Here is a 57153-nt window from a genome sequence, read left to right as displayed (position 1 = left end):
GTCGCCTACAAGCCGTTGCTCGATGCGGCCGTCGCGCTTGCCGCTCACAAGCCGGAACGGTGTCTCGTGCTGCAGCGGCCGGAACTCACCGCGGATCTTGCGGAGTGCCGTGACGTCGACCTGGGGGTCGCGCTGGCCGCGGCCGCCGGACGGACGGTGCCCTGTGCGCCGCTGGCCGCCACCGATCCGCTCTACATTCTCTACACCTCGGGCACGACCGGCCAGCCGAAGGGCGTCATCCGCGACAATGGCGGGCATATGGTGGCCCTCGCCTGGTCGATGCGCGCGATCTACGGCGTCGCTCCCGGCGAAGTCTATTGGGCGGCTTCCGATATCGGCTGGGTCGTCGGCCATTCCTATATCGTTTATGCGCCGCTGCTGAACGGCAGCACGACGGTGCTCTATGAAGGCAAGCCGGTCGGCACGCCGGATGCCGGAGCCTTCTGGCGCGTGGTCGAGGACTACAAGGTTTCCGTTCTCTTCACCGCGCCGACGGCCTTCCGCGCCATCCGCAAGGAGGATCCGGAGGGCGCGCTCGTGAAACACTACGACCTTTCCAGCCTGCGGGCGCTGTTCCTCGCCGGCGAGCGCGCCGACCCGGAAACGCTCCGCTGGGCGGAAGAGGTGCTTGGCGTGCCGGTCATCGATCACTGGTGGCAGACGGAAACCGGCTGGACGATCGCCGGCAACCCGATTGGCCTCGGCCGGCTTCCGGTGAAACACGGTTCGCCCACCGTGCCGATGCCCGGCTACGACCTGCAGGTGCTCGACGACGCAGGCCATCCGGTGCCACCGGGCACGCTCGGCAATATCGCGCTGAAGCTTCCCCTTCCCCCCGGGTGCCTGACGACCTTCTGGAATGCCGACGAACGTTTTCGTTCGGCCTGCCTGTCGGAATTTCCCGGTTACTACAAGACGGCCGATGCCGGGTATGTCGACGAGGACGGGTATGTCTTCGTGATGGCGCGGACGGATGACATCATCAATGTCGCCGGTCACCGGCTTTCGACCGGGGCGATGGAAGAGGTCTGCGCCAGCCACCCGGATGTCGCCGAATGCGCGGTCATCGGTGTCGCCGACGGCTTGAAGGGACAATTGCCCGCCGGCTTCCTCGTTTTGAAGAGCGGTGTTTCACGTGAATCATCGCTCGTCGAGCAGGAGGTGGTGGCGCTGGTGCGCGAGCGCATCGGCCCGGTCGCTGCCTTCAAGACGGCGATCTGCGTAAAACGCCTGCCGAAGACGCGCTCCGGGAAAATCCTGCGCGGCACGATGCAGAAGATCGCCGATCGGGAGGCCTGGAAGATGCCGGCCACCATAGACGATCCGGTAATCCTCGATGAGATCGCCGAGGCGCTGGCGGGCCGGCGGATCGTCTGACGCTTCAGGGGTACGTTTCCCGGCCCCGCTGGGGCTCGGCCTGACCGGCCATGGGGCGCGTGCCCTTAGATATCGGGTCGAGCCGGGGAATGAGGCCGCCAACAAAAAACCCGGCTGCGGAGCAGCCGGGTTTTGATCCTTTGCGATGAGACGTCGCTTAGAAGCGGTCGTCTTCATCCTCGTCCGGCGTGGACGACTTCAGCGACTTGAGCTTGGCGAAGACGGCATCGGCGTCGATTTCCTTCTCCTCCTCGCGGTCGCTGTAGGGCAGCTTTTCCGTTTCCTGGGCCGATTCCAGCGTGGCGCCGAGTTCCGCCGCGGTCGGCAGCGGGCGGCCCTTGGACGCGCGTTCGACTTCGAGGTCGAGGTCGATCTGCGAGCAGAGGCCGAGGGTGACCGGGTCCATCGGGGTCAGGTTGGTCGAGTTCCAGTGGGTACGCTCGCGGATCTGCTCGATCGTCGACTTGGTGGTGCCGACGAGACGCGAGATCTGCGCATCCTTCAGTTCCGGATGGTTGCGCACCAGCCAGAGAATGGCGTTCGGGCGGTCCTGGCGCTTGGAGACCGGGGTGTAGCGCGGGCCCTTGCGCTTGGACTCGGGAACGCGGACCTTCGGTTCGGAAAGCTTCAGCTTGTGGTTCGGGTTGCCTTCCGCGCGGGCGATTTCCTCGCGGGAGAGCTGACCGGTCGAGATCGGGTCGAGGCCCTTGATGCCCTGAGCCGATTCGCCATCGGCGATGGCCTTCACTTCGAGCGGATGCAGTTTGCAGAACGTTGCGATCTGTTCAAACGACAGCGCCGTGTTGTCGACCAGCCAGACCGCGGTCGCCTTGGGCATGAGGAGCTGCTGAGCCATGGATATAGTCCTTCTGTCCGTCCGCGCCGGTGTCGCGGGCCGTGGGGTGTAACCACTATTTTCCGGGAATTGCGCCCTCTATAACTCCACTGTCGCAGAAATGCAATTCTTCAAGCGCAAATGACCTTTTGTCTAATTGCCGGAAGACTTTGACCTGATATGAATGGGCTAGGAAGTGCCGCGGTCGGAGGAGACACGGCCGTGTGTATGTGCAGTCTAGGGAGGAATCCATGTCCGCAAAGACCTATCCGGTCCTGAAATCCGCGAAAAGCCGCACGCTGATCGACAACGAGACCTATCAGAAATGGTATCGCGAAAGCGTCGAGAACCCGGAGCGTTTCTGGGACAAGCACGGCATGCGGATCGACTGGTTCAAGCCCTACACCAAGGTCAAGAATACGTCCTTCAGCGGCAAGGTGCCGATCAAGTGGTTCGAGGACGGCATCACCAACGTCTCCTACAATTGTATCGACCGGCACCTGAAGGCGCATGGCGATCAGGTCGCCATCATCTGGGAAGGCGACAATCCCTATATCGACAAGAAGATCACCTATAACGAGCTCTACGAACACGTCTGCCGCATGGCCAACGTGATGAAGAAGCATGGGGTGAAGAAGGGCGACCGCGTCACCATCTACATGCCGATGATCCCGGAAGCGGCCTATGCCATGCTCGCCTGCGCGCGCATCGGCGCCGTGCATTCCGTCGTCTTCGGCGGCTTCTCGCCGGATGCGCTGGCCGGTCGTATCGTCGACTGCGAATCGACCTTCGTCATCACCTGCGACGAAGGCGTGCGCGGCGGCAAGCCGATCCCGCTCAAGGAAAACACCGACACGGCCATCGACATCGCCGCCAAGCAGCATGTCATCGTCAACAAGGTTCTGGTCGTGCGCCGCACCGGCGGCAAGACCGGCTGGGCGCCGGGCCGCGACATCTGGCATCACCAGGAAGTGCTGACCGTGCCGCGCGATTGTCCGCCGGCCAAGATGAAGGCGGAAGACCCGCTGTTCATCCTCTATACGTCGGGCTCCACCGGCAAGCCGAAGGGCGTGCTGCACACCACGGCGGGCTATCTCGTCTATGCCTCGATGACGCACAAATATGTCTTCGACTACCAGGACGGCGATGTCTACTGGTGCACGGCCGACGTGGGCTGGGTCACGGGCCATTCCTACATCGTCTACGGGCCGCTGGCGAACCGCGCGACCACGCTGATGTTCGAGGGCGTGCCGAACTTCCCGGATGCCGGCCGCTTCTGGGAAGTGGTCGACAAGCACAAGGTCAACATCTTCTACACCGCCCCGACGGCGATTCGCGCGCTGATGGGCGCCGGCGACGACTTCGTGAAGCGTTCCGACCGCTCCACCCTGCGTCTGCTCGGCTCGGTCGGCGAACCGATCAATCCGGAAGCCTGGGAATGGTATTACAATGTCGTCGGCGAGGGCCGCTCGCCGATCGTCGATACCTGGTGGCAGACGGAAACGGGTGGCATTCTCATCACGCCGCTGCCGGGCGCGACGGACCTCAAGCCCGGCTCGGCGACACGGCCGTTCTTCGGCATCAAGCCGCAGCTCGTCGACAACGAGGGCAACGTGCTGGAGGGACCGGCCGACGGCAATCTGTGCATCGTCGATAGCTGGCCGGGCCAGATGCGCACCGTCTACGGCGACCACAAGCGCTTCGTCGAAACCTACTTCTCCACCTACAAGGGCAAGTACTTCACCGGCGACGGCTGCCGGCGCGACGAAGACGGCTACTACTGGATCACCGGCCGCGTCGATGACGTGCTCAACATTTCGGGCCACCGTCTCGGCACGGCGGAAATCGAATCGGCGCTCGTCTCGCACCACCTCGTTTCGGAAGCTGCCGTCGTCGGCTACCCGCACAGCCTCAAGGGCCAGGGCATCTATTGCTATGTCTCGCTGATGGCCGGCGAGGAAGGCACGGATGCGCTGCGCCAGGACCTCGTCAAGCACGTCCGCAAGGAAATCGGCCCCATCGCCTCGCCGGACAAGATCCAGTTCGCGCCCGGCCTGCCGAAGACCCGCTCGGGCAAGATCATGCGCCGCATCCTGCGCAAGATCGCCGAGGACGATTTCGGCGCGCTCGGCGACACCTCGACGCTGGCCGATCCGGCGGTGGTGGACGACCTCATCGCCAATCGGCAGAACAAGGCGGCCGGTTGATCGGCCTGGCCGAACCAAACGAAACGGCGGCCGATGGCCGCCGTTTTCATGTGAGGGATTGCCTGGGAAGGTACCCTTCCCTTCCGATATTATCCGCGGGCCTCGACCCAGACGATCCATCGCCACGGCGTGGATGGCCGGTCACGGCCCGGAGATCGTGAGCCGGATTCCCGCGCTCAGAAATCGATGGCCCGGCCCTTGATTTCCCAGTCGCCGAACCGCGCCGGGTCCTCGCCGCCGCGTCCGCCGATTTCCGCCGCGCGCTCCACGGGCTGCGCGGCCTTGCGCCGGGCTTCGGCTTCCTCGAGGGCGCGGAGCGCGGCGGGCGGAAGCACTTTCCGGCCATCCGCGTGATTGTCGTTGTCGTTCTGCATGAAAATCGGCATCCTTCCGGGATATTGAAGAAGTCCTCTTCGTTTCCCATCATATAGGGACGTGAAGACGCTGTGGAAAGCGCTGATTCACGTGAAACATGCCCTTGACAGCAAGGGCGGATGGCAACGGACCAGATAGGAGCCGGAACGCATGAACATCGTTCGCACAGCCATGCTGCTCGCCGTCATGACGGCGCTTTTCATGGGGGTGGGCCTGCTCATCGGCGGCAAGGGCGGCATGATGATCGCGCTTCTCGTGGCGATCGCGATGAACTTCTTCTCCTACTGGAACTCCGACCGCATGGTTCTGTCCATGTATGGCGCCAAGGAGGTCGATGAGCGCTCGGCGCCGGAATATTACGGCATCGTGCGTGATCTTGCGCAGCGTGCCGGCCTTCCCATGCCGCGCGTCTTCGTCATCAACAGCGATCAGCCGAATGCCTTCGCCACTGGCCGCAATCCGCAGAACGCCGCCGTCGCCGCTTCGACGGGCCTTCTCCAGGCGCTTTCCTACGAGGAAGTCGCGGGCGTGATGGCGCACGAGCTGGCGCATATCCAGAACCGCGACACCCTTACCATGACGCTGACGGCAACGATTGCCGGCGCGATCTCCATGCTCGCCAATTTCGCCATGTTCTTCGGCGGCGGCAACAACCGCGAGAACAACAATCCGCTCGGTTTCGTCGGTGTGCTGATCGCGATGATCGTCGCGCCTTTCGCGGCCATGCTGGTGCAGATGGCGATCAGCCGCACACGCGAATATTCCGCCGACAAGCGCGGCGCGGAAATCTGCGGCAACCCGCTCTGGCTCGCCTCGGCGCTGAAGAAGATCGCCGTCGCGGCCGGCCGCATTCCCAACGATGCGGCCGAGCACAATCCGGCAACGGCGCACATGTTCATCATCAACCCGCTGTCGGGCGAGCGCATGGACAACCTCTTCTCCACCCACCCGAACACGGAAAACCGCATCGCAGCGCTGCAGGAAATGGCGCGCGGCATGCAGGCGCGCTCGACGGAACCGGTCCGGGCTGATAATCCCGTGCGCAAATCGCGCTCCGTTCCGTCGACGGGCTGGGGACGCGGTGGTTCCGAACCACCAAAAGGTCCCTGGTCTTGAACGACGACAAAAGAAGAGCGCATCCGAAACGCCACCGCGGCGGCAAAGGCCCCAGGCCCGACGAAACCGTCGCGAACCAACCGGAAAAGCCGGGCCTTCGCGCCCGGCAGGCCGCCGCCAAGATCCTCGCCGCCGTGGTGGACCGCAGGACGCCGCTCGACGGCATGCTGGACCTTGAAAACGGCAACCCGGTCTATCGGCAGCTCAACGACGCCGACCGCGCGCTGGTGCGCGCCATCCTCAACACGGCATTGCGTCATCTGCCCCGTATCGAAGCGATTCTCGACACATTGGTCGGCACGCCGCTGCCGGACGGCGCACGCGCGCTGCAGCATGTCCTGACGGTCGCCGCCGCGCAGATCCTCTATCTCGACGTGCCCGACCATTCCGCCGTCGACCTCGCCGTCGAGCAGGCGCAGATCGATCCGCGCAACCGCCGCTTCGCGAGCCTCACCAATGCCGTGCTGCGCCGGTTGTCGCGTGAAAAGGCGTCGCACCTGACGGCGACGCGTGGGGTTTCCGTCATCCCGGCCTGGTTCCGTGACCGGCTCGTCGCGGTCTATGGCTCTGACCATGCCGCGCGCATCGGCGAAGCGCTACTGGAGCCCTCGTCCATCGACCTTACCGTGAAATCCGACGCCGAAGGCTGGGCGGCGAAGCTCGGCGGCCTCGTGCTGCCGACCGGCTCCGTGCGCCTTCCTACATCCTCCGGTGCGATACCGGCACTCGAAGGCTTCGAGGCCGGCGAATGGTGGGTGCAGGATGCGGCGGCCAGCCTGCCGGCGAAACTCTTCGGCGATCTCTCGGGCAAGCGCGTCGCCGATCTTTGCGCCGCACCCGGTGGCAAGACCGCACAGCTTGCGCAGGCCGGCGCCGACGTCACGGCGCTCGACCAGTCTGGCAATCGCCTCAAACGGCTTGTCAGCAATCTCGCCCGGCTCGGGCTCTCGGCGACGACCGTGGAAGCGAACATGGCGGAATACAAGCCCGCCGACCTGTTCGATGCCGTCCTGCTCGATGCGCCCTGCTCGTCCACCGGCACGATCCGCCGTCATCCCGACGTGCTCTGGACCAAGGGGCCGGAGGACATCGAAAAGCTCGCGCGCTTGCAGGAGCGCCTGCTGCGCCATGCACTGACGCTGGTGAAACCCGGTGGACAGCTCGTCTTCTCCAATTGCTCGCTCGATCCCAGCGAAGGCGAAGAGATGGTGACGCGCGTGCTCGCGGATCATCCGGCCTGGCGAATCGAGCCCGCCATTCCCACCGAATGGCCCGGCCTCGAGGCGGCGATTTCGCCGCTCGGTGCGTTCCGCACCACCCCTGCCATGCTGCCGGCGACGACCACCCATGCCGGCGGCGTGGATGGTTTCTATGCCGTCCGGCTGCGCCATGGCGGCTGAGGAAGATGGTCGCGGCAGCCCTCATCAACAGCCCATCCGGCCCGATGAATTGACGCCGCTCCTCTCCTCGGCCTACCTATAGGTCTGGAGGCACTCGTTAACCATGCAGCTTTCCGACAGGCAGCGGCTTCTCTATCTGTATATGCGTGAGGGTTGGCGCCGGTTCTCGCGAAGGCTTGCCTTGGGCCGAATCAGCGCCATGCGGTTTTCCGGCGGTACGCCGGACCGACTGGTCGTGGCGCCGACGGACCTGCATCCCGCCGATTCCTTTGCCGGCGAAGAAATCACCGCCGGCCGCTTCCCGCTTGCCGGCCGCATCCTCGAATGCGAGGGCGAATCGCCCTTCGCGCTGGAACTGCCGTCGGAAGAATTCGCCGTTCGCCTGCATTCCTTCGGCTGGCTGCGCCATATGCGCCTCGTCGATCCGGAAAAGGCGGCGCATACCGCCCGCTTCATCGTCGACGACTGGCTGCAGAGCCATGGCCGTGTCATCGGAGGGCTTGCCTGGCGGCCGGACGTCACGGCCCAGCGCATCATTGCCTGGCTCTCCCATTCGCCCGTCGTGCTGAAGGACGCCGACTATCCCTTCTATCGCCGCTTTCTGAAGAGCCTCGCCTTCCAGGTGCGCTATCTGCGCCATGTGGCCGATACGACGCGCGACGGAGAGCCGCGGATGCGCGTGCGCATCGCGCTTGCCATGGCGTCCATCGCCATGCCCGCCTCGCCGTCCAAGATGCGCAAGGCCGCCCGGCATCTGGACGAGGAACTGGACCGCCAGATCCTGCCAGACGGAGGCCATTGCTCGCGCAATCCGCGCGCCGCGCTCGATATCCTGCTCGACCTGCTGCCGCTGCGCCAGACTTATGTCAATCTCGGCCACGATATGCCGTTGCAACTCATTCCCTGCATCGACCGCATTTTCCCGGCGCTGCGCTTCTTCCGCCATCAGGGCGGCGAACTTGCGCTCTTCAACGGTGCGACCTACACGCTTGCCAATGAATTGATGTCGGCGCTGCGCTACGACGAGACGGGCGGCGCGCCTTTCAAGGCCCTCCCCTCGATCAACTACGACCGCATGGCCGTGAAGGAAACGGTCGTGCTGATGGATACCGGCGTGCCGAAATCCGTCGACCTCTCCTCGACCGCGGCGGCCGGCACGCTGTCCATCGAAATGTCCTCGGGGCGCAATCGCTTCATCGTCAATTCCGGCCGACCGCGTTTTGCCGGCGAGGCGATGCGGCAGATGTCGCGCATGACGGCCGCCCATTCCGTCGCCACCCTCAACGATACGTCGTCTTCGCGCGTTTCGGGCTCGCGGTTCCTCGGGCCGATCGTCATTGGCGGCGTCGGTAAGGTCGAGGTGTCGCGCATCGAGCGCGACTCCGGCGCCGATGGCGTCACCGCCACCCATGACGGTTACCTCAAGCGTTTCGGCCTCCTCTACGAGCGCGATATCCTCGTCGCGGCGTCGGGCGGAGAAATCCGCGGCCGCGAGCGCTTTCTCAAGCCGGGTGCGCCCAACGCGCCCGTTTCCGGCCTTGCTGTGGTGCGTTTCCATATCCATCCGACCATCCAGCTCTACCAAGCCTCCGAGAACGAAACGCGGCTCGTCGCGCCCGACGGCGAGGCCTGGGCGCTGACCTGCCTCGATGTGCCCGTCGAGGAAGAAGAGGACGTCTTCTTCGCCGATCCCTCCGGCGTGCGCGCCTCGCGACAGCTGACGCTCACCATGCCGCTTGGCGAGATGCCCGAAGTTCAGTGGTCGCTGGTGCGGCGGCGCTGAGATTTCCGGGCCTTCGCGGTTTTCTCGCGGCGGCGCCTGTGATAACGGGGCGCATGACCATCCGGCCCCTCCTTCCGGGCCGTCAGAACGGAGCGCCCCATGGCCGTCATTTCCAAGAAAATTCCCGCCCCCGATCGCGTCGCCGTGCGCACTGCGCTGCTGTCGGTTTCCGACAAGGCCGGCGTCGTCGCGCTTGCGACGGCACTGGCCGAAAAGGGCGTGCGCCTGCTGTCGACCGGCGGCACGCACAAGGCGCTGAGCGATGCAGGCCTTGCGGTCATCGATGTCTCCGAAGTCACCGGCTTTCCGGAAATCATGGACGGCCGCGTCAAGACGCTGCATCCCTCCGTTCACGGCGGCCTGCTGGCGATCCGTGATGACGCCGAGCATGTCGAGGCGATGAAGGCCCACGGCATCGGCGCCATCGATCTTGCCGTCATCAATCTCTATCCCTTCGAGGACGTCCGCGCCAAGGGCGGTGACTATCCGACGACCGTCGAGAACATCGATATCGGCGGTCCGGCGATGATCCGCGCCTCGGCCAAGAACCATGCTTATGTGACCGTCGTCACCGACCCGGCCGACTATCCGGCGCTTCTGGAGGAACTGGCCGACGGCTCGACCTGCTACGCCTTCCGCCAGCGCCTCGCCGCCAAGGCCTATGCCCGCACGGCGGCCTATGACGCGGCGATCTCCAACTGGTTCGCCGAGGCGCTCGACATCGCCATGCCGCGCCACCGGGTGCTCGGCGGCGTGCTGAAGGAAGAGATGCGCTATGGCGAGAACCCGCACCAGAAGGCAGGTTTCTACGTGACCGGCGAGAACCGTCCGGGCGTCGCTACCGCGACGCTTCTGCAGGGCAAGCAGCTCTCCTACAACAACATCAACGACACGGACGCCGCTTTCGAGCTGGTCGCCGAGTTCCTGCCGGAGAACGGCCCGGCCTGCGCGATCATCAAGCACGCCAATCCCTGCGGCGTTGCCACCGGCAAGACGCTGAAGGATGCCTATGCACGGGCGCTCGCCTGCGACCCGGTCTCGGCCTTCGGCGGTATCATCGCGCTCAATTCGACGCTCGACGGCGAGACGGCGGAAGAGATCGTCAAGCTCTTCACCGAGGTCATCATCGCGCCCGACGCCGACGAGAAGGCCCGCGCCATCATCGCCGGCAAGCCGAACCTGCGCCTGCTGGTGACGGGCGCCCTGCCCGATCCGCGCGTGCCGGGCCTTTCCGCCAAGACCGTTTCCGGCGGCCTGCTCGTGCAGAGCCGCGACAACGGCATGGTCGAGGATCTCGAACTGAAGGTCGTCACCAAGCGCGCGCCGACGGCGCAGGAACTAGAGGACATGAAGTTCGCCTTCAAGGTCGCCAAGCATGTGAAGTCGAATGCCGTGGTCTATGCCAAGGACGGCCAGACGGCAGGCATCGGCGCCGGCCAGATGAGCCGTGTCGATTCGGCCCGCATCGCCGGCCTCAAGGCCGAGGAAGCCGCCAGGGCCATGGGGCTTGCCGAACCGCTGACGCGCGGTTCTGCCGTTGCCTCCGAAGCCTTCCTGCCCTTCGCGGATGGCTTGCTTTCGGCCATTGCCGCCGGCGCGACGGCGGTCATCCAGCCGGGTGGCTCGATGCGCGATGCGGAAGTGATCGCCGCAGCGGACGAGGCCGGCGTCGCCATGGTCTTCACCGGCATGCGCCACTTCAGGCACTGAGCGTATCCGGATTCTTCGCCGGAGACGGAACGCCCCGCTTGCGGGGCGTTTTGCGTTTCAGGCGTCCACTTTCGCCGCCGGATAGGGCGTGCGCAGCAAAAGCAGGAACCCGACGACGAGGAAGACGATGAGCGCCATCATGCCCGTCCGGGCCGAACCCGTGGCCGTGGTGATGAGGGCGACGGAGAGCGGGGCGAGGAAGGACGTGGCGCGGCCCGCGAGGGCATAGAGGCCGAAATAGCGCCCGGCCTCGTCCGGATGAATGCTCTGCGCGAGATAGGAGCGCGCGGAGGCCTGCACCGGGCCGAAGGCGACCCCGATCAGCAGGCCGTAGAGAATATAGGCCTTTTCCGCGGCGGTGCCGAAGAGGCCGCCGCTGTCGGCGGTCGGCAACGGAATGAGGCCGAACAGCGTGAAACCCGGGCCGGTGGAGACGATGCCGATGGTCGCCAGCGTGAGGCAGACGAGGCTCATGATGACGACGATCTTGGAGCCGAGGCGCTTGTCCAGCCGGCTGGCGTAGAGGCAGCCGCCGATGGCGACGACGTTGAGAATGATGCCGTAGATGCCGAGCTCGAAGGTCCGCCAGGCGAACATGCCGGCCGCGAAGGTGCCGCCGAGGGCGAGCAGGCCGTTGACGCCATCCTGGTAGATCATGCGGGCGACGAGGAAGCGCAGGATGCCGGGCTTGTTCTTGAGGTCGCGCAGTGCCGCCGAGAGGTCGGAAAAACCGGCGCGCACGGCGCTTGCGATCGGAAGGCCCTTGCTCTGGTCGGGTGTGAAGAAGAACATCGGCAGGATGAAGACGAGATACCAGACGGCGGAAATCGGCCCGGTGATACGCGCGTCCTCGCCCGTCGCAGGATCGAGGCCGAAGAGCGGTGCGATGCCGATGGCGGTCTTGCCCGTTTCGGGATTGGCGGCGAGCAGGGCGACGACGGCGATCAGAACGATCATGCCGCCGAGATAGCCGAGCCCCCAGGCGATATTGGAGATGCGGCCGGCGTCTTCCGGCTTTACGAGCCGCGGCATCATGGAATCGTTGAAGACGATGGAAAATTCCGCCGCGACGGTGGCGAGCACGATCATTGCCATCGCAAACGGCAGGCTGCTGCCGGGCGCGGCCTGCCAGAGAGCGAAAAGCGAGAGAATCTTGATGACCGCGAAGGCGGCGATCCAGGGTTTTCGCGCGCCCGATGCATCGGCGATGGAGCCCATGACGGGAGCGAGCAGCGCGATGGCGATGCCGGCGATGGTGAGCGTGTAGCTCCAGGCCGCCTGCCCTGCTGCGTGGTCTTCGGTAAGGCGCGAGACGAGATAGGGGCCGAAGATGAAGGTGGTGATAACCGTGAAAAAGGGCTGGGCCGCCCAGTCGAACAGCATCCAGCCCGCAATGCCGAACTTGCCCGGGCGTGGCTCCCGGCTTTCCGTGACGACCGTCATTGCCCCTCCTTGGCTATGGGGCAACGACCGCGCCCGTCCTCAGCCGGCTAACGGAGCCCTCGTCCCGTCAGCCGGCAGCGGACTGTCTCACTTCGCCCTTTCCTGCGCAAGGTCGCTCAGGATGCCGGCGGCGACGCTGACCTTGGCGAGCGTCGCTTCGCCCGTTTCCGTCAGCGCCGAGAGGTTTGCCGTCACGCGGGCAAGCCGCTCCTTCTCCGCCTGCTGCCAGGCGGCAAGCGGGGCCTTGTCGCCCTTGTGGCGGGCAAGCACGGCGCTTGCGAGGTCGCGGCGGGCATTGGCGATGTCGGTGAGGCTGCGCTGCAAGGCGAGCGCCTCGTAGAGATCGCCGGTCGGAATGCGGCCCGCCGCCGAGAGCAGACGGCCGATATTCAGCGCCGCGCTGATGCCGGCGAAGGTTTGCGCCGTCTTGCCGAGCGTATCGCCGGTGGCGTTGGCGATCAGCATGACCTCGGGCACGAAGGTGAGCATGGAGAGCGTGGCGATCTCTTCCGCCAGCTCACCCGGAACGCCTTCGTCCTCATAGGCATGGGCCTTGCGGCGGGCCTCGTCGCCGGCGGCTTCCGAAACCAATGTCGCAAGGTTGGGACGAAGCTGCTTCAGCGCCTGCTTGAGCTTGTGCACGGCCTGGTCCATCGGGCCGGCGACCGCGCCGGTCGTCAGCAGCAGGCTGGTGACGGAAGCATAGATGCGGCCGATCTCCTCGTAGAGCTCGTTCTGCACCGCGCCCGAGACCACGTTGTCCAGCGCATCGACGCCGGCATAGAGCGTTGCGAGGCCGTAGCCGTCGCGTGCGATGATCGCCGCCTTCACCGCATCGGCGGAGCCGAAGCCGGTGCCGTCGGTCAGCGTGTTGACGAAGGCCGGGCCGCCGCGATTGATCACCTCGTTGGCGAGGATCGTCGCGATGATCTCGCGGCGTAGGCGATGCGAGCGGATATCGTCCGCATGCGCCTTCTGCATCTTCGCCGGGAAGTAACCCGTCAGCGTCGGTTCGAAATAGGGCTCGTCCGGCAGGTTCGTGTGGATCAGTTCGTCGAACAGCACCAGCTTGGCATAGGAGAGCAGCACGCCGATCTCTGGCCGTGTCAGCGGCTTGCCGGCCTGGTAGCGCTCGGCCACGGTGCGGTCGTCTGGCAGCGTTTCGACCTTGCGGTTGAGCTGGCCGGCGGCCTCGAAGCGATCCATCAGGCGCGTCAGCGGCGCGCGGTTGGCTGTGCCCTGCCGTTCCGTCAGCGAGATCGCCAGTGACTGCAGGTAGTTGTTGCGCAGCACGAGATGGGCCACCTCGTCCGTCATCGAGGCAAGCAGCACGTTGCGCTTGGCGCGCGTCAACCGCTCGTCGCGCATGGCCGAGGCGAGCGCGATCTTGATGTTGACCTCGACGTCCGACGAGTTCACGCCGGCCGAGTTGTCGATGGCGTCGGAATTGCTGCGTCCGCCCTTGAGGCCGAAGGCGATGCGGCCGCGCTGGGTGACGCCGAGATTGGCGCCCTCGCCGACAACCTTGGCACGCACGTCCTCGCCGACGATGCGGATCGGGTCGTTGGCGCGGTCGCCCACTTCCGCGTCCGTCTCGTTCTGGCCGCGGATATAGGTGCCGATGCCGCCGAACCAGAGCAGGTCGACCGGGGCCTTGAGGATCGCCGTCATGATCTCGAACGGCGTCGCCTTGGGCTTGTCGAGGCCGATCACGGCCATGGCTTCCGGCGTCAGCGTCACGGATTTTTCCGTGCGCGGAATGATCATCGCACCCTTGGACAGGACCGAGCGATCATAGTCCTGCCAGCTCGAGCGCGGCAGGTTGAACATGCGGCGACGCTCGGCGAAGGACGTGTCGGTATCCGGATTCGGATCGATGAAGATGTCGCGGTGGTCGAAGGCCGCGACGAGGCGGATCTTGCGCGACAGCAGCATGCCGTTGCCGAAGACGTCACCCGACATGTCGCCGACGCCGGCCACGGTGAACGGCGTCTTCTGGATGTCGATGTTCATCTCGCGGAAGTGGCGCTTGACGGTTTCCCAGGCGCCGCGGGCGGTGATGCCCATCTTCTTGTGGTCGTAGCCGGCCGAGCCGCCCGATGCAAAGGCGTCGTCAAGCCAGAAGCCGGCTTCCTGGGCCAGCCCGTTCGCCGTGTCGGAGAAGGTCGCCGTGCCCTTGTCGGCGGCGACGACGAAATAGGGGTCGTCCCCGTCGATGCGCACGGTATCGGCCGGCGGCACGACGTCCTGGCCGACGATGTTGTCGGTGACCGAGAGCAGCGTGCGGATATAGGTCTTGTAGGCTTCGGTGCCGGCCTTGAAGACGGCGTCGCGGCTGCCGCCGACGGGAAGCTGCTTGGGATAGAAGCCGCCCTTGGCGCCGACCGGCACGATGACCGAGTTCTTCACCTGCTGCGCCTTCACGAGGCCCAGCACTTCCGTGCGGTAGTCCTGCGCGCGGTCGGACCAGCGCAGGCCGCCGCGAGCGACCTTGCCGAAGCGCAGGTGCACGCCTTCCACTTCCGCGCCATAGACGAAGATTTCGCGGAAGGGGCGCGGCTCCGGCAGGCCGTCGAGGGCCTTCGGATCGAGCTTGATCGCCAGCGTCTTGCGCGGCTTGCCGTCCGCATCCTTCTGGAAATAGTTCGTGCGCAGCGTCGCCTCGATGGCGTTGACGCAGCGGCGGAGCATCCGGTCCTCGTCGAGGCTCGGCACGTTTGCCAGCGCTTCCTCGATGGCCGCGGCCACCTCGGCGGACTTCTTCTCGCGCTGGCGGTCCGAAAGCTTCGGATCGAGACGGGTCTCGAACAGGCGGAAGAGGTTTGCGGCGATGGCCGGATACTTGTTCAGCGTATCGGCGATGTAGCCTTGCGAATAGGCGATGCCCGTCTGGCGCAGGTAACGCGAATAGGTGCGCAGCGCCATGATCTCGCGTGCCGAAAGGCCGGCGGTGAGGATCAGGCGGTTCAGCGCGTCGTCGTCCACCTCGCCGTGCCAGGCCGCGAGGAAGGCTTCCTCCAGGATCGGGCTCAGCTTGGCAAGGTTCACTTCCTGGCCGTCGCGCTGCTTCAGCTCCATGTCATGCAGGATGACGCGGCGCTGCTCGCCGTCGAGGCCGACGAGCGTCAGGTCGTGCGTCTGCTCGCTGACGACGTTGAAGCCGAGGTTTTCGAGCAGCGGAACGCGCTGCGAGAGCGAAACCGGCTCGCCGGCGTGGAAGATCTTCAGTTCGACGGAGGTGAGATCCGTGTTCCAGGCCTTGCGATAGAAGGCGATGCTGATCGGGTTTTCCGCCGTTGCCGTGGTGATCAGCGCAAGATCCGCATGGGCTTCGGCCGGGGTGAAGTCTTCCTGATAGCCGCGGTCGGTGTCGAGGCGCACGCCATCGGCATTGGACAGGGCCTCGAAACGGTCGGTCCAGCGCGTCGCGATCTCGCGCACCGCCTGTTCCAGCTTCGGCTGCGGAATGCGCGGCGTCTTGCCGCCGGAACGGCCGATGATGAAGTGCACGCGGGCAAGGCCACCTTCCGGGAAGGCCGGATAGTAAGCCGAGACACGGCCGTCGTAAGCCGACTTCAGATAGTTGCCGATCTTCTCGCGCACGTCCGAATCATACTGCTCGCGCGGCACGTAGACGATGACGGAAACGAAGCGGTCGAAGCGGTCGATGCGCGGCAGGACGCGGATGCGGGGCCGGTCCGAGAGTTCGTTGATCTGTTCGCAGAAGCTGGCGAGCAGGCCGGTGTCGATCTGGAAGAGATCGTCACGCGGATAGGATTCCAGCGTGTTGATCAGCATCTTGCCGGAATGGCTCTTCGGGTCGTAGCCGAAATGCTCGACGACCGCCTCCACCTTGGAGCGCAGGAGCGGAATCTGGCCGGCGGCATGGGTATAGGCAGTGGAGGTGAAGAGGCCGACGATGCGCAGTTCGCCGATGACCTTGCCCTTCTCGTCGAAGCGCTTGAGGCCGACATAGTCCATATAGGCCCGGCGGTGCACGACGGATTTCACATTGGCCTTGGTGACGATGAGGAAGTCCGGGCCTTCGAGGAATTCGAGAATTTCCGGCGTCGTCGTCACGGCATCCTTGCCGAGGCGCAGCACGCGCACATCGGGATCGGAGAGAATGCCGAGGCCTTCGCCGCCGCGTTCAACGGTCGCCGCCTCGCCCTTGCCGGAATAGCTGTATTCCCGCATGCCGAGGAAGGTGAAGTTGTTGGCGCGCAGCCAGTCGAGGAAGGCGAGCGCCTCGTCCTTGCCGGGCTTCTCCTTGGCGTAACGGGCCATGTCGGCCATGGTGCTGTCCAGCTTTTCCAGCATGGACGGCCAGTCGTCGACGGCAAGGTGCACCTGATTCAGCACATTGCCGACGCGCTCGGCGAGCGAGGCGGCCTCGGCCGGCGCAAGCTCGGACAGATGGATCTCGATGTGGCTGACCCGGTGTGACGGATCGCTTTCCTCGTCCGGCGAGAAGAGCTTCGGCGCCTCGCCCGGCGCCACGACGAGGATCGGGTGGATCGCAAGGTGGATGTCGCGATGCGTGCTCGTCACTTCGCCCATGACCGAATCGTAAAGGAACGGCTGGTTGCGGTCGGTGACGGAGAGGACGGAGACCGGCTGGCCCTGCGGCTTCACGTCGGCAAGCGTGGTGACGGTGACGCGCGGCGCGCTGCCGTCCCAGGCCTCGATTTCGGCCATGGCATGGGCTGCTGCTGCGGCCAGCATCTCACCCGTATAGTGCTCGATATCGTCCTTGCTGGCACGCCCGAAAAGGATGTCCGGGTTGAGCGTCTTTGCGCCGAGGGCGGCTGCTGCGGCCTTTGCGGCCTCGATGTGTTTTTCTCGTTTCATATTGGTCCTGGCACCCATGGAATTCTCCCTCGAATCCGATGGCCGGGACGTTAGCAGAAGAAAAAATACGCGCGACGAAATTTGTGCGTTTGCGAGAAAATTCAATCGATTTTGTCCGGAATAGGTCAGTTTTGCTGTCGTTTTGTCGTGAAATTCATGATTTTTCGTCGAAAAGCAGCCCAAAACCGGCCTGAACCGCTCAATCCGGTCATTTCCCAAGGGAACCGAATGTTGACAGAAAAGGACCCCCTTGCGATCACTTCGGCCAAGCGAAGGGAGCCGGCTATGCACGACAGCGACAAGGGCACGGTCATCGTCATTTCGAGCCATGTGGTGCGTGGAACGGTGGGCAACCGCGCCGCTGTCTTCGCACTCGAAACGCTCGGCCACCCTGTCTGGGCGCTGCCCACCGTCATCCTGCCCTGGCATCCCGGCCATGGCCGCGCGACCCGCATTCCGCTCGCGGCCGACGACTTCGACGCGGTCGTTTCCGATCTCATTCGCGCGCCCTGGCGCGGCGAGGTGAAGGCGGTGCTGACCGGCTATCTCGGAAGTGCGGACCAGGCCCGCTCGGTGGCGCGGCTTGTCGAGAGCCTCAGGGCCGACAATCCCGACCTTCTCTATATGTGCGATCCCGTCTGCGGCGACGAGCGTGGCCTCTATGTGCCGGAGGAGACGGCGGTGGCGATCCGCGACAACCTGATCCCGCTCGCCTCCATTGCCACGCCGAACCGCTTCGAACTGTCCTGGCTCGCCGGTGCGCCGCTGGAGACCAATGCGGCGATCGTCGACGCGGCGCTGTCGCTCGGTCCGGCTCGCATGCTCGTCACGTCGGCGCATCCGCTGATGGTCGGCAGCACCGGCAACCTCTATCTGTCCGGCCGCAGCGCGCTTCTGGCCGAACACCGCCTCGTGCCCAACCCGCCGAACGGCACCGGCGACCTGCTGTCGGCCATTTTCCTCTCGCGGGTGATGGAGGGCTTGGCCGACGAGCGCGCTTTGATGAGCGCGACGGCCAGCGTTTTCGAGATCGTCGCGCGCACCGCCAAGCGCGGCGCCGACGAATTGACGCTGGAGCAGGACGCGTCCAGCATCTCGACCCCGATGGCCATGGTGCACATGCGCCGCCTCATGCATCCGGCGCAAACGCGCCGGCCGTAACGCGATCCGGTCTTGCGCCCTGCCCTTCGGAATGGTTTATGCGTCAAGCCGGATGGAGCCTCGTCCGGCAGATCGTATCACGGGGGTATTCCGACGCATGAACCGCTTTCCCGATCGTCTCCTGAATGGCTACCGCAATTTCATGTCCGGCCGTTATGCCGAACAGTCGGCGCGCTACAGGGCGCTGGCCGAGACCGGCCAGAAGCCGAAGACCCTTGTCATCGCCTGTTGTGATTCCCGCGCCGCGCCGGAGACGATCTTCGACAGCGGGCCGGGCGAACTCTTCGTCGTGCGCAACGTCGCGAACCTCGTGCCGCCCTATGAGCCGGACGGCCAGTTCCACGCCACCTCCGCGGCGCTCGAATTCGCTGTGCAATCGCTCAAGGTCACCGATATCCTCGTGATGGGCCACGGCCGCTGCGGCGGCATCTCCGCCGCGCTCGATCCCGATGCCGAGCCGCTGTCGCCGGGCGATTTCATCGGCAAGTGGATGGGCATGCTGAAGCCCGTCGCCGAGCAGATCCAGGGTGCGGAAATCCTGACGCAGGGCGAACGCCAACGCGCCCTCGAACGCGTCTCCATCCGCAATTCCATCGCCAATCTAAGGACGTTCCCCTGTGTGCGCATCCTGGAGGAAAAGGGCCGCATCCAGTTGCACGGCGCCTGGTTCGACATTTCGACCGGCGAGCTCTGGATCATGGATGCCGCGACCGGCGATTTCAAGCGCCCGAGCGCATAACGAAAAAGCCCGGCACGGTTTCCCGCGCCGGGCTTTTTGTCGAAGAGAGCCGGCTTAGTTGCCGTCGATTTCCGCACCGATGATGGCGATCGCGCGCTGGTAGACGCTGGCTGCGTTCCAGCCCTGCAGGGCGCCGAAATTGCCTTCGCCCGGCTGGTAGCCACCGCCGGCGCTCCAGCCGTGACCGCGCAGGAAGTTCGCCGTGGAGGCGAGCGCGTCGGCCTTGGAGCCGACGAGGTCGATGCGGCCGTTGCCGTCGCCGTCGACGCCGTATTTCAGCACGTTCGCCGGCAGGAACTGGGTCTGGCCGATTTCGCCATGCGCGGCACCGCGCGCCGTGGTGCTCAGCGTGCCGTTCTGCACGAGCTGCAGGGCGGCATAGAGCTGGTTCGTGAAATAGTCAGAGCGGCGGCAGTCATAGGCAAGCGTCGCGACGGCCGAAAGCGTGTGTTCCTTGCCGAGGAAGCCGCCGAAGCCGGTTTCCATGCCCCAGATGGCGATGAGCGGGCCGGCGGGAACGCCGTAGCGGCTCTCGATGCGCTGGAAGAGCGCGGCGTTCTGCTTCTTCATGCTCTTGCCGCGGCTGATGATGGCCTTGCCACCGCGCTTCTGCATGAACTGGTCGAGCGAGAGCTTGAAGCTCTTCTGGCCGCGGTCGGCGCGGATCGTGGCGCGGGCATAGCTGACATTGGCGAAGGCCTTGTCGAGCGTTCCGCGGCTGATGCCGCGACCGGCTGCCTCATCCTTGAACGCTTCGACCCAGGCCGGAAAACCGCCCGCATCGTTGCCGCACTTGGCGGCCTGTGCCGCTGCCGGTACCGCCGCCGTGGCGATCATTGCGGCCAGAACCTTGGCCACGCTCTTGATCATGCCCATGAAAAACCCCGTGATCTCGTGAATTCCGCTGCGGGAGCATGGCATGCTCCCCTGTTCCTGTCATCGCACCATGCCGTAAACCCTTGCCGGCGACACTGGCCGGACCGGTTCAAAGCGAAGTCCCGATTGTTCTCAAACGGAACAACCGGGACTTTTATTTAAATTGGGTTAAGAGATCGTTGCCACATCCTGCCGGAATGCGGAAAAACGGTCCTTCCCAAAAATCAGGCGGCCTGCTTCTTCGCCTTGATCAGACCGCGGGCGACGAGCAGCTCCGCGATCTGGATGGCGTTGAGGGCGGCACCCTTGCGCAGGTTGTCGGAGACGACCCAGAGATTGAGGCCGTTTTCGACGGTCGCGTCCTCGCGGATGCGCGAGATGTAGGTGGCGTCTTCACCGGCCGATTCGTACGGGGTGATGTAGCCGCCGTTCTCGTGCTTGTCGATGACCTGGCAACCGGGCGCTTCGCGCAGGATCTCGCGCGCCTCGTCGGCGGTGATTTCCTTCTCGAACTCGATGTTGACCGATTCGGAGTGGCCGATGAAGACCGGGACGCGCACGGCCGTGCAGGTCACCTTGATCTTCGGGTCGAGCATCTTCTTGGTCTCGGCGAGAACCTTCCACTCTTCCTTCGTGTAGCCGTCTTCCATGAAGACGTCGATGTGCGGGATGACGTTGAAGGCGATACGCTTGGTGAACTTCTTCGATTCGATCGGATCGGCGACGAAGACGGCGCGGGTCTGGTTGAAGAGCTCGTCCATGCCGTCCTTGCCGGCGCCGGATACGGACTGGTAGGTCGACACGACGACGCGCTTGATGGTGGCGCGGTCATGCAGCGGCTTCAGCGCGACGACGAGCTGGGCGGTCGAGCAATTCGGATTGGCGATGATGTTCTTGCGGGTGAACTGCGCGATGGCGTCGGGGTTCACTTCCGGAACGATCAGCGGCACGTCGGCGTCGTAGCGCCAGGCCGAGGAGTTGTCGATGACGACGCAGCCCTGCGCGCCGATCTTCGGCGAATACTTCTGCGACACCGAACCGCCGGCCGACATCAGGCAGATGTCCGTGTCGGAGAAATCGTAGTTTTCGAGGTTCTGCACCTTCAGCGTTCTGTCGCCGAAGGAGACTTCGGTGCCCTGCGAACGGGCGGAAGCGAGCGCAACGACTTCGTCAGCCGGAAAACCGCGCTCGGAAAGGATATTCAGCATTTCTCGGCCGACATTGCCGGTCGCGCCGGCGACTGCGATCTTGAAACCCATGACTAAAGCTCTCTTTCTCTGTCTCTCCGCGGGTTCAGGAGGGGAAACCCGCCGGCCTCGACGCGGGTTTCGGTCCCCGGCCATACCGGGGAGAGAGCGGTGGGCCAGAGACGTCAGACGGTTTTCGTCGTCGTTTTGGCCGTTGTTTTGGAAATCGATACGCAATGGCGAACCCGTCCGGCGTTGAAGGCCGGAGCGATCATGCGGGCGATGGCAATCCCATAGCGGTACATGGCGGTTCCTTTGCGTGCGACGTGAATACGCCGATCTGCCGAAGAGTCAAGCCTTCCGTGCTGCATCGCGCAAATACATCCGCCCGCGACTTAAGTCGTACATCCAAAGTCATAAGTCCAAAGCAGCGCTGATGTCACACGGCGTTTTCTGCCATCCTTTCATCAGGCGCACCCCGTCCGGCGTTTTAGGGAGAAATTCCGGACCATTCCTGGGCTGCCCCGCTACGCCGTTTTTGTGGAGGACAAACAAATGGCTAATGTTTCGACCGTGGGCAACGCCAAGTCGGCGCCCATGACGGGCGAGCAGAAGAAGGTGATCTTCGCCTCGTCGCTCGGCACCGTCTTCGAATGGTACGATTTCTATCTTTACGGTTCGCTGGCGATCTATATCGGCGCCACCTTCTTCAGCCAGTATCCGGAAACGACGCGCAACATCTTCGCGCTGCTCGCTTTCGCTGCCGGCTTCCTCGTGCGCCCGTTCGGCGCGCTGGTGTTCGGCCGCCTCGGCGACCTTGTCGGCCGCAAGTATACCTTCCTCGTCACCATCCTCATCATGGGCTTTTCGACCTTCGTCGTGGGTCTCCTGCCTGGCGCTGCCACCATCGGCATTGCCGCGCCGATCATCCTGATCCTCCTGCGCATGCTGCAGGGTCTGGCGCTCGGCGGTGAATATGGCGGTGCCGCGACCTATGTCGCCGAACATGCGCCGGACGGCAAGCGCGGTTACTTCACCTCCTGGATCCAGACGACGGCGACGCTCGGCCTGTTCCTGTCGCTGGTGGTCATCCTGGCGGTGCAGTTCATCCTCGGCAAGGAAGCCTTCGCGGCCTGGGGCTGGCGCATTCCGTTCCTCGTCTCGGTCGTCCTGCTCGGCGTTTCCGTCTGGATCCGCATGAAGATGAACGAGTCCCCCGCCTTCGCGAAGATGAAGGAAGAGGGCAAGGGCTCCAAGGCACCGCTCACGGAAGCCTTCGGCCAGTGGCGCAATGCCAAGATTGCGCTGCTCGCGCTGTTCGGCGCCGTCGTCGGTCAGGCCGTCGTCTGGTATTCCGGCCAGTTCTACGCGCTGTTCTTCCTGACGGGCGTCCTGAAGGTCGACGGTCAGTCGGCCAACCTGATGGTTGCCGCCTCGCTGCTCATCGGCACCGGCTTCTTCGTCTTCTTCGGCTGGCTGTCGGACAAGATCGGCCGCAAGCCGATCATCATGGCCGGCCTGCTGCTCGCCATGCTGACCTATTTCCCGCTATTCAAGGCGCTGACCTGGGCCGGCAACCCCGCGCTCGCCACGGCACAGGACACGGTCCGCGCGACCGTGACCGCGGCCCCCGGCGACTGCAAGTTCCAGTTCAACCCGACCGGCACGGCGAAGTTCACCACCTCGTGCGATATCGCGACGTCGTTCCTGACCCGCAACTCGGTGCCCTATGACGTCGTTTCGACGGCGGCTGCCGGCACGGCCGCCACGGTCAAGATCGGCGAACAGACGATCTCCAGCTACGACGCCGTCGCAGCCGGCGACCAGGCCAAGGGTCTCGATGCGGCCTTCCAGAAGCAGACCAACATGGCGCTTCACGATGCGGGTTATCCGCTGGTGCGCGGCGCTGCCAAGGTTCCGGACGCCAAGCTCGACGCCTTCGTCGCCGCCAACCCGGAACTGAAGCTCGACGCAGCCGCCATCCGTGCGGGTGAAAAGGCGACCATGCCGGCCGCCGATCTCGTCTCCGGCAAGCTGCTGACGGCCGATGAAGCCAATGGCGTCACGGACATGGCCGTCTACACGATTGCCGGCGGCGGCGCCTACACCATGGTCGCCGATCCGGCCAACGTGAACTGGATCACGATCATCGCCGTGCTGAGCGTGCTCGTGATCTACGTCACGATGGTCTATGGCCCGATCGCCGCCCTGCTGGTCGAACTCTTCCCGACCCGCATCCGCTACACCGGCATGTCGCTGCCCTACCATATCGGCAACGGCTGGTTCGGCGGCCTGCTTCCGGCGACGGCCTTCGCAATGAGCGCGGCCCAGGGCGATATCTACTACGGCCTCTGGTACCCGATCGTCTTCGCGGGCATCACCCTCGTCATCGGCCTTCTCTTCCTGCCGGAAACGAAGGACCGCGACATCCACGCCATGGATTGATCTCCCCCTTCCGATAGTTCATGGCGACCCGGCCCGCGGCAACGCGGGCCGGGTTCTTCATTTTGGAAGAAACGATTTCGGCAGCGGCCAGCCGCGTTCGTCGAAGCGGAAGAGCCAGTCCTGCCGGGCGAAGACGAAGGCGGTGGCGATGGCGGTCCACAGGCCGAGCAGCAGGCCGGCCGCCACGTCGCTCGGATAATGCGCGCCCACGATGATGCGCGAAAGGCCAATGGTCAGCGCGCCCATCAGGAAGAGCGGCCGCAGCCGCGGCGCGACCATGGAGAAGGCGCCGAAGAAGGCGCCGACGGCCGCCGAATGGCCGGAGGGAAAGCTGGAATAGAGATCGTCATAGGCGAACGGCGTCAGGCTGTAGGCGCCGTGCTCGGCAAAAAGTGCCGGTCGGGCGCGGCCGACGACAAGCTTGACGAGATGCACCAGCGCGCTGGTCGCCCCGATCGTCAGGAAGAAATAGAGCGACAGCCGCCAGGCGGTTCTCGCCCTTCCCGCCAGTGTCTCGCTGCCGCTCATCCGGTGCAGGATATAGGCGAGGATGACGATGAGGCCGGAGCCGTAGATCATCCAGCTGAACGTGCCGAAATCCGTGATGCGCCTGTTCACGGTGACGATGACCTCCGGAAGCCCCTGAGCGCGTTGCGAGATCAGGGGATCGAAGGGAACCAGCGCGACGACGAGTATTGCCGTGGCGGCAAGAATCCAGAGCGAGGAGGTCGCGAGCGATCGGTTCATGGGCATCCCTTGAAATCGGCGTTGCCTCCATGTGCTGGCGGCCGGCGGCTTTTCAAGGGCGTGAAATGAAAAAGGCTCCCGGAGCGGGTGCGCCGGGAGCCTTTTCAGCGATGGGATCGGCTCAGGCCGAGAGTGCCTTGAAGGCAGCGAGGATGGCGTCGCCCATGTCCGCGGTGCCGACCTTGCAGCAACCTTCGGCCATGATGTCGCCGGTGCGGATGCCGCTGTCGAGCACGTCGGCGATCGCCTTTTCCAGGTTGTCGGCTTCCTTGACCATGTTGAACGAGTAACGCAGGCACATGGCGAAGGAGGCGATCATGGCGATCGGGTTGGCGATGCCCTTGCCGGCAATGTCCGGTGCCGAGCCGTGCACGGGTTCGTAGAGCGCCTTGCGCTGGCCCTTGGCGTCCGGCGCGCCGAGCGAGGCGGACGGCAGCATGCCGAGCGAGCCGGTCAGCATGGCGGCGACGTCGGAAAGCATGTCGCCGAAGAGGTTGTCGGTAACGATGACGTCGAACTGCTTGGGCGCACGCACGAGCTGCATGCCGCCGGCATCGGCCAGCATGTGCTCGAGCTGCACGTCGGAATAGCTACGCTTGTGCGTTTCCGTCACCACCTGGTTCCAGAGCACGCCCGACTTCATGACGTTGCGCTTTTCCATCGAGCAGACGCGGTTCTGGCGCGTGCGGGCCAGCTCGAAGGCGACGCCGGCGATGCGCTCGATCTCGTAGGTGTCGTAGACCTGGGTGTCGATGCCGCGCTTCTGGCCGTTGCCGAGATCGATGATCTCCTTCGGCTCGCCGAAATAGACGCCGCCCGTCAGCTCGCGCACGATGAGGATGTCGAGGCCTTCGACCAGTTCCGGCTTCAGCGAGGACGCGTTGGCGAGTGCCGGATAGCAGATGGCCGGACGCAGGTTCGCGAAGAGCTTGAGGTCCTTGCGCAGGCGCAGAAGGCCGGCTTCCGGACGCACGTCGTAGGGAACCGCATCCCATTTCGGACCGCCGACGGCGCCGAACAGCACGGCGTCGGCCGCCAGCGCCTTCTCCATGTCGCCTTCCGAGATCGCCACGCCATGGGCGTCATAGGCCGAGCCGCCGACGAGGCCTTCGTCGGTGGTGAAACCGGCACCGCATTCGGCGTTCATATAGGCGATGATCTTGCGGACTTCCGCCATGGCTTCCGGGCCGATGCCGTCGCCGGGCAGAAGGAGGAGGTTACGCGCTGTCATGGGATTTTCCTTGATGTCACGGAAGGGTTGCGCGCTTCTTAGCGCAACTTCCGTTCAAGGAAAATCGCCGAAAAGAAAGAATTTTGCGCAAACACGTTCGTCTTTCGGCGCAAGTGGCGCCAGGAAAGTGTGTGCCGGTTTTGCACTGGGGGCGGCGGAAACGCCTAGGATCCGCGGAGCGCCGTGACTTCGATCTCGATCAGCATTTCGGGGCGGATGAGATCGCAGACCACCATCGTGGCTGCGGGGCGGATCGTGCCGAAGGTCTCGCCGAGAATCGGGAAGACGCGGTCGGCAAAGGTGGCGTCGGTGACATAGTAGTGGCAGCGCACCACATCCGCGAAGGAGAAGCCGCCATCCTGCAGGGCCTTGCCGATGGTGGCAAGGCAGTTGCGTGTCTGGTCTTCGACGCTGTCGGGCATGGTCATGCTGGCATAGTCGTAGCCGGTCGTGCCGGAGACGAAGCACCAGTCGCCCTGGATGACGGCGCGCGAATAGCCCGCCGTCGCCTCGAAGGGGGAGCCGGACGAGATCAGCCGGCGCATCGTCTTATGCCCAGGGACGCGAGGTCGCGGCCTGCTTCTCGAACGTGTCGATCGAGGTCGCCTTTTCCAGCGTCAGGCCGATATCGTCGAGCCCGTTCAGCAGGCAGTGCCGGCGGAAGGCGTCGATTTCGAAGCCGATGCGCCCGCCGTCGGGACCGGTGATTTCCTGGGTTTCCAGGTCGACCGTCAGGATGGCGTTGGAGCCGCGGCTGGCGTCGTCCATCAGCTTGTCCAGGTCGTCCTGGCTGACGACGATCGGCAGGATGCCGTTCTTGAAACAGTTGTTGTAGAAGATGTCGGCGAAGCTGGTGGAGATGACGCAGCGGATGCCGAAGTCGAGCAGGGCCCACGGCGCATGCTCACGCGAGGAGCCGCAGCCGAAATTGTCGCCGGCGACGAGGATCGTGGCATTCTGGTAGGCCGGCTTGTTCAGCACGAACGTTTCGTTGACGCTGCCGTCCTCGTTGTAGCGCGCTTCGGCAAAGAGGCCCTTGCCGAGACCGGTGCGCTTGATCGTCTTGAGATAGTCCTTCGGAATGATCATGTCCGTGTCGACATTGACGACGGGAAGCGGCGCGGCGACGCCGGTCAGCTTGACGAACTTTTCCATGGCAGGACCCTCGGAATGCGGTGATGTCGGTTGGTGCAAGCGTTTAGATCAGTTTTTCCGGGATTTGAAGGAGAATCTTCGGAAAAGCGGGGCGTCAAGCGCAAATGCCGGGCGCAAGCAGGCGCCCGGTCGTTCCTTCCGGAGGGAAGGTCTCGACTCAGAGGTCGATGATCGTACCGCGACCGTCGTTCCAGATGCGCGGCTCGCGCTGGCCGGGAGGCCTGCGGTCGGCGCGGGCGGTCGCGCGGACCGGCGCCGGCTGGAGCTTGGCAGCCAGCATGGAACCGAGCATCAGCACGGCGACGATGCCGGCGATGGCAAGGCCGATCGAGGCGGCGAACACGACGGTTGCCCCGGCGACCAGCATGGCGAAGACGGTGAAGACGATGGAGCGGATGCGCTGCATTTTGATTTGCCCTTTCTCTGGTAAACAATGTGGGGGCCGATTTTGTCCATTGCAAGGCCGAATTTCGCAGCGCTTGCGGCCTGCGGCAAAGCGCGGCACAAAGGGGGATGAACAGGACGCCCCATCATCACCCGCTTCGCCTGCGCCGCTCGGTGCTGACCGTTCCCGCCGTCAACGCGCGCGCGCTCGCCAAATCGGCGACGCTCGAGTGCGACGCCATCATCTTCGATCTCGAGGACTCCGTCCTGCCCGAAAAGAAGGCGGAGGCACGGGCGGCGCTGGCCGCGCATTTCGGCAAGCTCGACCGTTCGTCGGGCCGCGAGCACATCATCCGCATCAATTCCCTCGATGGCCCTGACGGCGCTCTCGATCTCGAAACGGTGCTCGACTGCATGCCGGATGCCGTTCTGCTGCCGAAGGTCTGCGAACCGCAGGATGTGCTCACCGTCGCCGACTGGTTTTCCGAGGCCGGCGCCGACGACGGCCCGCGGCTCTGGGCGATGATCGAGACGGCTGCCGGCCTTCTCAACCTTGCCGCCATCGCCGAAACGGGCCGCACCCATGGCGGCCGGCTCGACTGCTTCGTCGTCGGTCTCAACGACCTGCGCAAGGAAACCGGCATCGCCGACATCCCCGGCCGTCCCTTCCTCGTGCCGCTGCTGCTGCAGGTGGTCGTGGCGGCACGGGCTTCCGGGCTCGATGTCATCGACGCCGTCTTCAACGATTTTGCCGATGTCGACGGTTTTGCGGCCGAATGTCTTCAGGGCCGCCAGATGGGCTTCGACGGCAAGATGCTGATCCATCCCGCGCAGATCACTCCGGCCAACGATGCCTATGGCGTGAGCGAGGCCGAGGCCGCCGAGGCGCTTGCCGTGGTCGCCGCCTTCGCCGCGCCGGACAATGCCGGCAAGGCGGTGGTCAGCATCGCGGGCCGCATGGTCGAAAAGCTTCACGCCGACCAGGCCCAGCGCACCATAGCCAAGGCCGACCTCATCAACGAGAGAAAGAAGAACGCATGAAAGTCTATCGCTTCCTGACCGCTCCGGACGACGCCTCGTTCTGCCACAAGGTCACGCTGGCGCTGAACAAGGGCTGGGAGCTGCACGGCTCGCCCACCTATGCCTACAATGCCGAGGCAAAGATCATGCAGTGCGGCCAGGCCGTGGTGAAGGACGTGCCGGGCAAGGAATATACGCCTGATATCAAGCTATCGGAGCAATAGAGGACGGGCGGTTCAGGCCTCCGGGCCTGTTTCCTTTCGTCGTCATGGGCGGGCTTGGCCCGCCCACTTAACCCGCCGCGATCTCGACGCTCGCCTCGATGCGCTCCATGTCATCGTCCGACAGGCCGAAATGGTGGCCGATCTCGTGGATGAGGACGTGGGTGACGATGTCGCCGAGCGTTTCTTCGTTTTCGGCCCAATAGTCGAGGATCGGGCGACGATAGAGGGTGATGCGGTTCGGCATCTCGCCGGTCTCGACGGTGAAGCGCTCGCTGATGCCGCGGCCTTCGAAGAGGCCCAGCAGGTCGAAGGGCGTTTCCAGCGCCATGTCTTCGAAAACGTCGTCGCTTGGGAATTCGGCGATCTCGATAATGAGGTTGCCCGTCAGCGCACGGAATTCTTCCGGCAGGTGGCCATAGGCCTCCAGCGCCAGGGACTCGAACGTGCTGATGGTCGGGGCATGGCGGTTGCGCCAATCCTCGGTCTGGTCAATGCGGGCCATGGGCTCTCCTTTGCCCGTCATATAGACGATTTCCCACAATTTTCGAGGGTCGAATTTGCATGCCGCCCCTGCGTCGTCCGAGGAAACCGGGCCTCGGGCGCGATTCGGCCTGGTTGCGGGATGGGTGGGCAAAGCCGGCTGGCCGGGCGAGGCGCAATAAAACGTGATCGGTCAGTTTGCCGCACCCGCACTTTTGCGCTGCGCACCGAAGGGCGAGTAAGCGCCTGAAAAGGCGATATTTTCAGTCATGATTGGAACGAGTCTAAGATTTTGAGTCGGCAAGACTGACCTGTTCATTCTTGACAATCAGGGTCCTCTTTTGCTTAATCCCGGAAAGTCAGTACTTTGCGTATGGCAGGCAAGACGAAATGCTGGTTTGCAGCTGCAACTTCATCACCGAAAAAGAAATCGTCGACGTGATCAACACCCTCCTCGACGAGGACTGTTGGCAGCTTATCGTGCCTGCGAAAGTCTACCACGCGATGCAGAAGCGCGGCCGTTGCTGCGGCTGCTTCCCCAATGTCGTCGATATCATCATCCGCACCACCGAGCAGTATCACGCCCGGGGCGACTCGACGGATGCCGAGATTTTTGATTTCATGGCCCGCCTCAAACAATTCCATGAAGATAACAGGAGAGCGGACCTTGAAAGGCGACAAAAAAGTCATCGAGCAGCTTAACGAAGCGCTCTATCTCGAGCTGGGTGCCGTCAACCAGTACTGGCTTCACTATCGCCTGCTGGAAGATTGGGGTTACACGCTTCTCGCCAAGAAGGAGCGCGCCGAATCGATCGAAGAGATGCAGCATGCCGACAAGCTCGTCGCCCGCATCATCTTCCTCGAAGGCCATCCGAACCTTCAGACCGTCGCGCCGATGCGCATCGGCCAGAACGTCAAGGAAGTGCTGGAAGCCGACCTTGCCGGCGAATACGACGCCCGCACGGCCTACAAGAAGTCGCGCGACATCTGTTACCAGGCCGGCGACTATGTCAGCATGAAGCTCTTTGAAGAGCTGCTGATGGACGAGGAAGGTCATATCGACTTCCTCGAAACCCAGCTGGAACTGCTCGACAAGATCGGCGAAGCGAAATACGGCCAGCTCAACGCGGCCCCGGCGAACGAAGCCGAATAAGGCTTGCGACGCTGCAGATACGGAAAACCCCGGCCTTGCCGGGGTTTTTTGTTTCAGGGCGCCAGATGCGCGAAGGCTGCGACGACCTCTTCATAGACCTTGCGCTTGAAGGGCACGATCAGCTCCGGCAGGTCGCGCATCGCCTTCCATTCCCAGGCGTCGAATTCGGGGTCGTGGCCGCCGGGCGGCGGGTTGATGGCGATTTCGCTCTCCGCCCCCTCGAAGCGGAAGGCGAACCAGCGCTGGGTCTGGCCGCGATACTTGCCCTTGAGGCCGATGCCGAGAAGATGGGCCGGCAGGTCGTAGTTGATCCAGCGGCCGGCATCGGCGATCAGCGAAACGCTTTTGATGCCGGTTTCCTCGTAGAGCTCGCGATAGGCGGCCTCCAGCGGATCCTCGCCCTTGTCGATGCCGCCCTGCGGCATCTGCCAGAGTTGCGGCGAACCGTCATATTCCGAATTGCCGACGGGAATGCGCCGGCCGGCCCAGACCTTGTTCTCGGCGTTCAGCACCATGATGCCGACGCAGGGGCGATAGGGCAGATCCTCGGCCCTTATCACCTTGTCCTTTTCCTTGCCCATCGAAGCTTCCTATTTCTTGGCGGGAACGGCTGCGAGCGCGGCGACGCCGACGATCTCGATGCCGCGGGTCTGGGCTTCCTCGCACCATTTGCTGATCGCGTCCACACTTTCGTCGAAGGCCGAGGCGATGCCGATCGCGGTGCCGTTGCGCCGGGCGATGCGCTCCAGTTCGTCGAGCTTCTTCAGCACAGAGGCCTGCGACAGGTCGGCGTCGAGCTGGAGATCGGCGAAGGCATGCGGCGCCTCGATGGCGCCGGCCAGCGTGCCGGAGAGCGATTGCGCCGTGCTGCCGTCGTCGAGGAACAGGAGGCCACGGCTTGCGACATCGCGCATGACCGGCTCCAGCGCGTCCGCATCCGAAAGGAAGCGGCCGCCCATGAAATTCACGATCCCGGTATAATTGGTGATTTTCGCCATGGCGCGGTGCAGCTCTGCGAGGTTCTGCACCTCCTTGGCGTCGGTGCGCAGCGTGAAGGGGCCGGGGTCGTTCTGCGGGTAGTCGAAGGGCTCCAGCGGCATCTGCAGCAGGATTTCATGACCATTTCGGCGTGCTTCCTGCATCCAGCGCGGCAGGCTGTTGCCGCTGGCGGCGAAGGCGAGCGTCACCTCGCCCGGCAATTCGCGGATCGCGCGCTGCGTGCCCGTCTGGCTGAGGCCGAGGCCGCCGACGACGATGGCGATGCGGGTGCCGCGCGCGCCCGACCAGGGACGGGCATACTGATCCATCGGCCGCGTGCCATCGAGGCCGATGACGGGAATCTTGCCGTCGGACGTGTCTTCCAGGAGGTCGTCATTGGGGAAGGCGGCCGTGCGGGCGTCCTGGCCGATGCGGTTCGCCTCGATCAGCAGCGGGCCGGTGCCGTCGCGCGTGCCGGGTGAATATTTGCGCACGACATTGCCGTTGTCGGTCACGGTCTCCTCGACGCGCGCGCCGGAAAGGCCATTGGCACGGCGCACGCCGTCCTTGGCCTCCGCCACCTCCTGGTCGAGCTTCGTTTCCGGGGTTGCGGCGGCCGTATCGTCGGCGGGGATGGTGAGCGGCGCGGTACGCAGGCCGCTCGGCGCCAGCGCCGTCCAGCCGGAAAAGCCGAGCAGGCCGGCAAGGGCGATGACGAACACGACATTGCCGGCGGAGAACCGGTACGGTCCCGCGGGTCCTGGCCTTGCCTTGCGGTCCTGGCCGAGCGGTGCGTGAATGTCTGTGCCCAAGGTCAGTCCGCGCTGGCTGGCCGGTCCGAAAGGAGACAGGGCCCGCGCGATGGCGGGCCCTGCGCATGCGGGTTACTTCTTCAGTTCGGCCTTTTCCGGATTGGCCGGGAAGGACGGGTCGGTCTTCTGGCCGCGCAGCAGTTCCAGCGCGTATTGAAGCTGTACGTCGTCCTTGGCTTCCGGCGGGACATAGGCGGACGAGCCCGAACCGGTTTCCGTCTCGCTCTGGCCCTGGATATGGCCGCGCAGGCTCGATTCGCTGGCATTTTCCAGCTTGCCCTGCAGTTCCGGCGGCAGCGGCTGCTCGACGGTGATGTCGGGCGTGATGCCGGTGCCCTGGATCGATTTGCCGGACGGCGTGTAGTAGAGCGCCGTCGTCAGGCGCAGCGCGCCGGCTTCGCCCATCGGGATGATGGTCTGGACCGACCCCTTGCCGAAGGAACGCGTGCCGAGCACGGTGGCGCGGCGCAGGTCCTGCAGCGCGCCGGCGACGATTTCCGAGGCCGAGGCCGAGCCGCCATTGACCATGACGATGACCGGCTTGCCGTCGACGATGTCGCCCGGTGTCGCGTTGAAGCGGCGGGTTTCGTCCTCGTTGCGGCCGCGGGTCGAGACGACCTCGCCGCGTTCCAGGAAGGCGTCGGAGACGTTGATCGCCTGGTCGAGCAGGCCGCCCGGATTGAGGCGGAGGTCGAGCACGTAGCCCTTCAGCTTGTCGGCCGGAACCTCTTCCTTGATCTTGGTGATCGCAGCTTCCAGGTCGTCATAGGTCTTCTCCGTGAAGGAGATGACGCGCAGATAACCGACATCGCCCTCGACGCGCGACTTGACGGCCTTCACCGCGATGATGTCGCGCATGATGGTCAGCTCGATCGGCTTGTCGGCGCCCTTGCGGATCAGCGTCAGCTTGATCGGCGTGTTGACGGCGCCGCGCATCTTCTCGACCGCTTCTTCCAGCTTCAGGCCGCGCACATCCGCGCCGTCGATCTTGGCAATGAAGTCACCGGCAAGAACGCCCGCGCGGGCGGCCGGCGTGTCGTCGATGGGCGTGATGACCTTGACGAGCTCGTCTTCCATCGTGACCTCGATGCCGAGGCCGCCGAATTCGCCGCGCGTCTGGGTGCGCATGTCCTCGGCGTCCTTCGCATTCATGTAGGAGGAATGCGGGTCGAGCGAGGAGAGCATGCCGTTGATGGCATTCTCGATGAGCTGGTCTTCCTTCGGTGGGGTCACGTACTGGGCGCGCACGCGCTCGAAGACGTCGCCGAAAATGGAGAGCTCCCGATAGGTCGACGAGCCGGCGGCTTCGGCGGGCAGCGTTACCGTGTTGATGACGCTCATGGCCGTGGCACCCATGAGTGCACCGACAATAACAAGTGAAGCCCTACGTATCATTGCGTGCCTTTCCAGAATTTTTTGCGGACCACCACGGCCGGGAATCAACCGGTTTTCCGTTCTTTCGGAATTCAATGTAAAGTGTCGGCTTGTCCGTTTCCAGCGTCAAAGCGTTGACACTCGCGACCCTTTTTTCACCCATCACGGCGAGCGGTTCTCCCGCCACGACGAACTGACCCTCGCGCACGCTCACCTTGTCCATGCCGGCGAGAACCAGATGGTATCCCTCTCCGGCATTCAGGATGATCATGCGGCCATAACTGCGAAACGTTCCGGCAAAGACGATCCATCCGTCCGAGGGCGCGGTCACAAGCGCGCCGGGATTGGCGGCCAGCGTCAGCCCCTGCGAATCATGGCCGGTACCATCCGCCTCGCCGAATTGGCGCAGGACGTCGCCCGCCACGGGATAATCGAGTTTTGCCTGCAGCTCCTGGAATTCGTATGCCGGAGCAATGCGGTTTTTGTCGGGCACCGTCTCGCGGGCGAGCGCCCGCGCTTTCTCCCGTTCCGCCTCGCTCTGGCCGCGTCGTTCCTCTTCCTTGGCGCGGGCGAGCGCGGCGGCGTCGCGCACCGAGCCGATCTCCTGCTCCAGGCTGCCGATCAGGCCCTCGAGGCTGGTGGCGCGGGCGGCAAGCTCCTCGGCACGGCGGCGCTCGGCGGCGAGCGTCCGGTTGTTCGTCTGAGCCAGGGCCTCGTTTTCGGCGACCAGAAGCTCGGTGCGCTTCTCCGCCTCGATGCGCACCTGCATGGCGTCGGTCAGCTGGGTCTTTTCCTGGTCGATATCGCTCTTGATGTCCATGAGGGCGGAGAGATCGTCGATCAGCGCGTCGGTTTCCTTGCGGATGCCGGGCACGACGGCGCCAAGCAGGATGGCGCTGCGCACGGAGGCGAGCGCATCGTCCGGCGTCACGAGCAGCGCCGGCGGCGGGTTTCGCCCCATGCGCTGGAGCGCGGCGAGAACCTCGGCCAGAAGCCCGCGGCGCTCGTGCAGAGAGGCGCGCACGCCTGCCTCCTCCTCGCGCATGCCCTCCAGCCGCTTCTCGCCGGCAAGGATCTTCTCTTCCATCTGCTTGCGCAGCGCGGCCGACTTGACGATTTCCTCGCGCAGGGTCTGCCGGGATTTTTCGAGGGTGGCGATCTCGGTTTCGAGCTGCTTCGTCTTCTCGTCGGAAACGGTGATCGACTGCGAGAGCGCTTCGAGTTCGCGGCGCGTGCTGTCGCGGCGCAGCGCGAGGGCCGCGGCGGGATCGGGCTCGGCCTTCGGCAGCGAACCGGTCTTCTCAAGCGTGACGGCGGCGTCCTGCGGTTCGGCGAAGAGGGGCGCCGAAATCAGCGATGAGGCCAGGACAGCCGACAGCAATGCCGGCCGCAGCAGGCGGCTGACACCCTTACCGGGATTGGCTGTGCCGGTTTTCCTCATCGTCTCCCGAACGTCCGTTGTGCCCGCTCTATGCTGATTTGCCGATTTCGCCAAGAAACAGCGCCGAAAATACGGCCTCGGCCATCCTGCACGCCAGAGCTTGCGCGGCGATGATGTCAGGAACGGTGATAGGGATGGCCAGAAAGGATGGTGACGGCGCGATAAAGCTGTTCGGCAAGCAGGATACGCACGAGCTGGTGCGGCCAGGTCATCTTGCCTAGGCAAAGCGTGGCGTTGGCGCGCTCGTAAAGGGCAGGGTCGAGCCCGTCCGCGCCGCCGATGGCGATCATCAGTTCGCGCTTGCCGGCGTCACGGTAATTTCCGAGAAGGTCGGCGAAGGCAGGGGAATCGAGGGATTTGCCACGCTCGTCGAGAAGGATCAGCACGGCGCCGTCGGGCAGCGCCTTTTCCAGCAGCGCCGCTTCCTCGCGCTTGCGCGTCTCGGCATTGCCGGCGCGGCTTTCGCCGACTTCGGCAAGCTTGCCGAGTTCGAGGCCGACGGCGGGGCCGGCCTTCGCGAAACGGTCGATATAACGGGCCGCAAGATCCTTCTCAGGGCCGGCCTTCAGCCGTCCCACCGAAAAAAGTCCAACCCGCATCGCCCGAAGCCCTGTCCGTTCGGGTGGCGCTAAGGCCGCCACCGCCGTTCCTCGCCGGACAGGCGCCCGGCGTATCGTTTGATCTCTACCGCAATTCCGGATGCAAGACCGCTGCGCGCTTCTGCCGGAATTTCTAGTGTACCGTTCCGTCCTCGATCTCGGGAGCCGCCCACATCCGTTCGATGTTGTAGAACTCCCGGACTTCCGGCCGGAACACGTGGATGATGATATCGCCGGTGTCGATCAGCACCCAGTCGCCCGCCTCAAGACCTTCGACGCGGGCATTGCCCAGGCCTTCGTCCTTGAGATCGGAAATGAGGTGATCGGCAATCGCCATGACATGACGGTTCGAGCGTCCGGACACGACCACCATGTAGTCGCCCAGCGCCGATTTACCGGCAATGTTGATGCTGACGATATCTTCTGCCTTGGAGTCCTCGAGGCTTGCGAGGACCAGTTGAAGAGCCCGGTCGGCGGCATCGTCGCCCCGTCCCGCGTTCTTGGAGAAAACGCCGACGACGTTTCCCTTTGCGTGCACTGTTGTCAGGTTCGTTCCTTTCCGCATAACAAAACAGCACGTCCGTACCGGCAAAACCGCGCCGGCACCCACTAAATGTAGGCACCGATGGGTGTGAGTTTCAAGACGTCACTTCTGAGGGATGGTTTTCTCTAGGGCCTGCTGGTTGCGCAGCGCCGTGGAGCTGAGCGGTGAACGGGGCCCGTGGATGAAGGTCCAGGCCGGCGCGCGGCGGCCCGGCAGGGATAGCGCGTCCTCCTCGTCGACGCGGGCATAGTCGAAGGTTTTCGCCATGCGCGAGGAGAGATAGGCGAGCGTCGAGCCGGGTCGGTCGATGACGGCGATGGGGAAGGTGCAGGCGATCTTCTGCCAGTTCTGCCAGCGGTGGAAGGTGCCGAGATTGTCCGCGCCCATGATCCAGACGAAGTTCACGCCGCGGTTCAGGGCCTGCACACGCTCCAGCGTGCGGGCCGTATAGCTCTGGCCGAGCCGTTTCTCGAACGCCGTTACCTTCACGCGCGGACCGGGGGCGATCTCTTCGCTGAGGCGGATGCGCTCGGCAAGCGGGGCAAGCTGGCGATGATCCTTCAGCGGATTGCCGGGCGTCACCATCCACCAGAGCTGGTCGAGGCCAAGGCGACGAAGTGCGATTTCCGCGACAAGCGCGTGGCCCTGGTGCGGTGGATTGAAGGAGCCGCCGAACAGGCCGACCGCCATGCCTTTTTCGACATGGGGCATCCTCAGATACTGTTCCGCGACCGCCTGCGCCGTCACGTCAGGGCCGCACCTGTCCGGTGCCGCGCACCCGGTATTTGAAGGAGGTGAGCTGCTCGACGCCGACGGGGCCGCGCGCATGCATCTTGCCTGTCGCGATGCCGATCTCGCCGCCCATGCCGAACTCGCCGCCGTCGGCGAACTGGGTGGAGGCGTTGTGCAGCAGGATGGCCGAATCGATTTCCGTGAAGAACCGCTCGACGACCTCGGGATCGTCGGCGATCACCGCCTCGGTATGGGCGGAGGACCAGCGGTTGATATGCTCGATGGCGCCGGAAATGCCATCCACCAGCGAAACCGAGAGGATGGCGTCGAGATATTCCGTCGACCAGTCCGCTTCCGTCGCGGCAACGAGGTTGGGGAGGCGGGCGCGGATCTCGTCGGTCGCGCGCACTTCGCAGCCGGCGGCCAGCAGGCCTTCGACCAGTGGGGCGAGATGGGTGTCGGCGACGGCGCGGTCGATCAGCAGCGTCTCCATCGCGCCGCAGATGCCGGTGCGGCGCATCTTGGCGTTGACGACGATCCTCTTCGCCATGTCGAGATCGGCGGACCGGTCCACATAGATATGGCAGAGGCCCTCCAGATGGGCGAAGACCGGCACGCGCGCCTCGCTCTGCACGCGCGCGACAAGGCTCTTGCCGCCGCGCGGCACGATGACGTCGATGGCGCCGCCAAGGCCGGAGAGCATGGCGCCCACGGCGGCGCGATCCGTCACGGGCACATACTGGATCGCATGCTCTGGAAGACCGGCGGCTTTCAGACCCGCGACGAGGCAGGCATGGATCGCCTGCGATGAATTCACGCTGTCGGAGCCGCCGCGCAAAATCACGGCATTGCCCGCCTTCAGGCACAGCGCGCCGGCATCCGCCGTCACATTGGGGCGGCTCTCATAGATGACGCCGATGACGCCGAGCGGCGTGCGCACGCGCTCGATATGCAAGCCGTTCGGCCGGTCCCATTCGGCGATCACGTCGCCGACCGGATCCTTCAGGTCGGCAATGTCGCGGATCGCGGCGGCGATGCCCTCGATGCGTTCCGGCGTCAGCGTCAGCCGGTCGATGAAGGAGGCGGCGACGCCGCTGTCCTTGGCATTGGCAAGATCGATGGCGTTGGCCGCAAGGATTGCATCGCGGTTGGCGAAGATTTCCGCCGCCATGGCTTCGAGCGCGCGGTTCTTCTGATCGGCCGTCGCGATGGCGAGCGGGCGGGCGGCGGCGCGGGCGTTGCGGCCGATCCCGGCCATCAGGCTGTCGATATCGGTCTTCACCTGGTCAAGCATGGCTCAAATCCTTCCCCGCTTCCGTGGCCGGCGCTGCAAGGCCCGTCACGACAAGATCGTCCCGGTGCACCATCGCGGCGCGGCCGGCATAACCGAGGATAGCCGCGATCTCAGCAGATTTCTTGCCGACGATCAGCCGTGCCTCGTCCGCATCGTAGCCGGCAAGCCCGCGGGCGATCTCGCGCCCGTTCGCGCCGTAGATCGAGACCGTATCGCCGCGCGAGAACGAGCCCCAGACACCGCGCATACCGGCGGGCAGCAGGCTCTTGCCGGAGGCAAGGGCCGTTTCGGCGCCCGCGTCGATCTCCAGCCGGCCAGCCGGCTGCAACTGTCCGGCGATCCATGTCTTGCGCGCCGTCACCGGCGAGCCCGAAGGGGCGAACCAGGAGGAGCGTGCGCCTTCCTCGACGGCGCGCAGCGGATGATCGACCTTGCCGGAGGCGATGATCATGGCGCAGCCCGCGCCCGTCGCGATCTTGCCGGCGTCGATCTTGGTGCGCATACCGCCGCGCGACAGTTCGGAAGCCGCACCGCCGGCCATCGCCTCGATCTCGGGCGTGATGGCGTCGATGGTTTCGAGGAAGCGCGCTTCGGGGTCGAGATGCGGCGGGGCCGTATAGAGACCGTCGATGTCGGAGAGCAGGACCAGGAGATCCGCGCCCGTCATGGTGGCGACGCGGGCAGCGAGCCGGTCGTTGTCGCCGTAGCGGATTTCCGTGGTGGCGACCGTGTCGTTCTCGTTGATGATCGGCACCGCGCCGAGCTTCAGGAGCTGGTTGATCGTCGCGCGGGCATTGAGGTAGCGGCGGCGCTCTTCCGTGTCGCCCAGCGTCAGCAGGATCTGGCCGGCGACGATGCCGTCCGCCGACAGGCTTTCCGACCAGGCGCGCGCAAGCGCGATCTGTCCGACGGCGGCCGCAGCCTGGCTTTCCTCCAGCTTCAGCGCGCCCGCGGGCACCTTCAGCACGGAGCGGCCGAGCGCGATGGCGCCCGAGGAAACGACGAGAACGTCGGTGCCGCCGGCCCGGAGCGCCGCGATGTCGCGGCACATGGCGTCGAGCCAGGCCTTCTTGAGTCCGGTCGCCCGGTCCACGAGCAAGGCCGAGCCGATCTTGATCACAATCCGGCGGTACTTTCCGAGCGGTTTGCGGTTCTTCGTCATCTCAGTCGTCGGATCCGGAATTCTTCGCTTGAACGATGATGTCGCGCACGGCGCGCAGCGTGCCGAGCATGCCGACATTGGCGACGGCGGAAAGCTGCAGCGGCGTCTGCCCGCAGGCTTTCGCCAGCGCCTTGGACTTCTTCTTCAGCTCGTCCTCGTCCAGCACGTCGATCTGGGACAGCGCCACGATCTCCGGCTTGTCGGTGATGCCGCCGCCATAGGCTTCGAGTTCGCGTTTCACCGTCTTGTAGGCCTTGGCGACGTCCTCTTCCTGGGCGGAGACGAGGTGCAGCAGCACACGCGTGCGCTCGACATGGCCGAGGAAGCGGTCGCCCAGCCCGATGCCGTCATGCGCGCCTTCGATAAGGCCCGGAATGTCGGCGAAGATGAACTCCGCCCCGTCGATGGTGGCGACGCCGAGGTTCGGATGCAGCGTGGTGAAGGGGTAGTTGGCGATCTTCGGCCGGGCGCGCGTGCAGGTGGCGAGGAAGGTCGACTTGCCGGCATTGGGCAGGCCGACGAGGCCTGCATCGGCAATGAGCTTCAGCCGCAGCCAGATCGTCTTTTCGTCGCCCTCGAGGCCCGGATTGGCCCAGTTCGGCGCCTGGTTGGTCGAGGTCTTGAAATGAGCGTTGCCGAAGCCGCCATTGCCGCCGGCGGCCAGCTTGAAGCGCTGCCCCTCCGTGACCATGTCGACGATCAGCGTCTCGTTGTCTTCCTCGAAGATCTGCGTGCCGACCGGCACCTTCAGCGTCACGCTGGCGCCGTTGGCGCCGGTGCGGTTGCGACCCATGCCATGCGTGCCGGTCGCGGCCTTGAAGTGCTGCTGGTAGCGGAAGTCGATCAGCGTGTTGAGGCCATTGACGGCCTCCACCCAGACATCGCCGCCGCGTCCGCCGTCGCCGCCGTCGGGACCGCCGAATTCCACGAATTTTTCGCGACGGAACGAGACAGCCCCTGCCCCGCCGTCGCCGGACCGGATATAGACTTTTGCTTCGTCCAGGAACTTCATCGGCTCGCCGTTCGCTTTATTCTGATTGTCATGGTCATTTTGCCGTCTTCGATATAGACGCTTCCCGCAGAGGTCAAAGACTATCGTGAAATTCGTCAGCTACAACGTCCAGTACGGCATCGGTCTCGACGATCGCTTCGACCTGCCGCGCATCGTCTCCTCCATCCACGGCGCCGACGTCATCGCGCTGCAGGAGGTGACCCGGAATTTTCACCGCAATGGCCATGTCGACATGGTGGCGGAGTTGCAGACGCTGCTCGCCAACCACTATTCCGTCTTCTGGCCGGCCTGCGACCTCGATGCGGGCTCGGCCATCGAGAAGGGGCGCGTGGTCAATCGCCGCTTCCAGTTCGGCAACATGATCTTCTCGCGCTGGCCGATCCTCTCGTCCCGTCTCATCTCGCTGCCGCGCACCCGCACGCTCGACAAGCTGAATCTCCAGCGCGGCGCGACCGAGGCCGTCATCGCCACGCCCGGCGGCCCGATCCGCGTCTATTCCGTGCATCTCGACCATGTCCACCGTGACGAGCGCATCGCCCAGATCCGCTTCCTCAAGGATCGCGCCCAGCGCTACGGCGTGGAGGGGGGCGCGATTTCCGGCGCGCACGAGTTCGGCCTTGCCGAACCGCCGGCGCCGGAAGACTATGTCCTGATGGGCGATTTCAACATGGTGCCGGAATCGCCGGAATATTGCGAAATGGTCGGCGGCGTCGATGCGCTTTATGGCCGCCAGATCCGCGCGACCCATCCGGTGGATGCACTCGCCGGCCTCGGCAAGCGCCATGCCGCAAGCTTCAGCTGGATCAATCCCAAGAATCACGCCGACCGCATGTTCCTCGACTACTGTTTCCTCAGCCACGGCCTGGTGGAACGTCTGACGGACGCCTGGGTGGACGAGACCGCCTTCGGTTCGGACCATATGCCTGCCTGGTTCGAGCTGTCGTAAAATCGGGGCGGATCGCTCCGCCCCGTTTCTCGTCACTGCCCTGCCGGCGTCACTGTCTTACGGGCGCCGGGCGAAAATCCCCCGGCTCCAGCCGCGTCTCGATATGCGACACCATGGTCCCGCGCGCGACGCAGAAGAGATCGCTGCATCCGGTGATGCGGAAGCCCGTCTTCTCCTGCACCCGGAGCGAGGCCGGGTTATCGGCGAAGACGCCGGAATGGATGTCCGTGCCGGGCATGCGCATCAGGAACCGCGCCGTCGCCGCGCGCACCGCCTCGCTCATGTAGCCGCGCCGCCAGTAGAAGCGGTTCAGCCAGTAGCCGAGATGCCATGCATCGCCGCGCCACTCGAAGGCGACGCAGCCGATATGCACGTCGTCGCCGGTGGTGATGGCGAAGGCCCAGCCCTCGTTGAGATCGGTGGTGGCGACCGAAAGCCATTCGGCCGCGTCTTCCCGATCATAGGGGGCGGGAGCCCGCGCCAGCATGCGCGAGACCTCGAAATCGCCGAGCGACTGGGCGATTGCGCCTGCATCGCTCATGCGGTGCGGGCGCAGGGTCAGGCGCGCCGTCGTGATGGTGGGGCAGGGGCCGGGACCGGTGACGCGATCGTGGACCCTCTGGGTCTGCATGGCGTTCATCGCATGCCTCCCCAGCTCTTCAGCGAGACCCAGGTCTTGCGGTCGAGCCTGTACCATTCGACGGGCACCATGCCGCCGACGGCGAGGCTCTGCACCATGCCGGTCGCCTGGAACTGGAAGCCGCACTTCTGGATGACCCGCCGCGAGGGGATGTTCATGACCCGGCAGCGCGCATCGATCTGCTCGATGTCGCGGGTGCGGAAGACCATGTCGATCAGCGCGTGGGCCGCCTCGGTGGCATAGCCGTCGTTCCAGTAGGGTTCGCCCAGCCAGTAGCCGAGTTCCACCGTCCGCCCGTCTTCATGCGGTTCGATGCCGCAGCAGCCGAGGAACGCACCGTTGTCGGCTTTCGTAATCGCATAGACGCACTTGCCAATCGCGCCGGCGCGTGTGCGTCGCACGAAATCGGCGGCATCGGCCACCGTGTAGGGGTGGGGCATGCGGGCGACCATGTTGGCGATGTTGGCGTTGTTGGCGAGATGGGCAAGGGCGTCGATGTCGTCTTCGTGCGGGGCTCTCATGACGAGCCGCGGCGACAGTAAGATCGGGCAATCGGTCCTCGACCGTTCAGGCCTCAGCCTTTCCTTGGGAGACCTCGATTGGTCTTCCCGCAACAATTCGGTCTGCATGGCTCGGTCCTCCAGAGCAAAAAAGGGAGATAAGGTCTTGCCTCATCTCCCTTTTTGTCGGCAGGTCCGAAACCTGTAGCGTCAGCCGGGTCGATGAGACGCCGGCTGTTTTAGAGCGCTACCGGCTTATTCCGCTGCTTCCGCTTTCATGGCGACAGACACGTAAACGCGACCGTTGGCCTTCGTACGGAAATTCACATTGCCAGCTGTAAGGGCGAAGATCGTGTGATCCTTGCCGATGCCGACATTGGCACCGGGATGCCACTGCGTGCCGCGCTGGCGGACGATAATGTTACCGGCGAGGACGGCTTCGCCGCCGAACTTCTTCACGCCGAGGCGCTTGGACTGGGAATCGCGACCGTTGCGCGAGGAACCGCCAGCTTTTTTGTGTGCCATGGGAGTTCTCCTTTACCTGTCCGGATTATTCGGCTGCTGCTTCGGCGGCGGCTTCAGACTTCTTGGAAGCCTTCTTTGCCTTGCCGGCGGCGGCGATGTCGATGATGCGGACGGTCGTGTTGTGCTGGCGATGGCCGCGCGAGCGCTTCGAGTTCTGGCGGCGACGCTTCTTGAAGGCGATGACCTTCTTGCCACGGCCATGCTCGACGACTTCGGCGGTCACGACGGCGCCTTCGACGAAGGGCGCACCGATCGTGGCATCGGCGCCGACGCCGACCATCAGCACTTCGGTGAATTCGATCTTTGCACCAGCATCGCCGGACAGCTTTTCAACCGTCAGGACGTCGTTGGCGGCCACGCGGTACTGCTTACCGCCGGTCTTGATGACTGCGAACATTTTATATCCTTTCATGTTCGTGCCGGCTCTTTGCCCGAAGGCACGGCCGTCTTTTTGTCAGTCGCTACGAGTGGCGATGCCCTGGGGCATCCCCGGTTAAGCGGTTCCTTTCGTGCAATGACCTTGCAAAGGGCAACGTCGTTCGGCACAAAGAACCATCGGCGCGGCGCAGGATAGACCTATGCCACTGCACCTTGCGCAATAGGCGAGGCCTTGGAAACTGTCAAGGCGCTTTCGCGTCACCGTTACAAATAGATGCATTTTCCGCGCGCCTGCCCCCTTGCAAGCCCGCCCGACACCCGCTATGTACCGCCCCGCGCTCCAAGGGCGCCGACCGACATCCGGAGAGGTGGCAGAGTGGTCGAATGCACCGCACTCGAAATGCGGCATACCTGCAAGGGTATCGTGGGTTCGAATCCCACCCTCTCCGCCATTTTCCCTCGCTTTCCACTCGCATAGTTTCTTAGCGCCCTTTGAAAGTGCGCGATCTTTCGTGCTTTCTCTTTCCAATGTTTCCTATACGTGCTCACCGCATCCTGCGCATTTTCGACCAGGACAGTGGGCATCGACGATAGGAAATATGGTACCTTCGTTTTCGCTAACGCTGCAACGGCAAGGAAAAGCTCCTCGCGCTCGGTACATATCCTGATGTGTCGTTGCTGATGCGCGGCAGGGGCAGGAGGGAGCGAGGCGGATTTTCAAATCTGACCGCACTCTCAGGGCCATACGTATGTTTATCGCTGCAGGGGCAGGGGAGAAACGATAGAGGCGATGGAAAACCGATATGCCCAAATGCTTGAACAAGCCAGGCTACATGTCGCGGAAGGCAGGCTCGGAAAGAACGACGCCTACGGGACATTTCCCACGGACCCCATTGCTGTTCATCTGCTGTATATAAAACCGGAACTGACCCCAAACGAGATTTATTGCGGTGCTTATCGCAGGTTGAAATATTCTGTTGTCGCCGATTACTATGGCTATCCTGCCTGGATTGTCGCGCTTCACGATGCGATTTTCTACGGCTTACCTCTCGCGGAGAGTCTTGACTGGCATATCCAGATTGCCGAGACGATCGTTGCTTACGGAGAACGTGCTGATTGGCGTAAGGCGTTTCACCGGTCTCATATCGGCCTCCTGTCCATGGCCCTCGAAGCTATACCATCGACATGCGTCGATCGGGCTGCACAAAGAGATGCTGTGCGCCGTGTCGCCACCCTGCATGAGATCGCCCTTGAGGGCGGCACGTTAAGCCGAACCGAATGGAATGAGGCCGCGGAAGTCGCATTGGCTCAATCCTATTTTATCACGTACCCCGTAAACGGGCTCAACCATGCTGGTAGAGAAGCAGCTCGAGCTGCCCACTGCTCAGCGCAATGGTTTTCAGACGAAAAAGACGGTCTTGCGCATCTGGAACCCGTAAGAACACTGGATGCTGCTGATTGTGCTGCTTGTGCATCGGCATACGTCGTGCGCCACGGTGTTGAATGGAGCCATAAGCTGCCAATATTGCAAGCTGAATGGCATCCAGGCGAACCCGTTCTGCCGTTCGTCGAAAACGTTATCGCATATGAAAAGGCATGCTCAGAAGAGTATGACGCAGCAGAAAGCGCATTTGAAATGGCGCTTATTACCAACTACCAAAAAATTCGCGACCTAACTCTGAGCGCAATTCGTGATGCAGCGTCTGGATAAGAGACGAGTATCGCGCGATGCTTAATCGGTGGCCTCGTGATCTTTCCGTGCCACTGCAATTCCGAGCCGTGTTCCGGGAAACGGTCCGATGCACTCCTCGTACAGCCCATAATACTCTGCAGCATATTTGGTGTGGAATTCACGCCGTGCCTCACTGGACAGTTCGTCCCAGTTTGTTGGCATCACCATTGGTATCATTTTACTCATAGCAACATTATGAATATTTATCCCATGCTAGGCAAGATTTTGATCCGCAGTCATACTGGAAAAACTACAGTCGTCTTCATTCTGGCGTGTGTCGATTCTCAGTCATTGCAGCGTGTACGAGAAACTGTTCGAGATTTTTCGGCGTGTTTGCGGCCACAATGTTTCTAGAGCAAATTGCCAGCCTGGTTTCTCGACGAGAAACTCTGCGCCGAAAAGCATCGCCGTAAAGACAACAGGGGTGTCGAACGTACCGCGCTCGAAAAGCTATATATCCTTCGTCCCTGCCGTTCCCCGCATGGACTGCCGCGACGCGTCATGACATAGGGCGCCCGATGCGATCAGGCTGTTTTTTTACGCATGTAGAATATCAGAAAGCCCCACAGCCCCGCATCCTCCATATCAAGATGTCTGCGGCGAAGAAGTTCGGTCTATATGGCGCATTGGTGTGAAGACGCGTTCTCGTGCCACCAACTGAGCTCTCAGCAGAAAACAGACGGCGTTAGCCATGCCAAGCTTTTGTAGATAGATAGCGTATTTGCTTGCAGTTACGTGATCTTCCCCTGCCTGACGATTTCGCCGGTTAACGTGTCGGTTCTTGCGAGGTGGGCCAGCCAGAAGTATTCTGGCAGATTCAGATACCGGCGGTGGCGCGCCCGCAAAGCCGGCACCGACAATCAGGATAAGAGACTTAACCTATTTCGGATTCAGTTCTCTCCCTTGCTGAGCTTCTTCCATGTGCCTGACGCTTCATCGGCAACTTTACCTAAGCTCCTGGATTTTCGCGTAATTCAAGGCGCGTCGCTATCTGGCGGACGTATTTCGACTTCGAAGGTTCTATTTATACGAGTTGAAAAATCTTCTGAACATTCTGGAGGAATGCGCTCTCGGAATGTCGTTCAAGCATCAACGCGCGTGCCGCTTTTCCGCGCTCGATCGCCTCAGCCCGATCCGCGTACAGCAAGGCGATCGCCTCCATATAACGGTCTACCAGTGTTTCGTCATCTCCGTCGTCTTCGACCAGATAGCCAGTTTTAATTGTGACGGCCTCGCCTATACCGCCGATATCAGGTGCGATAACCGGCATGCCGGCCGCCATAGCTTCCAGGACGATATTCGGCAGTCCGTCGAATGCCGCCGTATAGATAAGGGCATCGTACTTTCCGGCAGGAATCTGCGAAAAGCCGTTGAATGCGCCCTGATAGATGATGTTGGGTTCAGCGCCAAAGACGGTTTGGTCGATCTCGCCATAGGTTGTGCTGCCGAAAACTTCAATCAACACGCCCGGCTGGGTGTCAGCAAGGCGGGCCGCGATCTTGCGGACAAGCTCAGGCCGCTTTTGTGCATCAATACGGGAGGCCCACAACAGCCGGGACTGCGAGGTAATCTCCAAGGATGGGAGCATCCGGTCTGTGTCACAGACCGCATAAAGGGCATGCGTTCTGCCGATGGAGCCTTTTCCGACGATGCGGTCGACGAACTCTATATTCTTTTTATGGTCGGAAATGATGCCGGTAATATTCGGCCCAAATTCGGAAACGAGGTCAAAACTGTATCCGTTGACATGCTCCGAACCGCGGTAATAAATGACCTCGTCGCAAAAATAATAATAGTAAAGCTCGATGCTCCCTAACTTGCTCGAGTAGTTCTTGATGAACTCTGAGCCGTATTCACTGCCTTTGACATGAACGCGCTTGGTCCGCCTCATGTTTTGCACCAGCCGGTACGTGATCAGGAGGACGTCCTGCGTGCTCAGATTTGTTTGCACGAGATCGTGAAGGTCAATGAATGTGCTGTCAGCGGGAAGTTTTCCCACCCATTCGTGGTTGTCGAATTTCTGCCCACACAGAAACAGGCAGCGGCTACTGGGAGACAGATTCTTTATGGCATGTGTAACGGAGATGATATACTTTTCCGCACCTCCCTTGGTTAAGAAAGGTAGGAGTATGACGTCGGTATAGCCGGTCGTATCGATCGCCTTGCAAAGGTGAAAATAGGCTACGGTTGCGTCGCTAGCTGGAGGCAGGTTCGATCCGGCGTGTCCGTAGCGTATGATTCCTATGCTGATAGCCGGGTCAATCCGGTTCGCCGCAGCAAATATGTCAGCGATACCTTCTTCTAGGAGAAAGTCACGGAGGGAAAAGGGTCTCTCCGGAATTTTTTGGCGCGTTTCTTCGTTGAATTCGGCTTGCGCCAGCTCAATAAAGGTTTCCGGATCGAAGTATTTGCTGGCGGGGATCATGCGAGAGGCTCCCGCTTCCGCCTGCCTTAATAGACTACCAGGTCTTTGGCGGTAAAAAAGGATCGCACCTTTTGCGATTTCAATTGAATATTTTAGCGAGATGCATTCGCAATTGAAGTGCCAGTCCTCGTAGGCGAAGCCAGATTTCGCTGATACGTCGGAATACTTTATCTGCTCAAACAGTTTCCTCTTGCAGAAAATACGCGAAATGTAGGGGTGGCTAGAGAAAAAGGTCGAATTTCCTATAGCTTCCCTTCCATAAAATTTCCACGCGTAGTTTTTCTCCCCGAAGCCGACGATGTATTCGGGAAAAATTATAACATCGCCCGAGGATGAGCGGGCAGTCGTGCACAGTTTCAAGAAGAAATCGAAGGATACCAAGTCGTCCGCGTCGGCGGTGGCGATGTACTCACCGCTTGCGACAGAAATCCCGTCGTTGCGAGAAAGGCCGAGCGAGCCATTGCTTACATGAATGATCTTGACGGAATCGAAGATCGAGTAATCATAGTTTTCAGCAAGATTCCTCGTAGCGGTGTCCGCCCTGTCGAGGACGACGATGACCTCGAATGTAATGTCGTTCTGGCGTGCATGGAGGACGGCCGCCTCAAGCGAGAGCATGGTTCGTGTGAGATAACGGGCCTCGTTGTGCAGGTTGAGGACGATAGAGACATCGTATTCGGGCAGTGTGTTCCCGATGTTGTTTTCTACTGAATTCAATGCCATCACCACGGAATAGGCCTCGTGATCGTCCTGCAGCGTCGCTTGTTGCGGATGTTGAGGCGGTGCGCGCCCTTCACGTCCAGCGGACTTGTTAGAGCGTGTTTCGCATCAAAGCGAAGAGTTTGCAAATGTGGGGCCTTCCCCTGTTATTGTCCGTGCTAGCGTCGAGATATGTGCCAACGGGTTGTAAAATCGCCGGTGGTCGTTGATGCGTAGTTGCCGATCCTTATGGCATCAGGGAGATGCGTCGACGGTGGATTGTATCGCGAGCCGAGCGCTCTTAAGCGCAATATGCGTCTGCTGATAGAGTCATGCCGTCAAGCTCACTTGACGCTGCTAATGAATTTCTGCTGTTCCGTTAAAGGCTTGCGGTTGATATGACCGAAGACTATGAAACTGCCGCATTGAAGGTATGAAGAGCCGGCGTGGTTTCATCCCGGGCAGGTGAAAGTAATGCTTAAAATTATCCATTTCCTGACTGAAGCGCCCCGTTTGCTCCAGGATGGCCGAATCATTCTGGCCTCCGGACTGTTCGATGCGGAATGGTACCAACTAGCCCATCCCTACGTTGTTCGCGACAAAGTCGATCCATTGGTGCATTTCGTTAAGAATGCTCGAAAGTACCGGTTGTCGCCAAGCCGGTCATTCGACACCGCCCGGTATCTCGACCAGCATGCGGATGCCCGCCTTTCGCGAATGAATCCTCTCGTCCACTACATCAAGTACGGTCGAGCGCAAGGGCTGGCGGTTCATCGAGCTCCGCCAAGCGCGGCGGACCGGATCATTGCGTCCGGCCTTTTCAACGAGGAGTGGTATCTTCGGCAATATCCCGACGTGGCGAATGCAGGATATCCGGCATTGCTGCATTTCCTTGTCCACGGCAGCCGCGAGGGGCGTTCTCCTGGTCCGGACTTTGATGCCGCCTGGTATCTGGCACAGTACTCCGATCTCGCGGCGGCTGATCCGTTGCTGCATTATATAGACTACGGCTTTCGTGAGGGCCGTGCGCCTCGCCGGACGGGCCGTGTTTTCGAACTTGCTCGGGAGACTTTACGCGGCGTCGAAGATCTTGAGCCAGAGCTTTACGGAGCGGACTATTTTGAGCATGCCGACGGCATTCCCGTCATCAATGGTCGCGCACGTCACCCGGTTGCACGCGCTTTCGAGAAGATCGTCAAACGGATCGAAACCCCGCCGCGCGCCATCGTCTTTTTGCCGTGGCTCGTTCATGGCGGCTCCGATCTTGTGGCATGCCACGCCATCCGCTCGCTTGCCGAGAAATACGGCGAGAAATCCGTTCTAGTCATTCTCGGCGATTCCGATCGCCTGGAAGCTCTCCACCTGCTTCCCGCGGGTGTGCCGTTGATTTCGTTCGAGCGACTTGGAGAGGATTTGTCACAGCCGGAGCGGGTCGAACTGCTCGACCTTCTCGTCCGCAATCTTCAGCCTGACGTGATTTTGAATGTGAATTGCCGTGTGTGTTGGGAGGCGTTGAAGCGTCACGGCGGCCGGCTGGCGCGTTTTAGCCGACTTTATGCGATGCTATTCTGTGAGGATTATTCCGCATCCGGGCGGCGAAACGGATATTCGGACCAATATCTCCGTCAATGCTTACCCTATCTGTCCGGCATATATTTTGACAACCAAACTTACATTGATCAGTTGATCGACCAGTTTGGTGTTCCTGAAGAATTGCAGACACGGCTGGTGAACCTGCCACAACCCGCGCCCGACATCGCCGAAAAATCGCCGCGAACCCGCGCTGTAGGCGCGCCATTGCGCGTCTTGTGGGCCGGACGTCTCATGCCTCAGAAGAATGTGCAACTCCTGCTGGAGCTTGCCGAGGGTAATCCCCAATTCGAGTTCCATATCTGGGGCCGGGGCAGCCATGCCCTCGAAATGCGCCTGGCAGCGCTGTCCGAGCGCTGCTCTCATGTTCACTTCCATGGGCCTTTTGAACGTTTCGGCACTCTCCCCTTGGTTGATTATGATGCTTTCCTCTATACGTCTTTGTGGGATGGCATTCCCAATGTATTGTTGGAGGCGGCCGCGGCGGGCCTTCCCATCGTCGCCTCCGGAGCCGGGGGTATCCGTGAGCTGGTAACAGAGAAAACCGGTTGGTTGATCGAAGATATTCGGAATCCCTTGCCCTATGTTCAGGCCCTGCGTGACGTTGCCGCAAATTCGCAGCAGACGCAGAATCGTGCTGAGGCGATGATGGCTAGACTTCGGGAAAACCACAGCTGGCAAAACTATAGGGACATCTTGCTCCACCAGCCCTATTTGACCGGAGGCCTTCTGCATGCCGCGCCCCTTGATAACGGCAATTCTGAACGCGCATCGGGAAGGAATGCTGGCGAAACCATCGCTTGAAAGCCTCAAGCGATGCTTGGCGAATGCTGAGCAAGCCGGATTTCGGACAGAAACGATTGCCGTTCTCGATAAGCCAGATTCCGTGACGCGGGATTTAATCCGCGGGCAGGGGCCGGAAGGTGCGAGGATCATCGAGGTGGATTTCGGCGATCTGGGATTGTCGCGCAATCATGCCATCGGCCTTGCGGAGGGGACATATCTTGCATTTCTCGATGCGGATGATCTTTGGGGTATTAACTGGCTGACTGAAGCCGCGTCCATGGCGGCAACCCGCAGCGAGCCGGTGATATGGCACCCTGAGATTTGTGTCTTCTTTGGCGCCTCGCGGCATATCTTCTGCCATATCGACATGGAGGATGAGGCATTCAGCCATGCCGCAATGGCGCTGGAAAACTATTGGACGGCCCTGAGTTTCGGCGCACGGGAAATCTATGCTGCCAATCCTTATCCATGTACGGACTTGAAGGGTGGCTTCGGCTTTGAGGACTGGACCTGGAACATGGAAACGATCAGTCGGGATATTCTTCACAAGGTCGTCCCCAATACGGGACATGTCATTCGCCGGAAGGAGCAGTCTCTATCTCGAGAGACAATCGGTATGCAGGCGGTTCCACGCCCCACGTCCTATCTCACCCACTACCTGCGTTCCCGAGGATGAGTGGCCCGGCATTCCGTTGGTCTGATTGAAATCGAGGAGCCCCTGCCGATCATCTTCGTCGACCATATGCGACGCATGATATCCGAATGATTGACGGATGGTATCGGATTAGCCCATTCTGCTAATGGACTTGTCGTATCGCGCCATGGCATAGGCGCGGAACACGACGAGGCCTCCTTCCATGATCCGCATCGAGAATATCAGCAAGTCCAACAGCCACCGCATCCTCTTTATCGAGGCGTCCGCCGCGTTGAATCGCGGGGAGAAGATCGGGCTTGTGGGGCCGAATGGGGCGGGCAAGACGACGCTGTTCCGGATGATCACCGGGCAGGAACAGCCGGACGAAGGACAGGTCTCTGTCGAGAAGAACGTTTCCATCGGCTATTTCAGCCAGGATGTCGGTGAGATGGAGGGGCGCAGCGCCGTCACCGAGGTGATGGACGGGGCGGGGCCGGTGAGTTCGGTGGCCGCGGAGTTGCGGGCGCTAGAGGCCGACATGGTCGATCCCGATAAGCTCGACGCGATGGATGCGATCATCGAACGCTATGGCGAGGTACAGGCGCGCTACGAGGAGCTCGACGGCTATGGGCTGGAAAGCCGGGCGCGCGAGGTGCTGGCCGGCCTCAGTTTCAGCCAGGAAATGATGGACGGCGATGTCGGCAAGCTTTCGGGCGGCTGGAAGATGCGCGTGGCGCTCGCCCGCATCCTGCTCATGCGGCCGGATGTCATGCTGCTCGACGAGCCGAGCAACCATCTCGACCTCGAGAGCCTGATCTGGCTGGAGCAGTTTCTGAAGACCTATGACGGCGCGCTTCTCATGACCTCGCACGACCGCGAGTTCATGAACCGCATCGTGACCAAGATCATCGAGATCGACGCCGGCGCGCTGACCACCTATTCCGGCGACTACGGCTTTTACGAGCAGCAGCGCGCGCAGAACGAGAAGCAGCAGCAGGCGCAGTTCGAGCGCCAGCAGGCGATGCTCGCCAAGGAGATCAAGTTCATCGAGCGTTTCAAGGCGCGCGCCTCCCATGCGGCGCAGGTGCAGAGCCGCGTGAAGAAGCTCGACAAGATCGAGCGCGTCGAGCCGCCGCGCCGACGCCAGACCGTGATGTTCGAGTTCCAGCCGGCGCCGCGTTCGGGCGAGGATGTCGTCAACCTGAAGAATGTCGACAAGGCTTATGGCAGCCGGTCGATCTACAAGGATTTCAGCTTCCTCATCCGCCGCCGCGAGCGCTGGTGCGTGATGGGCGTCAATGGGGCGGGGAAATCGACGCTGTTGAAGCTCGTCGCCGGTGCGGCGAACCCGGACGAAGGGAGCGTAACCATCGGGGCAAGCGTCAAGGTCGGCTATTTTGCACAGCATGCAATGGATCTGCTCGACGGCGATCTCACGGTCTTCGAATGGCTGGAGCAGGAGTTTCCGCGCGCGGGGCAGGGGCCGCTCAGGACGCTTGCCGGCTGCTTCGGCTTTTCCGGCGATGATGTCGAGAAGAAGTGCCGGGTTCTGTCAGGTGGCGAGAAGGCGCGGCTCGTCATGGCGGCCATGCTGTTCGATCCTCCGAACTTCCTCATCCTTGACGAGCCGACGAACCATCTCGATCTCGACACCAAGGAAATGCTGATCAAGGCGCTCGCCGACTACGAGGGCACCATGCTCTTCGTCTCGCACGACCGTCATTTCCTTGGGGCACTGTCGAACCGCGTTCTGGAACTCAACGGCGACGACGTGCACCAGTATCCGGGCGGCTATACCGAATATGTCGCCCAGAGCGGTCACGAGGCGCCGGGCCTTCCCAGCTGATCTGTCGCCGTCCGCCGTTTCGGGCTATCGTCGCGCATGGATCGAAAGAAGCCGCTTTATCGCAGTGTCAACACGCGGACCCATGGCGTGCGCCATGGCTCGGGCGGTGAATACCGCTGGTCGCGGCGGCGTGAGGATCGGTTGCAGGATGGGGCGATGGGCGGCCGGCAGCGCCGTGGCCTCGACTACACGCCGCTTTTCAGGTTCTTGCTGTCGCGTGTCGGGGACGACTGGGATGCCGTCTTTGCCGAGGCGGTCGGCCGGCTCGACAAGGCCGAACCGATCTTCTGGATGGTCGCACGCTCCGAGGCGGAGAAGAAGCCCTTCATCCTGATCGGCGAGCATTCCTATTACAGCGGCCTTTTCGTCGATGACGGCAACCGATTGCGGCTGGTCGATCCCGATCTGCGGGTCGAACATATGGAGCCCGGCTGCGCCTGCTGCACGCACACGTTCAACGGCGCGCCCTTCACGCGGAAATACGCGCCGCCGGGCGACTGACTCAGCCTTTTCCGCGATACTGTTCGTCCGTCACCTGCTCCAGCCAGGTCACGGGCGAACCATTCTCCGCTTCGGCGATCGCCACATGGGTCACGGCCGTTCTGTCGGTTGCGCCGTGCCAATGTTTTTCGCCTGGCGGAAACCAGACGACATCGCCGGGACGGATTTCCTCGACGGGGCCGCCCTCGCGCTGCGCCCAGCCGAGGCCGGCGGTGACGATGACGGTCTGGCCGAGCGGATGGGTGTGCCAGGCGGTGCGCGCGCCCGGCTCGAAGGTGACGATGGCGCCACTCGCCCGGCCCGGTGCCTCGGCTTTGAAGGGCGTGTCGAGACGCACCCTGCCGGTGAAGTAGTCTGCCGGTCCCGGTGCCGAGGGGCTGTTGCCGTTGCGCTTGATGTCCATGTCGCTCTCCTGTTCCGACATTGACCATACACCCTGGCTGGCGAAGCCGCTGCAGACGATTTATGAGAACGGCGATGGGTTTCAAGGCGGAAGCGATGGCAAAGCGGATCGGGATTGTCGGCGGCGGACCGGCCGGGTTGATGGCGGCGGAAATTCTGTCGGCGCGCGGTCATGCCGTGACCGTGCTGGAGGCGATGCCCACCATCGGCCGGAAATTCCTGCTTGCCGGAAAATCCGGTCTCAACATTACCCATTCGGAAGCCTATGAGCGCTTCGTCACCCGCTTCGGGGCGGCGGGTGAGCGGCTACGCACCGCGCTCGACGCCTTCCCGCCGGCGGATCTTCGCGCCTGGGCGACGGGGCTTGGCACGCAAACCTTCGTCGGCACGTCGGGCCGCGTGTTCCCGACGGTCATGAAGGCCTCGCCGCTGCTGCGCGCCTGGCGGGCGCGGCTGGGAGGGCAGGGCGTGGACATCCGCGTGCGTCATCGCTGGACGGGTTTTGTGCCCGGCGGCCTCTCCGTCGAAACGCCCGGGGGGGCGGTGGACATCGAGTTCGATGCGGTGCTGCTGGCGCTCGGCGGCGCGAGCTGGCCGCGGCTCGGGTCGGATGCCGCCTGGGTCGATGGTCTTGCGGGGCAGGGCGTGGACATCGCGCCGTTCCGTCCGGCCAATTGCGGTTTCGACGTGGACTGGTCGCCGTTAATCGTGGAGCGTTTTGCGGGCGCGCCGGTCAAGGGTGTTACCGCACGATCGGCGGCCGGCACGATACCTGGCGAATTCGTGCTCTCGAAAGCCGGTATCGAAGGCAGCCTCGTCTATGCCCATGCCGCCGCGCTGCGCGATGCACTGGAAACCGCTGGCATGGCGAGCCTTGTGCTCGACCTTGCACCGGGGCGCACGGCGGCGCGGCTTTCGGCAGATCTTGCCCGGCAGGGGGGCAAGGCGAGTTTTTCCACGCGCCTTCGCAAGGGTGCGGGGCTCGACGGCGTCAAAGCCGCGCTGCTGCGGGAATGCGTGGCCGATGCTACACATCTTGGCCCGGACGCCCTGGCATCGGCGATCAAGGCCCTGCCGATCCATCTTGTGCGGCCGCGCCCGATTGCCGAGGCGATTTCCGCGGCCGGCGGCGTCCGCTTCGATGCGGTCGATGAGGCCTTCATGCTGAAGGCATTGCCGGGCGTCTTCGTTGCCGGCGAGATGCTGGACTGGGAAGCGCCGACCGGCGGCTACCTGCTGACCGCCTGTTTCGCCACGGGCCGCGCGGCGGCGGCGGGCATGGATCGCTGGCTATGCAATGCGCCGTGATGCCGATCAGCCGCGCTTCGGCGCGTGGCTGAGGCCGGCGGCCGCCATTTTCAGGCAATCGAGATAGCGGTCGCGATTGGCGAGCCCATCGTCCTTGGGCGTGACGAGGCAGAGCGTCGCGGCGGCGTGTCCCTCGTCCATCACAGGCACCGCGAAGCAGTGGGTGAAGCTGTCGACGATGCTGTTGAAGGTGAAGAAGCCCTCGTGCCCGGCCTGGCGCACCTCGGCAAGAAAGGCTTCGGGCTCCAGCCATTCGCCGTTCGGCAGGCGGAAATCCTCCGACGGGATGAAGGCGAGGATTTCGTCATCCGTCATATGCGCAACGAGCAGACGGCCGGAGGCCGTCCACGGGATCGGTACCGATTGGCCGATATCCGTGGAGATGCGGAAGGGACGGGCACCCTCGCGCATGCGCACGACCGTGTATTTGTTGCCGTCGAGCATGCAGAATTGCGCCGTCTCGCGCGTCTCGTCCGCCAGCCTTTCCAGTGCCGCCTCGCATTCGCGGGTGAAATCGAAATGGTGTTCGTAGGCCGCGCCCAGAAAATAGAGCTTGCGGCCGAGATAGACGCGGCCGTCGCCGCCGGTGAATTCCAGGATGCCATTGCGCAGTAGAAGGTTCACCAGTTCGTAGACCGACGAGCGCGGCGCACCGATCTGCGCGGCGATCTCATTGGGCTTCAGGGCCTGCCGCTTCTGCCGCAGGAAATCGAGGATTTCGAAGGCGCGGTCGAGCCCGCGGGCGCGCTTCCCCCCTGCTTCGTCGGCAATAGCATCCATCGCATCGGTTCCTGTCTTCTGTCGGCCAAGCTTCTCACGTCCGCCCGGCGGTCTGTCAATCCGTTCGGCCTAATCCGCCGGACGAAGGCTGGCCAAGGCCTGCGACCGCCGCGCCCACCCAGTCGAGGCGCTTTGCGGGAATGAGCCCGTAATTGTAGAAAGTGACCCCATCGGCGCCGGCGTCCACGGCGCTTTTCACGCGCGCCTTCAGGATTTCCGGACCGTCGACCTCGGGGTAGAAGACGCGCAGGCCGAGCCCGAGGAATTTTCCCGGTCCGAGCATTGCCCGTCCCTTGCGGATAACCGCGCCCACAGCGTCCGGTGTCATGTCGTAGCAGCAGAGGATCGCGCCGTCGCAAAGCCTTCCGGCGGCCGCAAGGTCGATGCCGCCCAGCCACGCATCCGGGCCGTCGATCAGGACGATGCGCGTTGCCGGATCGGCTGCTGCCTTGATCTCGCCGATCAGGCTGGTCACCGGCTCGATGCGCCAGGCAAGATAGGCATGAAGGTCGGCATGATCGCGGAAGGCATCAATGCCCGCGCTCGGGAAATCAGGAAACTGCCGTTCCGGCACCGCGCGTTCGCACATTTCGGCGATGAAGCGCTTTGCCGTCCTGCGCGCGCCGTCCACCGGCACGCCGGCCTTGAGCGCCCGCGCCGTGCAATGCTCGCAGAAGCAGAGCGAGAGCAGGAAATCGTCCTCGGCGGTGAGGCCGATACCATCCTTCTCATGGTGGTAGCCATGGGCATAGCCCATGAAGCTGGGGCTTTCCAGCTCCAGCATGTCGGGCTTGTAGGCGGTGGTGATGTCGCGCACGAGCGTCACGACATAATCCCGCGCCGCCGGGCTCGACGGGCAGAGATTGAAGACGCTGGGATTGCCGAAGGCATTGCGCGTCACGTGCTCGGGATGCAGCGCACCGAGCCGGCTGTTGTGCAGGCAGACCGTCCAGCAGGAGACCTTGAGGCCCGTCTTGGCGCGCGCCTTGGTCAGCGCCTCCAGCATGTCGCCCCGCTCGACAAGGTTCTGCGCCACCAGCGGGCGGATCTCCTTGTCCCGCCAGAGGGTTTCGGTGGGCTGGAAATAGGCCGTGCCGTCTTCCGGAAAATAGATCTTTTCCTGCGGGCTGCGCGGCTGCAGGAAGCGGCCGGCATGGTAGACCGTGGCCATGCTGACGGTGTTCAGTCTGGCGCGGCCGGCAAGCTCGGCGGCCAGCGTCGTGAGGCCCTGGTCCTGGATGTCCCAGGGATAGCTCCACATGGAAAGATGCATGTTGCGCTCCCGCCGATACCGTCCATTTTTTAGAACATGTGTCCATAATAGTGTCCAGTTGGTTTTTTGACCGGCTGCCGACGCGTGTCGTGGCATTTTCGACGCATTGGATGTCGCGAACCGGAGGGATTCCTTGCGGGAGGCGGCGTAGCTTCTCGCCATTGCAGGGGCTTGCGCTGTCGCAGGCGGCCTGAAATATGCGACATGCCGTGATCGCGGCTGTAAGACCAGGGGATCGCCGGCGCCCGCCCACGCACCGGAAGAACGCGAGAAAAGAACCGATGAAGAGCCATGTGCTGACCGTATCCTGCCAATCGACCCGCGGCATCGTCGCTGCGATC

Annotated in this window: 50 protein-coding genes and 1 tRNA gene (1 of these 51 only partly in view); 21 read left to right on the top strand and 30 right to left on the bottom strand. The window is 63.2% G+C overall.

Annotated elements, in window-relative coordinates; all coding sequences use genetic code 11:
- A protein-coding gene (locus V8U06_RS24110) for a propionyl-CoA synthetase (RefSeq protein ID WP_427142836.1) crosses the window boundary here: on the top strand, positions 1-1377 show its 3' portion. The gene continues 522 nt to the left of window position 1, outside the view; the window shows 1377 of its 1899 coding nt (coding positions 523-1899); its start codon lies off the left edge, out of view; its stop codon occupies positions 1375-1377.
- Positions 1378-1534: 157 nt separating this feature from the next.
- On the opposite strand, the gene V8U06_RS24105 is transcribed toward V8U06_RS24110, so the two are convergent.
- A complete protein-coding gene (locus V8U06_RS24105) occupies positions 1535-2233 on the bottom strand; it encodes a DUF1013 domain-containing protein (protein WP_226921527.1) in 699 nt (232 codons plus the stop codon).
- A 230-nt stretch (positions 2234-2463) separates the two neighbouring features.
- Here V8U06_RS24105 and acs point away from each other — a divergent pair, with 230 nt between their 5' ends.
- Positions 2464-4419: an acetate--CoA ligase gene (gene acs / locus V8U06_RS24100; protein WP_427142835.1), complete on the top strand. Its 1956-nt coding sequence runs from the start codon at positions 2464-2466 to the stop codon at positions 4417-4419.
- A 176-nt stretch (positions 4420-4595) separates the two neighbouring features.
- On the opposite strand, the gene V8U06_RS24095 is transcribed toward acs, so the two are convergent.
- The gene (locus tag V8U06_RS24095) at positions 4596-4793 is read right to left on the bottom strand and encodes a DUF1674 domain-containing protein (protein WP_226921531.1); all 198 of its coding nucleotides are present in this window, start codon (positions 4791-4793) and stop codon (positions 4596-4598) included.
- Between the two features lie 151 nt (positions 4794-4944).
- Between V8U06_RS24095 and htpX the strand changes: the two genes are divergently transcribed.
- The 4 genes from htpX to purH all read left to right on the top strand — a co-directional run bounded on the left by htpX (position 4945) and on the right by purH (position 10803).
- Complete coding sequence (htpX, locus tag V8U06_RS24090) at positions 4945-5910, top strand: zinc metalloprotease HtpX (protein ID WP_226921533.1); 966 nt, start codon at positions 4945-4947, stop codon at positions 5908-5910.
- Positions 5901-7310, top strand: a complete 1410-nt coding sequence (locus V8U06_RS24085; RefSeq protein WP_427142858.1) for an RsmB/NOP family class I SAM-dependent RNA methyltransferase — start codon at positions 5901-5903, stop codon at positions 7308-7310. The genes htpX and V8U06_RS24085 overlap by 10 nt, the downstream gene beginning before the upstream one ends.
- Positions 7311-7413: 103 nt before the next feature.
- Entirely contained in the window at positions 7414-9093 is a 1680-nt protein-coding gene (locus V8U06_RS24080; protein WP_427142834.1) for a heparinase II/III family protein, read from the top strand.
- Between the two features lie 99 nt (positions 9094-9192).
- Positions 9193-10803 carry a bifunctional phosphoribosylaminoimidazolecarboxamide formyltransferase/IMP cyclohydrolase gene (gene purH, locus V8U06_RS24075; protein ID WP_427142833.1) on the top strand — a complete coding sequence of 537 codons (1611 nt, stop codon included), beginning with the start codon at positions 9193-9195 and terminating at the stop codon, positions 10801-10803.
- Positions 10804-10860: 57 nt separating this feature from the next.
- On the opposite strand, the gene V8U06_RS24070 is transcribed toward purH, so the two are convergent.
- Both V8U06_RS24070 and V8U06_RS24065 read right to left on the bottom strand, forming a co-directional pair.
- The gene (locus V8U06_RS24070; RefSeq protein WP_427142832.1) at positions 10861-12246 is read right to left on the bottom strand and encodes an MFS transporter; all 1386 of its coding nucleotides are present in this window, start codon (positions 12244-12246) and stop codon (positions 10861-10863) included.
- An 87-nt stretch (positions 12247-12333) separates the two neighbouring features.
- The gene (locus V8U06_RS24065) at positions 12334-17115 is read right to left on the bottom strand and encodes an NAD-glutamate dehydrogenase (protein WP_427142831.1); all 4782 of its coding nucleotides are present in this window, start codon (positions 17113-17115) and stop codon (positions 12334-12336) included.
- A gap of 267 nt (positions 17116-17382) precedes the next feature.
- Here V8U06_RS24065 and pdxY point away from each other — a divergent pair, with 267 nt between their 5' ends.
- Together pdxY and V8U06_RS24055 are read left to right on the top strand one after the other, a co-directional pair.
- The gene (pdxY, locus tag V8U06_RS24060; RefSeq protein WP_427142830.1) at positions 17383-18258 is read left to right on the top strand and encodes a pyridoxal kinase PdxY; all 876 of its coding nucleotides are present in this window, start codon (positions 17383-17385) and stop codon (positions 18256-18258) included.
- Positions 18259-18355: 97 nt separating this feature from the next.
- Positions 18356-18997: a carbonic anhydrase gene (locus V8U06_RS24055; protein WP_226921548.1), complete on the top strand. Its 642-nt coding sequence runs from the start codon at positions 18356-18358 to the stop codon at positions 18995-18997.
- 54 nt (positions 18998-19051) lie between these two features.
- Here the strand turns inward: V8U06_RS24055 and V8U06_RS24050 are convergent, their stop codons facing one another.
- The gene (locus tag V8U06_RS24050; RefSeq protein WP_427142829.1) at positions 19052-19873 is read right to left on the bottom strand and encodes a lytic murein transglycosylase; all 822 of its coding nucleotides are present in this window, start codon (positions 19871-19873) and stop codon (positions 19052-19054) included.
- A 224-nt stretch (positions 19874-20097) separates the two neighbouring features.
- A complete protein-coding gene (locus V8U06_RS24045) occupies positions 20098-21132 on the bottom strand; it encodes an aspartate-semialdehyde dehydrogenase (RefSeq protein WP_226921552.1) in 1035 nt (344 codons plus the stop codon).
- 483 nt (positions 21133-21615) lie between these two features.
- Here V8U06_RS24045 and V8U06_RS24040 point away from each other — a divergent pair, with 483 nt between their 5' ends.
- Positions 21616-23505, top strand: coding sequence for an MFS transporter (locus tag V8U06_RS24040; protein ID WP_427142828.1), 1890 nt, complete (start codon positions 21616-21618; stop codon positions 23503-23505).
- Between the two features lie 57 nt (positions 23506-23562).
- On the opposite strand, the gene V8U06_RS24035 is transcribed toward V8U06_RS24040, so the two are convergent.
- The 5 genes from V8U06_RS24035 to V8U06_RS24015 form a co-directional block, all read right to left on the bottom strand.
- Positions 23563-24252 (bottom strand): phosphatase PAP2 family protein, encoded by a 690-nt coding sequence (locus V8U06_RS24035; RefSeq protein WP_427142827.1) that lies wholly within the window; start codon positions 24250-24252, stop codon positions 23563-23565.
- A 121-nt stretch (positions 24253-24373) separates the two neighbouring features.
- Complete coding sequence (leuB, locus tag V8U06_RS24030) at positions 24374-25483, bottom strand: 3-isopropylmalate dehydrogenase (protein WP_427142826.1); 1110 nt, start codon at positions 25481-25483, stop codon at positions 24374-24376.
- Between the two features lie 164 nt (positions 25484-25647).
- Positions 25648-26028: a RidA family protein gene (locus V8U06_RS24025; protein WP_427142825.1), complete on the bottom strand. Its 381-nt coding sequence runs from the start codon at positions 26026-26028 to the stop codon at positions 25648-25650.
- A gap of 4 nt (positions 26029-26032) precedes the next feature.
- A complete protein-coding gene (gene leuD, locus V8U06_RS24020; protein ID WP_427142824.1) occupies positions 26033-26638 on the bottom strand; it encodes a 3-isopropylmalate dehydratase small subunit in 606 nt (201 codons plus the stop codon).
- A 157-nt stretch (positions 26639-26795) separates the two neighbouring features.
- Positions 26796-27044 carry a hypothetical protein gene (locus tag V8U06_RS24015; RefSeq protein ID WP_427142823.1) on the bottom strand — a complete coding sequence of 83 codons (249 nt, stop codon included), beginning with the start codon at positions 27042-27044 and terminating at the stop codon, positions 26796-26798.
- Positions 27045-27151: 107 nt separating this feature from the next.
- On the opposite strand from V8U06_RS24015, the gene V8U06_RS24010 reads away from it, so the two are divergent.
- Positions 27152-28063: an HpcH/HpaI aldolase/citrate lyase family protein gene (locus V8U06_RS24010; protein WP_427142822.1), complete on the top strand. Its 912-nt coding sequence runs from the start codon at positions 27152-27154 to the stop codon at positions 28061-28063.
- Complete coding sequence (locus tag V8U06_RS24005) at positions 28060-28266, top strand: DUF1737 domain-containing protein (RefSeq protein ID WP_160786199.1); 207 nt, start codon at positions 28060-28062, stop codon at positions 28264-28266. Before V8U06_RS24010 ends, V8U06_RS24005 begins: the two co-directional genes overlap by 4 nt.
- Positions 28267-28333: 67 nt before the next feature.
- Here V8U06_RS24005 and V8U06_RS24000 read toward each other — a convergent pair whose 3' ends face one another.
- Complete coding sequence (locus V8U06_RS24000) at positions 28334-28768, bottom strand: metallopeptidase family protein (RefSeq protein ID WP_226921569.1); 435 nt, start codon at positions 28766-28768, stop codon at positions 28334-28336.
- 368 nt (positions 28769-29136) lie between these two features.
- On the opposite strand from V8U06_RS24000, the gene V8U06_RS23995 reads away from it, so the two are divergent.
- Both V8U06_RS23995 and bfr read left to right on the top strand, forming a co-directional pair.
- Entirely contained in the window at positions 29137-29448 is a 312-nt protein-coding gene (locus tag V8U06_RS23995) for a (2Fe-2S)-binding protein (RefSeq protein ID WP_427142821.1), read from the top strand.
- Positions 29414-29899, top strand: coding sequence for a bacterioferritin (gene bfr / locus V8U06_RS23990; protein ID WP_226921574.1), 486 nt, complete (start codon positions 29414-29416; stop codon positions 29897-29899). The genes V8U06_RS23995 and bfr overlap by 35 nt, the downstream gene beginning before the upstream one ends.
- A gap of 53 nt (positions 29900-29952) precedes the next feature.
- Here the strand turns inward: bfr and V8U06_RS23985 are convergent, their stop codons facing one another.
- The 10 genes from V8U06_RS23985 to obgE form a co-directional block, all read right to left on the bottom strand.
- Positions 29953-30480, bottom strand: a complete 528-nt coding sequence (locus V8U06_RS23985; RefSeq protein WP_427142820.1) for an RNA pyrophosphohydrolase — start codon at positions 30478-30480, stop codon at positions 29953-29955.
- Between the two features lie 9 nt (positions 30481-30489).
- A complete protein-coding gene (locus tag V8U06_RS23980) occupies positions 30490-31689 on the bottom strand; it encodes a divergent polysaccharide deacetylase family protein (protein ID WP_427142819.1) in 1200 nt (399 codons plus the stop codon).
- A 72-nt stretch (positions 31690-31761) separates the two neighbouring features.
- Positions 31762-33084 (bottom strand): S41 family peptidase, encoded by a 1323-nt coding sequence (locus V8U06_RS23975; RefSeq protein ID WP_427142818.1) that lies wholly within the window; start codon positions 33082-33084, stop codon positions 31762-31764.
- A complete protein-coding gene (locus V8U06_RS23970; RefSeq protein ID WP_427142817.1) occupies positions 33074-34504 on the bottom strand; it encodes a murein hydrolase activator EnvC family protein in 1431 nt (476 codons plus the stop codon). The genes V8U06_RS23975 and V8U06_RS23970 overlap by 11 nt, the downstream gene beginning before the upstream one ends.
- Positions 34505-34620: 116 nt before the next feature.
- The gene (gene rlmH, locus V8U06_RS23965) at positions 34621-35103 is read right to left on the bottom strand and encodes a 23S rRNA (pseudouridine(1915)-N(3))-methyltransferase RlmH (RefSeq protein ID WP_427142816.1); all 483 of its coding nucleotides are present in this window, start codon (positions 35101-35103) and stop codon (positions 34621-34623) included.
- A 133-nt stretch (positions 35104-35236) separates the two neighbouring features.
- A complete protein-coding gene (gene rsfS, locus V8U06_RS23960; protein WP_427142815.1) occupies positions 35237-35668 on the bottom strand; it encodes a ribosome silencing factor in 432 nt (143 codons plus the stop codon).
- A gap of 81 nt (positions 35669-35749) precedes the next feature.
- The gene (locus tag V8U06_RS23955; RefSeq protein ID WP_427142857.1) at positions 35750-36358 is read right to left on the bottom strand and encodes a nicotinate-nucleotide adenylyltransferase; all 609 of its coding nucleotides are present in this window, start codon (positions 36356-36358) and stop codon (positions 35750-35752) included.
- A gap of 37 nt (positions 36359-36395) precedes the next feature.
- Positions 36396-37673 (bottom strand): glutamate-5-semialdehyde dehydrogenase, encoded by a 1278-nt coding sequence (locus V8U06_RS23950; RefSeq protein WP_427142814.1) that lies wholly within the window; start codon positions 37671-37673, stop codon positions 36396-36398.
- Positions 37666-38835 (bottom strand): glutamate 5-kinase, encoded by a 1170-nt coding sequence (gene proB, locus V8U06_RS23945; protein ID WP_427142813.1) that lies wholly within the window; start codon positions 38833-38835, stop codon positions 37666-37668. Before proB ends, V8U06_RS23950 begins: the two co-directional genes overlap by 8 nt.
- Position 38836: 1 nt before the next feature.
- Entirely contained in the window at positions 38837-39847 is a 1011-nt protein-coding gene (gene obgE, locus V8U06_RS23940; RefSeq protein WP_226921594.1) for a GTPase ObgE, read from the bottom strand.
- A gap of 85 nt (positions 39848-39932) precedes the next feature.
- On the opposite strand from obgE, the gene V8U06_RS23935 reads away from it, so the two are divergent.
- Positions 39933-40793 (top strand): endonuclease/exonuclease/phosphatase family protein, encoded by an 861-nt coding sequence (locus tag V8U06_RS23935; RefSeq protein WP_427142812.1) that lies wholly within the window; start codon positions 39933-39935, stop codon positions 40791-40793.
- Between the two features lie 49 nt (positions 40794-40842).
- Here the strand turns inward: V8U06_RS23935 and V8U06_RS23930 are convergent, their stop codons facing one another.
- The 4 genes from V8U06_RS23930 to rplU all read right to left on the bottom strand — a co-directional run bounded on the left by V8U06_RS23930 (position 40843) and on the right by rplU (position 42855).
- A complete protein-coding gene (locus V8U06_RS23930; protein WP_226921598.1) occupies positions 40843-41433 on the bottom strand; it encodes a GNAT family N-acetyltransferase in 591 nt (196 codons plus the stop codon).
- Positions 41430-42062 carry a GNAT family N-acetyltransferase gene (locus V8U06_RS23925; RefSeq protein WP_427142811.1) on the bottom strand — a complete coding sequence of 211 codons (633 nt, stop codon included), beginning with the start codon at positions 42060-42062 and terminating at the stop codon, positions 41430-41432. The genes V8U06_RS23930 and V8U06_RS23925 overlap by 4 nt, the downstream gene beginning before the upstream one ends.
- A gap of 126 nt (positions 42063-42188) precedes the next feature.
- On the bottom strand, positions 42189-42458 hold the full coding sequence (gene rpmA / locus V8U06_RS23920; RefSeq protein ID WP_226921602.1) for a 50S ribosomal protein L27: 270 nt from the start codon (positions 42456-42458) through the stop codon (positions 42189-42191).
- Positions 42459-42483: 25 nt separating this feature from the next.
- A complete protein-coding gene (gene rplU, locus V8U06_RS23915) occupies positions 42484-42855 on the bottom strand; it encodes a 50S ribosomal protein L21 (protein ID WP_226921603.1) in 372 nt (123 codons plus the stop codon).
- A 343-nt stretch (positions 42856-43198) separates the two neighbouring features.
- Here rplU and V8U06_RS23910 point away from each other — a divergent pair.
- Together V8U06_RS23910 and V8U06_RS23905 are read left to right on the top strand one after the other, a co-directional pair.
- Positions 43199-43288: transfer RNA gene (locus tag V8U06_RS23910), tRNA-Ser, on the top strand.
- Positions 43289-43647: 359 nt separating this feature from the next.
- Positions 43648-44547 carry a hypothetical protein gene (locus tag V8U06_RS23905; protein WP_427142810.1) on the top strand — a complete coding sequence of 300 codons (900 nt, stop codon included), beginning with the start codon at positions 43648-43650 and terminating at the stop codon, positions 44545-44547.
- A gap of 1045 nt (positions 44548-45592) precedes the next feature.
- On the opposite strand, the gene V8U06_RS23900 is transcribed toward V8U06_RS23905, so the two are convergent.
- Complete coding sequence (locus V8U06_RS23900) at positions 45593-47716, bottom strand: glycosyltransferase (protein ID WP_427142856.1); 2124 nt, start codon at positions 47714-47716, stop codon at positions 45593-45595.
- Positions 47717-48166: 450 nt separating this feature from the next.
- On the opposite strand from V8U06_RS23900, the gene V8U06_RS23895 reads away from it, so the two are divergent.
- The 4 genes from V8U06_RS23895 (at position 48167) to V8U06_RS23880 (ending at position 53049) form a co-directional block, all read left to right on the top strand.
- Entirely contained in the window at positions 48167-50086 is a 1920-nt protein-coding gene (locus V8U06_RS23895; protein ID WP_427142809.1) for a glycosyltransferase family 4 protein, read from the top strand.
- On the top strand, positions 50064-50744 hold the full coding sequence (locus tag V8U06_RS23890) for a glycosyltransferase family A protein (RefSeq protein ID WP_427142808.1): 681 nt from the start codon (positions 50064-50066) through the stop codon (positions 50742-50744). Before V8U06_RS23895 ends, V8U06_RS23890 begins: the two co-directional genes overlap by 23 nt.
- 181 nt (positions 50745-50925) lie before the next feature.
- A complete protein-coding gene (locus tag V8U06_RS23885) occupies positions 50926-52548 on the top strand; it encodes an ABC-F family ATP-binding cassette domain-containing protein (protein WP_427142807.1) in 1623 nt (540 codons plus the stop codon).
- A 36-nt stretch (positions 52549-52584) separates the two neighbouring features.
- Positions 52585-53049, top strand: a complete 465-nt coding sequence (locus V8U06_RS23880; RefSeq protein ID WP_427142806.1) for a hypothetical protein — start codon at positions 52585-52587, stop codon at positions 53047-53049.
- 1 nt (position 53050) lies between these two features.
- On the opposite strand, the gene V8U06_RS23875 is transcribed toward V8U06_RS23880, so the two are convergent.
- Positions 53051-53452 carry a (R)-mandelonitrile lyase gene (locus V8U06_RS23875; protein WP_427142805.1) on the bottom strand — a complete coding sequence of 134 codons (402 nt, stop codon included), beginning with the start codon at positions 53450-53452 and terminating at the stop codon, positions 53051-53053.
- A 62-nt stretch (positions 53453-53514) separates the two neighbouring features.
- On the opposite strand from V8U06_RS23875, the gene V8U06_RS23870 reads away from it, so the two are divergent.
- The gene (locus V8U06_RS23870; protein WP_427142804.1) at positions 53515-54759 is read left to right on the top strand and encodes a TIGR03862 family flavoprotein; all 1245 of its coding nucleotides are present in this window, start codon (positions 53515-53517) and stop codon (positions 54757-54759) included.
- Between the two features lie 6 nt (positions 54760-54765).
- Here the strand turns inward: V8U06_RS23870 and V8U06_RS23865 are convergent, their stop codons facing one another.
- A complete protein-coding gene (locus V8U06_RS23865) occupies positions 54766-55539 on the bottom strand; it encodes an IclR family transcriptional regulator (RefSeq protein ID WP_427142803.1) in 774 nt (257 codons plus the stop codon).
- Positions 55540-55594: 55 nt separating this feature from the next.
- Positions 55595-56812: a hypothetical protein gene (locus V8U06_RS23860; protein WP_427142802.1), complete on the bottom strand. Its 1218-nt coding sequence runs from the start codon at positions 56810-56812 to the stop codon at positions 55595-55597.
- Positions 56813-57153 lie beyond the last annotated feature (341 nt).

It is taken from the genome of Shinella sp. G-2 (genome assembly GCF_050172695.1).
Lineage (GTDB): Bacteria > Pseudomonadota > Alphaproteobacteria > Rhizobiales > Rhizobiaceae > Shinella.
The sequence above is the reverse complement of the archived record's forward strand: the minus strand, read 5'-3'. Positions and strand labels throughout refer to the sequence as shown.

Bases quoted from the DNA above. Each gene is read 5' to 3' on its own strand.
- V8U06_RS23865 (WP_427142803.1), bottom strand. From the start codon at position 55,539: ATGGATGCTATTGCCGACGAAGCAGGGGGGAAGCGCGCCCGCGGGCTC.
- V8U06_RS24010 (WP_427142822.1), top strand. From the start codon at position 27,152: ATGAACAGGACGCCCCATCATCACCCGCTTCGCCTGCGCCGCTCGGTG.
- V8U06_RS23925 (WP_427142811.1), bottom strand. From the start codon at position 42,062: ATGCAGACCGAATTGTTGCGGGAAGACCAATCGAGGTCTCCCAAGGAA.
- obgE (WP_226921594.1), bottom strand. From the start codon at position 39,847: ATGAAGTTCCTGGACGAAGCAAAAGTCTATATCCGGTCCGGCGACGGC.
- V8U06_RS23975 (WP_427142818.1), bottom strand. From the start codon at position 33,084: ATGATACGTAGGGCTTCACTTGTTATTGTCGGTGCACTCATGGGTGCC.
- proB (WP_427142813.1), bottom strand. From the start codon at position 38,835: ATGACGAAGAACCGCAAACCGCTCGGAAAGTACCGCCGGATTGTGATC.
- V8U06_RS23875 (WP_427142805.1), bottom strand. From the start codon at position 53,452: ATGGACATCAAGCGCAACGGCAACAGCCCCTCGGCACCGGGACCGGCA.
- V8U06_RS24065 (WP_427142831.1), bottom strand. From the start codon at position 17,115: ATGGGTGCCAGGACCAATATGAAACGAGAAAAACACATCGAGGCCGCA.
- V8U06_RS23860 (WP_427142802.1), bottom strand. From the start codon at position 56,812: ATGCATCTTTCCATGTGGAGCTATCCCTGGGACATCCAGGACCAGGGC.
- V8U06_RS24005 (WP_160786199.1), top strand. From the start codon at position 28,060: ATGAAAGTCTATCGCTTCCTGACCGCTCCGGACGACGCCTCGTTCTGC.
- V8U06_RS24055 (WP_226921548.1), top strand. From the start codon at position 18,356: ATGAACCGCTTTCCCGATCGTCTCCTGAATGGCTACCGCAATTTCATG.
- V8U06_RS23955 (WP_427142857.1), bottom strand. From the start codon at position 36,358: ATGCCCCATGTCGAAAAAGGCATGGCGGTCGGCCTGTTCGGCGGCTCC.
- V8U06_RS23930 (WP_226921598.1), bottom strand. From the start codon at position 41,433: ATGAACGCCATGCAGACCCAGAGGGTCCACGATCGCGTCACCGGTCCC.
- V8U06_RS24070 (WP_427142832.1), bottom strand. From the start codon at position 12,246: ATGACGGTCGTCACGGAAAGCCGGGAGCCACGCCCGGGCAAGTTCGGC.
- V8U06_RS24025 (WP_427142825.1), bottom strand. From the start codon at position 26,028: ATGCGCCGGCTGATCTCGTCCGGCTCCCCCTTCGAGGCGACGGCGGGC.
- V8U06_RS24105 (WP_226921527.1), bottom strand. From the start codon at position 2,233: ATGGCTCAGCAGCTCCTCATGCCCAAGGCGACCGCGGTCTGGCTGGTC.
- leuD (WP_427142824.1), bottom strand. From the start codon at position 26,638: ATGGAAAAGTTCGTCAAGCTGACCGGCGTCGCCGCGCCGCTTCCCGTC.
- purH (WP_427142833.1), top strand. From the start codon at position 9,193: ATGGCCGTCATTTCCAAGAAAATTCCCGCCCCCGATCGCGTCGCCGTG.
- V8U06_RS23950 (WP_427142814.1), bottom strand. From the start codon at position 37,673: ATGCTTGACCAGGTGAAGACCGATATCGACAGCCTGATGGCCGGGATC.
- V8U06_RS23870 (WP_427142804.1), top strand. From the start codon at position 53,515: ATGAGAACGGCGATGGGTTTCAAGGCGGAAGCGATGGCAAAGCGGATC.
- V8U06_RS23890 (WP_427142808.1), top strand. From the start codon at position 50,064: ATGCTGGCGAAACCATCGCTTGAAAGCCTCAAGCGATGCTTGGCGAAT.
- V8U06_RS24050 (WP_427142829.1), bottom strand. From the start codon at position 19,873: ATGGGCATGATCAAGAGCGTGGCCAAGGTTCTGGCCGCAATGATCGCC.
- V8U06_RS23970 (WP_427142817.1), bottom strand. From the start codon at position 34,504: ATGAGGAAAACCGGCACAGCCAATCCCGGTAAGGGTGTCAGCCGCCTG.
- rlmH (WP_427142816.1), bottom strand. From the start codon at position 35,103: ATGCGGGTTGGACTTTTTTCGGTGGGACGGCTGAAGGCCGGCCCTGAG.
- leuB (WP_427142826.1), bottom strand. From the start codon at position 25,483: ATGACAGCGCGTAACCTCCTCCTTCTGCCCGGCGACGGCATCGGCCCG.
- htpX (WP_226921533.1), top strand. From the start codon at position 4,945: ATGAACATCGTTCGCACAGCCATGCTGCTCGCCGTCATGACGGCGCTT.
- V8U06_RS24095 (WP_226921531.1), bottom strand. From the start codon at position 4,793: ATGCAGAACGACAACGACAATCACGCGGATGGCCGGAAAGTGCTTCCG.
- rsfS (WP_427142815.1), bottom strand. From the start codon at position 35,668: ATGCGGAAAGGAACGAACCTGACAACAGTGCACGCAAAGGGAAACGTC.
- V8U06_RS24040 (WP_427142828.1), top strand. From the start codon at position 21,616: ATGGCTAATGTTTCGACCGTGGGCAACGCCAAGTCGGCGCCCATGACG.
- V8U06_RS23985 (WP_427142820.1), bottom strand. From the start codon at position 30,480: ATGGGCAAGGAAAAGGACAAGGTGATAAGGGCCGAGGATCTGCCCTAT.
- V8U06_RS23995 (WP_427142821.1), top strand. From the start codon at position 29,137: ATGCTGGTTTGCAGCTGCAACTTCATCACCGAAAAAGAAATCGTCGAC.
- acs (WP_427142835.1), top strand. From the start codon at position 2,464: ATGTCCGCAAAGACCTATCCGGTCCTGAAATCCGCGAAAAGCCGCACG.
- V8U06_RS23905 (WP_427142810.1), top strand. From the start codon at position 43,648: ATGCTTGAACAAGCCAGGCTACATGTCGCGGAAGGCAGGCTCGGAAAG.
- V8U06_RS24015 (WP_427142823.1), bottom strand. From the start codon at position 27,044: ATGCAGCGCATCCGCTCCATCGTCTTCACCGTCTTCGCCATGCTGGTC.
- V8U06_RS24000 (WP_226921569.1), bottom strand. From the start codon at position 28,768: ATGGCCCGCATTGACCAGACCGAGGATTGGCGCAACCGCCATGCCCCG.
- V8U06_RS23895 (WP_427142809.1), top strand. From the start codon at position 48,167: ATGCTTAAAATTATCCATTTCCTGACTGAAGCGCCCCGTTTGCTCCAG.
- rplU (WP_226921603.1), bottom strand. From the start codon at position 42,855: ATGTTCGCAGTCATCAAGACCGGCGGTAAGCAGTACCGCGTGGCCGCC.
- V8U06_RS23900 (WP_427142856.1), bottom strand. From the start codon at position 47,716: ATGGCATTGAATTCAGTAGAAAACAACATCGGGAACACACTGCCCGAA.
- pdxY (WP_427142830.1), top strand. From the start codon at position 17,383: ATGCACGACAGCGACAAGGGCACGGTCATCGTCATTTCGAGCCATGTG.
- V8U06_RS23885 (WP_427142807.1), top strand. From the start codon at position 50,926: ATGATCCGCATCGAGAATATCAGCAAGTCCAACAGCCACCGCATCCTC.
- V8U06_RS24045 (WP_226921552.1), bottom strand. From the start codon at position 21,132: ATGGGTTTCAAGATCGCAGTCGCCGGCGCGACCGGCAATGTCGGCCGA.
- V8U06_RS24035 (WP_427142827.1), bottom strand. From the start codon at position 24,252: ATGAACCGATCGCTCGCGACCTCCTCGCTCTGGATTCTTGCCGCCACG.
- V8U06_RS24080 (WP_427142834.1), top strand. From the start codon at position 7,414: ATGCAGCTTTCCGACAGGCAGCGGCTTCTCTATCTGTATATGCGTGAG.
- rpmA (WP_226921602.1), bottom strand. From the start codon at position 42,458: ATGGCACACAAAAAAGCTGGCGGTTCCTCGCGCAACGGTCGCGATTCC.
- V8U06_RS23880 (WP_427142806.1), top strand. From the start codon at position 52,585: ATGGATCGAAAGAAGCCGCTTTATCGCAGTGTCAACACGCGGACCCAT.